General features: G+C 73.5%; 53 protein-coding genes and 2 pseudogenes (1 of these 55 only partly in view). 38 read left to right on the top strand and 17 right to left on the bottom strand.

What is annotated here, in order from left to right; genetic code table 11:
- Positions 1-1,663, top strand: the 3' portion of a protein-coding gene (locus ABD223_RS25510) for a M48 family metalloprotease (protein ID WP_344039018.1). The gene continues 1,079 nt to the left of window position 1, outside the view; the window shows 1,663 of its 2,742 coding nt (coding positions 1,080-2,742); the start codon falls outside the window, past its left edge; it ends in the stop codon at positions 1,661-1,663.
- Between the two features lie 21 nt (positions 1,664-1,684).
- Here the strand turns inward: ABD223_RS25510 and ABD223_RS25505 are convergent, their stop codons facing one another.
- The gene (locus ABD223_RS25505) at positions 1,685-3,781 is read right to left on the bottom strand and encodes a DUF8189 domain-containing protein (RefSeq protein ID WP_344039017.1); all 2,097 of its coding nucleotides are present in this window, start codon (positions 3,779-3,781) and stop codon (positions 1,685-1,687) included.
- Between the two features lie 154 nt (positions 3,782-3,935).
- Positions 3,936-4,346, bottom strand: a complete 411-nt coding sequence (locus ABD223_RS25500) for an STAS domain-containing protein (RefSeq protein ID WP_344039016.1) — start codon at positions 4,344-4,346, stop codon at positions 3,936-3,938.
- Between the two features lie 257 nt (positions 4,347-4,603).
- On the opposite strand from ABD223_RS25500, the gene ABD223_RS25495 reads away from it, so the two are divergent.
- Complete coding sequence (locus ABD223_RS25495) at positions 4,604-5,434, top strand: universal stress protein (protein WP_344039015.1); 831 nt, start codon at positions 4,604-4,606, stop codon at positions 5,432-5,434.
- Positions 5,435-5,437: 3 nt separating this feature from the next.
- On the opposite strand, the gene ABD223_RS25490 is transcribed toward ABD223_RS25495, so the two are convergent.
- The 3 genes from ABD223_RS25490 to ABD223_RS25480 form a co-directional block, all read right to left on the bottom strand.
- Positions 5,438-5,854, bottom strand: a complete 417-nt coding sequence (locus ABD223_RS25490) for an RbsD/FucU family protein (RefSeq protein WP_344039014.1) — start codon at positions 5,852-5,854, stop codon at positions 5,438-5,440.
- 177 nt (positions 5,855-6,031) lie between these two features.
- Positions 6,032-6,298 carry a GlsB/YeaQ/YmgE family stress response membrane protein gene (locus tag ABD223_RS25485; RefSeq protein WP_344039012.1) on the bottom strand — a complete coding sequence of 89 codons (267 nt, stop codon included), beginning with the start codon at positions 6,296-6,298 and terminating at the stop codon, positions 6,032-6,034.
- A gap of 76 nt (positions 6,299-6,374) precedes the next feature.
- Positions 6,375-6,569, bottom strand: coding sequence for a hypothetical protein (locus ABD223_RS25480; protein WP_344039010.1), 195 nt, complete (start codon positions 6,567-6,569; stop codon positions 6,375-6,377).
- A 207-nt stretch (positions 6,570-6,776) separates the two neighbouring features.
- On the opposite strand from ABD223_RS25480, the gene ABD223_RS25475 reads away from it, so the two are divergent.
- The gene (locus ABD223_RS25475) at positions 6,777-7,127 is read left to right on the top strand and encodes a YidH family protein (RefSeq protein WP_344039009.1); all 351 of its coding nucleotides are present in this window, start codon (positions 6,777-6,779) and stop codon (positions 7,125-7,127) included.
- Positions 7,124-7,318, top strand: a pseudogene (locus tag ABD223_RS25470) (DUF202 domain-containing protein); the annotation flags it as partial. The gene ABD223_RS25475 and the pseudogene ABD223_RS25470, both read left to right, overlap by 4 nt.
- A gap of 99 nt (positions 7,319-7,417) precedes the next feature.
- On the opposite strand, the pseudogene ABD223_RS25465 reads toward ABD223_RS25470, so the two are convergent.
- A pseudogene (locus tag ABD223_RS25465) lies at positions 7,418-7,498 on the bottom strand (30S ribosomal protein S18); the annotation flags it as partial.
- Positions 7,499-7,826: 328 nt separating this feature from the next.
- Here ABD223_RS25465 and rpmF point away from each other — a divergent pair.
- From rpmF to ABD223_RS25440, 5 genes are all read left to right on the top strand, one after another.
- A complete protein-coding gene (rpmF, locus tag ABD223_RS25460; RefSeq protein ID WP_344039008.1) occupies positions 7,827-7,976 on the top strand; it encodes a 50S ribosomal protein L32 in 150 nt (49 codons plus the stop codon).
- Positions 7,973-8,779 (top strand): class I SAM-dependent methyltransferase, encoded by an 807-nt coding sequence (locus ABD223_RS25455; protein ID WP_344039007.1) that lies wholly within the window; start codon positions 7,973-7,975, stop codon positions 8,777-8,779. The genes rpmF and ABD223_RS25455 overlap by 4 nt, the downstream gene beginning before the upstream one ends.
- Before the next feature lie 256 nt (positions 8,780-9,035).
- Positions 9,036-9,593 carry an HD domain-containing protein gene (locus ABD223_RS25450; RefSeq protein WP_344039006.1) on the top strand — a complete coding sequence of 186 codons (558 nt, stop codon included), beginning with the start codon at positions 9,036-9,038 and terminating at the stop codon, positions 9,591-9,593.
- 87 nt (positions 9,594-9,680) lie between these two features.
- Positions 9,681-10,157, top strand: a complete 477-nt coding sequence (locus ABD223_RS25445) for a hypothetical protein (protein ID WP_344039005.1) — start codon at positions 9,681-9,683, stop codon at positions 10,155-10,157.
- 149 nt (positions 10,158-10,306) lie between these two features.
- Positions 10,307-11,434 (top strand): endo-1,4-beta-xylanase, encoded by a 1,128-nt coding sequence (locus ABD223_RS25440; protein WP_344039004.1) that lies wholly within the window; start codon positions 10,307-10,309, stop codon positions 11,432-11,434.
- A gap of 141 nt (positions 11,435-11,575) precedes the next feature.
- Here the strand turns inward: ABD223_RS25440 and ABD223_RS25435 are convergent, their stop codons facing one another.
- Entirely contained in the window at positions 11,576-12,412 is an 837-nt protein-coding gene (locus ABD223_RS25435; protein ID WP_344039003.1) for a PaaX family transcriptional regulator, read from the bottom strand.
- Between the two features lie 104 nt (positions 12,413-12,516).
- Between ABD223_RS25435 and ABD223_RS25430 the strand changes: the two genes are divergently transcribed.
- Genes ABD223_RS25430 through ABD223_RS25410 form a run of 5 tightly spaced genes read left to right on the top strand, consistent with a single transcriptional unit; the run spans position 12,517 to position 17,576 of the window.
- On the top strand, positions 12,517-13,428 hold the full coding sequence (locus ABD223_RS25430) for an SDR family oxidoreductase (RefSeq protein ID WP_344039002.1): 912 nt from the start codon (positions 12,517-12,519) through the stop codon (positions 13,426-13,428).
- Positions 13,429-13,435: 7 nt separating this feature from the next.
- Positions 13,436-14,320: an amidohydrolase family protein gene (locus ABD223_RS25425; RefSeq protein WP_344039155.1), complete on the top strand. Its 885-nt coding sequence runs from the start codon at positions 13,436-13,438 to the stop codon at positions 14,318-14,320.
- Positions 14,317-14,775: a MaoC family dehydratase gene (locus ABD223_RS25420; RefSeq protein WP_344039001.1), complete on the top strand. Its 459-nt coding sequence runs from the start codon at positions 14,317-14,319 to the stop codon at positions 14,773-14,775. The genes ABD223_RS25425 and ABD223_RS25420 overlap by 4 nt, the downstream gene beginning before the upstream one ends.
- Before the next feature lie 15 nt (positions 14,776-14,790).
- The gene (locus tag ABD223_RS25415) at positions 14,791-16,092 is read left to right on the top strand and encodes an MFS transporter (RefSeq protein WP_344039000.1); all 1,302 of its coding nucleotides are present in this window, start codon (positions 14,791-14,793) and stop codon (positions 16,090-16,092) included.
- The gene (locus ABD223_RS25410) at positions 16,086-17,576 is read left to right on the top strand and encodes an acyl-CoA synthetase (protein ID WP_344038999.1); all 1,491 of its coding nucleotides are present in this window, start codon (positions 16,086-16,088) and stop codon (positions 17,574-17,576) included. Before ABD223_RS25415 ends, ABD223_RS25410 begins: the two co-directional genes overlap by 7 nt.
- A 64-nt stretch (positions 17,577-17,640) precedes the next feature.
- Here the strand turns inward: ABD223_RS25410 and ABD223_RS25405 are convergent, their stop codons facing one another.
- The 3 genes from ABD223_RS25405 to ABD223_RS25395 form a co-directional block, all read right to left on the bottom strand.
- The gene (locus tag ABD223_RS25405; protein WP_344038998.1) at positions 17,641-18,330 is read right to left on the bottom strand and encodes a glycoside hydrolase family 12 protein; all 690 of its coding nucleotides are present in this window, start codon (positions 18,328-18,330) and stop codon (positions 17,641-17,643) included.
- Between the two features lie 424 nt (positions 18,331-18,754).
- Positions 18,755-20,983 carry an alpha-N-acetylglucosaminidase gene (locus ABD223_RS25400; protein WP_344038997.1) on the bottom strand — a complete coding sequence of 743 codons (2,229 nt, stop codon included), beginning with the start codon at positions 20,981-20,983 and terminating at the stop codon, positions 18,755-18,757.
- A 375-nt stretch (positions 20,984-21,358) separates the two neighbouring features.
- Positions 21,359-22,546 (bottom strand): MFS transporter, encoded by a 1,188-nt coding sequence (locus ABD223_RS25395; RefSeq protein ID WP_344038995.1) that lies wholly within the window; start codon positions 22,544-22,546, stop codon positions 21,359-21,361.
- Positions 22,547-22,685: 139 nt separating this feature from the next.
- On the opposite strand from ABD223_RS25395, the gene ABD223_RS25390 reads away from it, so the two are divergent.
- The gene (locus ABD223_RS25390) at positions 22,686-23,147 is read left to right on the top strand and encodes a MarR family winged helix-turn-helix transcriptional regulator (protein WP_344038994.1); all 462 of its coding nucleotides are present in this window, start codon (positions 22,686-22,688) and stop codon (positions 23,145-23,147) included.
- A gap of 25 nt (positions 23,148-23,172) precedes the next feature.
- Here the strand turns inward: ABD223_RS25390 and ABD223_RS25385 are convergent, their stop codons facing one another.
- On the bottom strand, positions 23,173-25,245 hold the full coding sequence (locus ABD223_RS25385; protein ID WP_344038993.1) for a prolyl oligopeptidase family serine peptidase: 2,073 nt from the start codon (positions 25,243-25,245) through the stop codon (positions 23,173-23,175).
- Between the two features lie 709 nt (positions 25,246-25,954).
- Here ABD223_RS25385 and ABD223_RS25380 point away from each other — a divergent pair.
- Both ABD223_RS25380 and ABD223_RS25375 read left to right on the top strand, forming a co-directional pair.
- Complete coding sequence (locus tag ABD223_RS25380) at positions 25,955-27,331, top strand: glycoside hydrolase family 6 protein (RefSeq protein WP_344038992.1); 1,377 nt, start codon at positions 25,955-25,957, stop codon at positions 27,329-27,331.
- Between the two features lie 111 nt (positions 27,332-27,442).
- Positions 27,443-27,886, top strand: a complete 444-nt coding sequence (locus ABD223_RS25375) for a hypothetical protein (RefSeq protein ID WP_344038991.1) — start codon at positions 27,443-27,445, stop codon at positions 27,884-27,886.
- Here the strand turns inward: ABD223_RS25375 and ABD223_RS25370 are convergent, their stop codons facing one another.
- The gene (locus tag ABD223_RS25370) at positions 27,887-28,669 is read right to left on the bottom strand and encodes an IclR family transcriptional regulator (protein ID WP_344038990.1); all 783 of its coding nucleotides are present in this window, start codon (positions 28,667-28,669) and stop codon (positions 27,887-27,889) included. It abuts the gene before it with no gap.
- A 149-nt stretch (positions 28,670-28,818) separates the two neighbouring features.
- Here ABD223_RS25370 and ABD223_RS25365 point away from each other — a divergent pair, with 149 nt between their 5' ends.
- The 10 genes from ABD223_RS25365 to ABD223_RS25320 all read left to right on the top strand — a co-directional run bounded on the left by ABD223_RS25365 (position 28,819) and on the right by ABD223_RS25320 (position 37,480).
- A complete protein-coding gene (locus tag ABD223_RS25365) occupies positions 28,819-29,997 on the top strand; it encodes a 4-hydroxybenzoate 3-monooxygenase (protein WP_344038989.1) in 1,179 nt (392 codons plus the stop codon).
- A gap of 28 nt (positions 29,998-30,025) precedes the next feature.
- Positions 30,026-30,838: a CoA transferase subunit A gene (locus ABD223_RS25360; protein WP_344038988.1), complete on the top strand. Its 813-nt coding sequence runs from the start codon at positions 30,026-30,028 to the stop codon at positions 30,836-30,838.
- A gap of 20 nt (positions 30,839-30,858) precedes the next feature.
- Positions 30,859-31,590 (top strand): CoA-transferase subunit beta, encoded by a 732-nt coding sequence (locus ABD223_RS25355; protein WP_344039154.1) that lies wholly within the window; start codon positions 30,859-30,861, stop codon positions 31,588-31,590.
- 52 nt (positions 31,591-31,642) lie between these two features.
- Positions 31,643-32,377 (top strand): protocatechuate 3,4-dioxygenase subunit beta, encoded by a 735-nt coding sequence (gene pcaH, locus ABD223_RS25350; protein ID WP_344038986.1) that lies wholly within the window; start codon positions 31,643-31,645, stop codon positions 32,375-32,377.
- Complete coding sequence (gene pcaG, locus ABD223_RS25345; protein ID WP_344038985.1) at positions 32,364-32,939, top strand: protocatechuate 3,4-dioxygenase subunit alpha; 576 nt, start codon at positions 32,364-32,366, stop codon at positions 32,937-32,939. Before pcaH ends, pcaG begins: the two co-directional genes overlap by 14 nt.
- Positions 32,932-34,299, top strand: coding sequence for a 3-carboxy-cis,cis-muconate cycloisomerase (gene pcaB, locus ABD223_RS25340; protein WP_344038984.1), 1,368 nt, complete (start codon positions 32,932-32,934; stop codon positions 34,297-34,299). The genes pcaG and pcaB overlap by 8 nt, the downstream gene beginning before the upstream one ends.
- Entirely contained in the window at positions 34,296-35,066 is a 771-nt protein-coding gene (gene pcaD / locus ABD223_RS25335; protein ID WP_344038983.1) for a 3-oxoadipate enol-lactonase, read from the top strand. Before pcaB ends, pcaD begins: the two co-directional genes overlap by 4 nt.
- The gene (pcaC, locus tag ABD223_RS25330; protein WP_344038981.1) at positions 35,063-35,446 is read left to right on the top strand and encodes a 4-carboxymuconolactone decarboxylase; all 384 of its coding nucleotides are present in this window, start codon (positions 35,063-35,065) and stop codon (positions 35,444-35,446) included. Before pcaD ends, pcaC begins: the two co-directional genes overlap by 4 nt.
- A gap of 97 nt (positions 35,447-35,543) precedes the next feature.
- Positions 35,544-36,224 carry a polysaccharide deacetylase family protein gene (locus ABD223_RS25325; protein WP_344038980.1) on the top strand — a complete coding sequence of 227 codons (681 nt, stop codon included), beginning with the start codon at positions 35,544-35,546 and terminating at the stop codon, positions 36,222-36,224.
- Between the two features lie 5 nt (positions 36,225-36,229).
- Positions 36,230-37,480 (top strand): SGNH/GDSL hydrolase family protein, encoded by a 1,251-nt coding sequence (locus ABD223_RS25320; protein WP_344038979.1) that lies wholly within the window; start codon positions 36,230-36,232, stop codon positions 37,478-37,480.
- 118 nt (positions 37,481-37,598) lie between these two features.
- Here ABD223_RS25320 and ABD223_RS25315 read toward each other — a convergent pair whose 3' ends face one another.
- Genes ABD223_RS25315 through ABD223_RS25300 form a run of 4 tightly spaced genes read right to left on the bottom strand, consistent with a single transcriptional unit; the run spans position 37,599 to position 41,922 of the window.
- The gene (locus tag ABD223_RS25315; RefSeq protein WP_344038977.1) at positions 37,599-38,867 is read right to left on the bottom strand and encodes a cellulose binding domain-containing protein; all 1,269 of its coding nucleotides are present in this window, start codon (positions 38,865-38,867) and stop codon (positions 37,599-37,601) included.
- A gap of 37 nt (positions 38,868-38,904) precedes the next feature.
- A complete protein-coding gene (locus ABD223_RS25310) occupies positions 38,905-39,741 on the bottom strand; it encodes a carbohydrate ABC transporter permease (RefSeq protein WP_344038976.1) in 837 nt (278 codons plus the stop codon).
- Positions 39,729-40,571 (bottom strand): carbohydrate ABC transporter permease, encoded by an 843-nt coding sequence (locus ABD223_RS25305; protein WP_344038975.1) that lies wholly within the window; start codon positions 40,569-40,571, stop codon positions 39,729-39,731. The genes ABD223_RS25310 and ABD223_RS25305 overlap by 13 nt, the downstream gene beginning before the upstream one ends.
- Positions 40,572-40,578: 7 nt before the next feature.
- The gene (locus tag ABD223_RS25300) at positions 40,579-41,922 is read right to left on the bottom strand and encodes an ABC transporter substrate-binding protein (RefSeq protein WP_344038974.1); all 1,344 of its coding nucleotides are present in this window, start codon (positions 41,920-41,922) and stop codon (positions 40,579-40,581) included.
- A gap of 99 nt (positions 41,923-42,021) precedes the next feature.
- Between ABD223_RS25300 and ABD223_RS25295 the strand changes: the two genes are divergently transcribed.
- Complete coding sequence (locus ABD223_RS25295) at positions 42,022-43,092, top strand: LacI family DNA-binding transcriptional regulator (RefSeq protein ID WP_344038973.1); 1,071 nt, start codon at positions 42,022-42,024, stop codon at positions 43,090-43,092.
- 53 nt (positions 43,093-43,145) lie between these two features.
- On the opposite strand, the gene ABD223_RS25290 is transcribed toward ABD223_RS25295, so the two are convergent.
- Positions 43,146-44,534 (bottom strand): glycoside hydrolase family 10 protein, encoded by a 1,389-nt coding sequence (locus ABD223_RS25290; RefSeq protein WP_344038972.1) that lies wholly within the window; start codon positions 44,532-44,534, stop codon positions 43,146-43,148.
- A gap of 776 nt (positions 44,535-45,310) precedes the next feature.
- On the opposite strand from ABD223_RS25290, the gene ABD223_RS25285 reads away from it, so the two are divergent.
- From ABD223_RS25285 to ABD223_RS25240, 10 genes are all read left to right on the top strand, one after another.
- Positions 45,311-46,150: an SGNH/GDSL hydrolase family protein gene (locus ABD223_RS25285; RefSeq protein ID WP_344038971.1), complete on the top strand. Its 840-nt coding sequence runs from the start codon at positions 45,311-45,313 to the stop codon at positions 46,148-46,150.
- Positions 46,151-46,196: 46 nt separating this feature from the next.
- Complete coding sequence (locus ABD223_RS25280; protein WP_344038970.1) at positions 46,197-47,168, top strand: glycoside hydrolase family 62 protein; 972 nt, start codon at positions 46,197-46,199, stop codon at positions 47,166-47,168.
- A 248-nt stretch (positions 47,169-47,416) separates the two neighbouring features.
- Positions 47,417-48,775: a glycoside hydrolase family 43 protein gene (locus tag ABD223_RS25275; RefSeq protein WP_344038969.1), complete on the top strand. Its 1,359-nt coding sequence runs from the start codon at positions 47,417-47,419 to the stop codon at positions 48,773-48,775.
- Positions 48,776-48,812: 37 nt separating this feature from the next.
- Complete coding sequence (locus ABD223_RS25270) at positions 48,813-50,132, top strand: CE1 family esterase (protein WP_380647513.1); 1,320 nt, start codon at positions 48,813-48,815, stop codon at positions 50,130-50,132.
- Positions 50,133-50,173: 41 nt separating this feature from the next.
- Positions 50,174-51,508 carry a glycoside hydrolase family 6 protein gene (locus tag ABD223_RS25265; protein ID WP_344038967.1) on the top strand — a complete coding sequence of 445 codons (1,335 nt, stop codon included), beginning with the start codon at positions 50,174-50,176 and terminating at the stop codon, positions 51,506-51,508.
- Positions 51,509-51,917: 409 nt separating this feature from the next.
- A complete protein-coding gene (locus ABD223_RS25260) occupies positions 51,918-53,186 on the top strand; it encodes an ABC transporter substrate-binding protein (RefSeq protein ID WP_344038966.1) in 1,269 nt (422 codons plus the stop codon).
- A complete protein-coding gene (locus tag ABD223_RS25255; protein ID WP_344038965.1) occupies positions 53,183-54,139 on the top strand; it encodes a carbohydrate ABC transporter permease in 957 nt (318 codons plus the stop codon). Before ABD223_RS25260 ends, ABD223_RS25255 begins: the two co-directional genes overlap by 4 nt.
- Positions 54,139-55,017 (top strand): carbohydrate ABC transporter permease, encoded by an 879-nt coding sequence (locus ABD223_RS25250; RefSeq protein ID WP_344038964.1) that lies wholly within the window; start codon positions 54,139-54,141, stop codon positions 55,015-55,017. Before ABD223_RS25255 ends, ABD223_RS25250 begins: the two co-directional genes overlap by 1 nt.
- A 25-nt stretch (positions 55,018-55,042) precedes the next feature.
- Positions 55,043-56,563: a glycoside hydrolase family 43 protein gene (locus ABD223_RS25245; protein WP_344038963.1), complete on the top strand. Its 1,521-nt coding sequence runs from the start codon at positions 55,043-55,045 to the stop codon at positions 56,561-56,563.
- 112 nt (positions 56,564-56,675) lie between these two features.
- Positions 56,676-57,135 (top strand): endo-1,4-beta-xylanase (locus tag ABD223_RS25240; protein WP_344038962.1); only part of this gene is annotated, 460 nt, incomplete at its 3' end.

Raw genomic sequence — 57,135 nt, 5'->3', positions numbered from 1 at the left:
GCTGCTGACCGGCCTGCTGACCTCGCCGGGCCTGGTGGTGCCCCTGGCCGTCGCCGCGTGGCGGGTCGCGGCGGTCGCGCCCGCCCGGCTCCCGGTGTCGCTGCCGGTGTCCGCCCTCGCCTGGACCGGCGCGTTCCTGCTCGGGCAGCAGGTCGCCCTGCTGGGGCTCATCAGGGTGGGCGTGCGGGTCGGCGCGCCGGTGCCGGACCCGGCTTCGGCGCTGGTCCTGGCCGCGACGGCGCTCGTGGTGGCGGTGTGGGCGGCGGGCGCGTCCCGGGTGGTGGCCGGGGCGTTCGACCGGCCGCCGCGGTGGGCGCTGCCCGCGGTCGTCGCGGGTGGCGCGGTCGCGTTCGCGCCCTGGTTCGGCTCGTGGTCGGTGTGGAGCTCCATCGAGCGGGTCGGCTGGTGGGCGTTCGCCGACGAGTTGGCCCGCTACGAGTTGGACGTGCCCGGCACGTCGTCGTGGATCGCCGCGGCGGCGCACTGGCTGGGCCTGCTCCACGTGCCGCTGCACTCGATGGTGTTCTTCCCCGCGGTGGTGCCGGTGCTGGCGCTGCTGTGGCTGGTGCCCGCCCTGGTCACCAGTGCGGGCCGGCCGGTCCTGGACGTGCGCCGGGCGCTGCGCGCGGGCGCGGCCGGCGCGGCGGCGTTCACCGTCGCGGCGGTCGTCCTGGTCGTGGCGGCCAGGTTCGCGCTGCCCGCCGAGGCCCGGGGCAGCGACGGGTTCCGCGTCGGCTTCCACTACGCGCTGGTCGACCTCGCCGTCCTCGTGCAGGGCGCCGTGGCGTTCTCGGTCAGGGGGCGGCACCGGCCGGTGCTCGTGCCGCTCGCCGCGCTGGTGAGCGGCCTGGTGTCGGCGGTGGTGCTGCTGCTCGGCGTGGAGACCCTGGGTCGCGCCCTGGACCTGTGGCAGCGGGCGCCGCAATCGCCGTTCCGGTGGCCGGACCTCGCCTTCGCCGTGGAGACCACCCAGCAGGTCGTGGTCACCGGCGCGGTGGTCGCGGTCGTGGGCGCGCTGCTCGGCGCGTTGGCGCGCCGGCGGGCCGTGCCGCCTTCACCGGCCGCGCTGCCCGCACCGGACTCACCGGCCGCACCGGACTCACCGGCCGCACCGGACTCACCGCGCCGGTACACCGCCGCCCTGGCCGTCGTGACCGCGGCCACCGTCGTCCTCGCGGCGGCGGCGATGCCCGCCGCGCGCCACTTCTGGCTCACCAGCGCGACCACGGGCGTCGAACCGGTGACCGGCGCGCGGTGCCTCCTGGGCACGTGGGTGGAGCGGAGCCGCACCACCACCCTGACGCTGAGCGCCGAGGTGGGGCCGATGGAGTTCAGCGGCGCCGGGTCGGTGCAGGCGTTCGACGACGACGGCACCGTGGTGGTGCAGTTCCAGCCGATCCGGGCGACGGGGAACGGCCACCTGGTGGTGCTGGAGCACTCCGGCGCGGTCACCGCCCGCTACCGCGTCGACGGCGACCGCATCACCTACAGCGACGTCAGCCCCGGCATCACCTGGTCGGTGTCGGTCGACGAGCACCGCGACGTGATGACCGGCGAGGTCCGCGAGTTCAGCCCGGACGAGTTCACCTGCGAGGGCAACGCCATGACCCAGACCGGCCGGGACTACTCGATCGCCCTCACCCGCGCGGCGCACCACCGCTGACGCGGCGCGGTCGGGAACCGGTCAGGGCGCGCGGAGCGTGGTCCAGCCGTCGAGCGGCGAGGCGCGCTCCGCGTCCGCCTGCTCCCGGACCACCACGCCCCCGTCGTCGGTCAGCCCGAACACGAGGACCTCGCCACCGTGGTCCACCACGGCGGCGGGCTGGCCGATGACGAAGCCGCCCAGGTCGGCCCACTCCGGCGGGAAGTCCTCGTCCACCGCGAGCCTGGCCGTGCTGACGCCCCCGCCGCGGTTGGTGGCGAACACGACGATCGGCCCGTGCTCCGACGGCGCGTCCGAGGCGGCCGGCGGACCCACCCCGCCGTGACCGGAGATCACCTCGCCCGTCGAGGCCCAGCCGCCGTCCGGCAGCTGCCGCGTGTGGCCGACCGACCCGGCTCGGTCGCCCGAGTCGTTGGACGCCAGGCGGTAGAGGACGTCCTGCCGGCCGTCGCAGGTGGTGGCGGCCGACGGCGGCCCGGCCGGCTCGAACGAGACCAGATCGGGCCGCGGTGCGAACGGACCGAGGCGCCCGTCCTCGTCCGGCGGCGGCGCGGACCAGTGCCGGACCCGGCCGACACCGCCCTGCACGGCGTAGCCGAACACGTCGGCGCCGCCGGAGCCGTCCAGCCCCACCGCCAGGCCGTCCTGCAACCCCGAGCCGGACGCGTCCTGCCACGCGTCGTCGAAACCGCCGTCGGGCTCGGACTGGGCCAGCACGCTCAGGCCGCCGCCGCCGTTCTTGACGAACACCCGGATCAGGCCGTCCGGGGTCAGCCTCGCCACCGGCGCGCCCACCTGCGCGGCGAGGTCGGTGCCCTCGTTCGGGTTGCCCAGCCCGACCCAGCCGGTGAAGGCCCCGTTCGGCTTCACCTGCCACAGCGTGACGATCTCGTGGTCGTCGAGCCTGCGGGCGAACACCTGGAGCCTGCCGTCGGCGTTCGCCGCCACCGACACGCCCGGCGCGAGCGGACCCGGCACCTCGTACGCCAACGGTCCCGACCACTGGCCCGAGGCCTTGCGCCACCACGTCACCAGCCGGTTGCCCTGCGCGGCGAACACCTGCGGCCGGCCGTCCTCGTTCAGGCCCACCCACGTGGTCCCGGTGGTGTGGCGGTGGACCATGCGCCGCGTCCAGGCCTCGTAGATGCCGCCCAGCGCGGAGTCGGTGTCCCAGCCCTCGTAGACGGAGAAGGTCGTCGCCTTCTCGGCCCGCCGGCCCGCGTCCAGGTTCACCTGCGAGTGCTGGATGTTGTAGCCGCGGTAGGGCACGACCCGCGCCACCGGGCGCCCGTCCGGCCCGTCGTAGCCGAACGCGGCCTCGATCGCGAAGCGCGCTCCGATCACGTGGTCGCTGTGGTCGTGCAGCCACGCCGGGTCCTCGTGCCGGGGGTCGGGGTCGGTGTCCTGGGTGCGGATGACGGTCGGCCGCAGCCAGGCGAACAGGTGCCGCAGCAACGCGACCAGGTGGTCCCGGTCGGGGAACCAGTTGCGGGTGTCGGACTCGTGCAGCCCGCCGCCGCTGGGCACGATCGTGCGCGCGCCGCGCTCGTCGAACCAGAGGTGGTACAGGCTGGCGCCGTGCAGGCCCGGGGTGTGCCCCTCGTCCTCGGCGGGGACCGTGACGTCGTCGGAGAGGTTCCCCCACTCCGGCAGGTTGAGGAACACCAGCATGATGTCCGGGCGCTCGTCCAGGGAGTGGACCTCGACGGTGAACGACGTGTCGCCGACGTCGGCCTCCACCAGCTCCTCGGTCCACTCGTCGGCCACGTCCGCCATGTGCGCGTACGCGGCCCGGATGCCGAGCTGCCGACAGCGGGCGTAGTCCTCGCGGTCGAGGTCGCCGCGGCTGGAGCACTCGTCGAACGGCGGGTCGTCGGGCCTGCCGGACCCGACCGGGCGGGTCGCCTCGCCCGAGGTGAGGTAGACGGTGGTGTTCGGCCGGTCCGCGGTGATCGAGTTCGCGAGGTCCGGGTTCATGAACAGGATGTCGTCGTCCGGGTGCGCGACGACGTTGACGTACGAGGCGGGCGGCGCGGTCGCGCGGGCCGCGGGTCTGCGGGCCGGGGGCCTGAGGGCCGCGGGTGTGCGGGCTGGGTTCGATAAGTTCGGTGGGACCACCGAGACCTCCTCACCACCAGGACGAGCGGAGGTGTCCGGGAGCGGAGCGGACGACCAGGCTAGCCCCCGCCGGTGCTCCGGGGTGGTGGTTTCGGCGTTCCCCGTCCGGCGGCCCCGCCGCGCCGGCCGGTGTCACCCGCGCCAGCCGGCCCGCTCAGCGGTGCGACGCGGTGCGCCGGGGTGGCGGCACGCCGGCGCACCGCAGCGCCGCGAGGGCGTCGGGCACCGTCGGTCGGATGTCGACGAGCTGGTCGACCCGCGTCATCTCCAGGGTGCGCAGGACGGAACGCCGGGTGGTGGCCACGGCGATGGTCGTCCCCTGCTGCTCGGCCCGCCCGCACGCCTCGACGAGCAGCCGGACGCCGGTGGAGCCGAAGAAGTCGACCTCGGTCAGGTCCAGGACCAGGCCCGCGGTGCGGCGGTCGAGCTGGCCCGCCAGGGCGGTCCGGACCGGGTCCTCGCACGCCATGTCGACCTCGCCGACGAGGCCGACCACGGGCACGCCCCACTGGTCGCCCGCGCTGATGCCCGTGGCCGGGGTGATGGTGGTACGGATGTCACCCAAGCGATACTCCTCGGTCGGTACGAGAACCGGCAACCGAGCTCGTGTTCAACCCGATCCGTCGCTCCGCGTAACGGTTTTCGCGTGGACAACGCGACCGTACGACGTGGGGCGCGACACCCGCAACCACCCGGTCGTGGGAAATCACCCGGATGCGCGGGGCCTGTTGCGCCGGAGGGCGCAACAGTGCGGGTTCGGCGCCGAGGTGTCGCAGAGTAACCGGGTGCGGGACCCGTCGGGCCCTGCGGAAGGAGGCGACGATGTCCGGTGAGCAGGTCGTCGTGGGTGTCGACGGCACCGACGGCGCGGCGCGGGCGGCCGAGTGGGCGGCCCGGCGAGCGGTGTCGTGGGGTCTGCCCCTCCTGCTGGTCCACGGGCTGAGGTGGCCGCTGTACGAGCAGGTCCACCTGCACCAGCCGGTCGACGTGGCGGGCGAGGAGGCGATGCGGCAGTGGGCGCGGGACGTGCTCGACGAGGTGGCGCGGCGGTGCCGGGCCCTCGGCGCGGTGGACGTCCGGGCCGAGGTCGTGCCGGGAGACCCCGCGGACGTGCTGTTACGGCTCGCGGAACGCGCGGCGTTCCTGGTGGTGGGGCACTCGGGCGGCGCCGGTGTCACCAGCGCGCTGCTCGGCTCGACCGCGGCGCAGGTCGTCGAGGCCGCCACCCGGCCGGTGGTGGTGGTGCGCGAGGGCGAGGGGCGCGGCGGGGGCGGCCCGGTGGTGGTCGGGGTGGACGGTTCGCCGAGCAGCGGCCGGGCGCTCCGGTTCGCGCACGAGTTCGCCGCGCGCACGGGGACTGATGTGGTCGTCGTGCACGCGGTGGTCGACGGCGGGGACCCGTACGCGGCCGGGTCGGACCCCGCCCTGGCGGAGTGCGCGCGCCGCCACCCCGGGGTCCGCTCCCGGGTCGAGGTCGTCCCGGGCCCGGCGGTGGACGTGCTGCTCCGGTTCGCGGGTGAGGCCGGGTTGCTGGTCGTCGGCAGCTACGGGACGGGCTTGGTGCGGCGCGCGTTGTTCGGTTCGGTCAGCCACTCGGTGGTGGACCGGGCGCCGTGCCCGGTGGCGGTGCTGCCGCCGCACGCCGCGGCCTGAGCCTCAGGCCACGAAACCGATGGTCAGCAGGACGTTCGCGTAGAGCCTGCCGTCGCCGGTCGCCACGCACACCGCCAGCTCGGGGCCGCGGCACGCGTCGTAGAAGTCCTGGCGCGCCAGCGGTCGCAGGGGCAGGTCGGGGCCGAGCAGGCGCTCGTAGTCCGCCCACGCCGGGGGAGTGCCGCCCTCGTCGGGGCGCATGGTGTGCACGGCCTCCACCGGGACGGCGGTGAGCACCGGCTCCAGCACCTGGTCCACGGTGAGCAGACCGGGGCGCAGGTTGAGGTGCACCAGCTCGGCGCGGTGGTGGACGTTGGTGCGGTGCGCGTAGTTCGCGTCCGCGAGCAGCACCCGGCTGCCGTGGCCGGCGGTGGCCAGGGCGGAGAGCAGCGGCGGGTGCAGCAGGGGGTAGCGGAGCATCGGGCGGCCCTTCGGTGCGGCGAGGTGCGTGCGCTCCGCATGTTATCGCTAACACGAGTACGGGCAAGGCTTTGCCGAAGACTGCTGTTAGCGCTCACGCGCATCATGGGTCGGCATGCGAAAACGCGGTGCGCGGGGAGTTCCCGCGCACCGCGTCACGTCGTTGTGGTCAGGGCCTTACCGCAGGCTCGTGCGGCGACCGCCGCCGGCGATGCCCTCCGCGACACCGATGAGCAGCACGGACGCGATCACCGCGACGATGAAGCCCAGGACGTTGAGCTCGAAGATGCCGCCGGTGCCGAGCAGGTTCGCGATCGTCCCGCCGATGACCGATCCGACCAGTCCGAGCAGCAGCGTCGCCACGACGCCCAGGTGCTGCTTGCCGGGCTTGATCAGTCGGGCGAGCGCGCCGATGATCAAACCGGCGGCGATGAACCCGATCATGTCATCCTCCCGCTGTCGACAACTGTCGACAGCGGGGTACCCGATCTTCCGGTGCGCAATCCCCCCTGACGCGGGGTCAGTGCCCGTTGGTGGTCATGACCAGCAGCATCAGCGACAGCAGCAGCTGGAGCAGGCCGATGGACAAGCCGACGACCGCGGTCCAGTCCACCCGGTACTGGGTCTGGGTGGACATCGACAGCACGCCGAACCCCACGGCGACCACCGCCACCGCCGCGCCGCCCGCCGGGATCGGCCAGCTGAGCAGGCTCAACCCCAGTGAGAGAGGTCCCAGCCAGGCCCCGCGCCCGGGACGGTCCCCGGCGGGCAGCCACCTCCCCGAGCCGTTCACTCGCGCCTCCGCTTCCCGTGGTCGGACCGGCGCCGACCGGGCGGTCCGACCCCTCGCGACGATAGCGTTCCGCCGGCGACCGGTGGAGCACGTCCCTGGCGCGGCAGGCACGACACCCGAGGAGCGCCGATGGCGACCGAACGGCCACCGGTCGACCACGAGCCCGACTACCGGTTCACGCTCGCCAACGAGCGGACCTTCCTGGCCTGGATCCGCACCGCGCTGGGCCTGCTGGCGGCCGGCGTCGCGGTGCGGCAGCTGGTGCCGCCGTTCGAGGTGCCGTGGGCGACCACCGCGCTCGCGGTGGCGTGCATCGCGCTGGCCGTGCTGGTCGCGGGCATGAGCTTCCCGCGGTGGCGGCGGGTGCAGGCGGCCATGCGCGCGGGCGCCGCGCTGCCGCCCAACCCGCTGCTGGTCGTGCTCACGGTCGCCGTGCTCGCGCTGGCCGGTTTCGCGGCGGCCCTGGCCGTGTTCGCGTGAGCCGGGACCGCGACCCGGGCCTCCAGCCCGAGCGCACGGTCCTGGCCTGGCGGCGCACCGCCATGGCGGCCGCGGCGTGCGCGGCCCTGTTGGTCCACGTGGCGGTCCGGGAGCGGTGGGGGTGGGCGACCCTCCCGGCGGTCCTGGTCGCCGCCGCGTCGGTGGTCCTGGCCGTGGTCGGGCGGTTCCGGCACCGCACGACCGCGCCCGTCCGCCCGGCCGTGCTGCTCCTGGTGGCGGTCCTGGTGGTCGCCGCGTGCCTGGCGACGCTGTCGCTCAAGGCCGTGGTGCTGTGGGGTCAGGCCGGTGGCGCGGCGGGAGCGGATCTTGCCGCGGTCGGAGATGAACTTGCGCAGCAGGGTGGTGTCCTTCGACGGTGTCGCGGGGCAGTCGTTGGAGCGCCCGCTGGGCCTGGTCCCGCCGCTCGGGGTCGGTGCGACGGTCCTGGCTTGCGCCCGGTCGGGCGGCAGTGGCGCGACGGCACGTGCCCTCAAATTGGATAACGACAATCGTTTTCATTGGAGTGGCGCACGGCCCGGAGGGGTCCGGCACCCGGCGCGACGCGCACGACGAGGCGGAGGATTCGTGAAGCAGGGCGTCCACACCCGGTCGACGGCACGTCCACCAGGACTGTCGAGTGGGAGGATGGCAACACCTACCCCCTGATCACCGTGGACGTCACCGCAGGAGGAACCGCTGATGGCCGTCCCCAAGCGCAAGTCCTCGCGCAGCAACACGCGCCACCGCCGCTCGCAGTGGAAGGCCGAGGTGCCCGACCTGGTCCCGGTCACCACCCTCGACGGCCGCAAGCTCGTCGTGCCCCGCCGGCTCGGGCGCGGCCTGCTGTGACCGTCGAGCGGGCCGCCCTCGACGCCTTCGAGGTGGGCAGCGCCGAGTTCGCCGAGTGGGCTCCCCTGCTGTGGGACCCGATCGGCGCGGAGGCCGTCGGGATCACCCGGCCGCGACCCGGCGAACGCGTGCTCGACGTGTGCTGCGGCACGGGCTCGTCGGCCGTGCCCGCCGCGCGCGCGGTAGGTCCGGATGGGCGCGTGGACGCCGTGGACCTCGCCCCGACCCTGCTCCGGGCCGGGGCCCGGCACGCGGCCGACCTGCCGCAGCTGCGCTTCCACCACGCCGACGCGACCCGGTGGTCACCCGGCGACGGCCTGCCCTACGACCGCGTGCAGTGCGTGTTCGGGATCTTCTTCCTCCCCGACATGGACGCCGCCGCGGCGCGCCTGGCCGGCCTGCTGCGCCCCGGCGGCACGCTGACCGCGGTCACCTGGCGGCAGGGCAGCCTGGACGACGTGCTGGGGCCGTTGGGGCGGGCCGTCACCGAGCACACCGGGACGCCGCCCACCCGGCCGCAGGCGGCGCTCCAGGCCGCCCGGCTGGACACCGGGGAACGGCTCGCCGAGTGGCTGCGGGACCTCGGGCTGGCGGAGGTCACCGTGCACGAGGTGGCGCGCGAGGTGCCCATCACGCCGGAGCTGGCCTGGAAGCTGGTCGTGGGATCGGGCGCACGTGCCGCGCTCGCCGGCCTCGACGCGGGGGCGGTGGCCGCCGTCCGCGACCGCTACCACGAGCTGGTGGCGCCCATCGCGGTGCTGCGCGCCCGAGCCCTGGTCGGGGTCGGCGAACGCCGGTCCTGAGCTGGCTGCCCCCGCCGCGTCCCACTCCCGGCGGGGGCAGCTGCCCCCGGTGTCGCCCCGAGGTCTTGTTCGCGGCGCCCGGCCTACCCCGCACGGCCTACCGCGCCCGGCTGCCCCACCTCGGACACCCCACCCCGAACCACCCGCAGGCGCTCGGCCGCGCGTGACCGCGAGTTGAGGCGGGGTTCAACGGGTCGTCGCCGGGATTTCACCGGCGGTTCGCTCAGGGGGCTCGCGCACCGGCAAGCCCAGCCATGTGACCACGAACGTGATGTCGGCCCGGGGGCCCGGCGCGGCGCGCGAGCTCGCCGGGCGACTGCTGGTCGACCTGGGCGACCGGTGGCGGCACACGCGGGCGGTGGCCGCGCGCGCCCGGGAGCTGTCGGTCACGGTGCCGCCCGGCGACCGGGACCTGCTGGTCGCCGCGGCGTGGCTGCACGACACCGGCTACGCCGCGACCGTCGCGGCCACCGGCTTCCACCCGCTCGACGGCGCACGCCACCTGGGCCGGCTGGGTTGGCCCGACCGGCTGTGCGCGCTGGTGGCCCACCACTCCGGGGCCCGTCTGCTCGCCGACGTCGTCGGCCTGGTCGAGGAGCTGGACGCCTACCCGCGCGAGGAGGGTCCGGTCGCCGACGCCCTCACCTACGCCGACCAGACGGTGGACAGCCGGGGCAACCGCGTCACGATCGGGCAGCGGCTGGTCGACGTGCTGGCGCGGCACGGCCCGGACTCCCCCCACGCGCGCGTCCACCACCTGCGCGAGCCCTTCCTGCTGGCCGTCGCCGAACGCGTGGAGGACCGGCTGTCCTGATCCTCGCCCCGGGTCGAGCCCCGTCGCGCCTCACCCGATGGGGGAACCGGCAGGCCGGTCCACGCGCCCGACCCCAGGATCCACGGTGTGCGAGCCGCGAACCGGGTGCTGCTGATCGACGTCGACGGCGTCGTGGGCCCGGACGCGCCGCGGCCGGAGCTGGTGCGGGAACGGGTCGCGGCGGTGCTGCGCGCGGCCGGGCCGGTGCACCACGCGCTGGCCTGCTACACCGGTGAGCCGGTGGGGCTGGACGAGCTGGGCAGCGCGCTCGCCGAGCTGGGTGTGCCGAGCCGAGCGGTGCCGCCCGGTCGCGGCGCGGTGGCCGGCGCCCTCCTGGCCCACGCCCGCTACGCGCACGGCCAGGGGTGCCGGGCCTTCGCGCTGGCCGCCGACCACCACGGCGTCATGCCCGTCGACGTCGTCGACGGGCATGACCGGGACCGGGTGGCCGTCGTCCGGGCGGTGCGCACGGCGTTGGCCGCCGCGGTCGCCGCCGCGTTGGGACGGACGTTGGGTGAACAGGTCTCGCGTTCCGCGCGAAAGCACCTGCGCAAGTCCTCTTGACGGGGGCGTGCCGTCGCGCGGGTCGCCACCTGCGACTGATCGACCCTTGACGGTAAAGCGCTCGTCATCTTAGGGTCCGGCAACTCGAAATATTTCAACCAGCACAACGAAAGTTTCGAAGTGACATCGCGAGGAAGCGAGAGACCCTGATGAAGTCGACCCACCTGGTCACCGCCGCAGTCGCCGCGGTGGCGTTGTCGGTGCCGTTGACGCTCGTGGCCTCGGCCGCGCCGGCAGCCGACCACCGGCCGGGCCACGCCAAGAAGGAGACCCTGCGCAAGGCGGCGCCGAAGGGCTTCTACATCGGCACCGCCGCGGCCGGCGGCGGTCACCACGAGGAGCAGCCCTACCCCGACCCGTTCACCTCGGACCAGCAGTACCGCAAGCTGCTGGCCGCGGAGTTCAACTCGGTGTCGCCCGAGAACCAGATGAAGTGGGAGTACCTGCGCCCCGAGCGGGGGACCTACAACTTCGGCATGGCGGACAAGATCGTCAAGTTCGCCCGGCAGAACGGGCAGGTGGTCCGCGGGCACACCCTGCTGTGGCACAGCCAGAACCCGGCCTGGCTGGAGCAGGGCGGCTTCTCCAAGGAGGAGCTGCGCAAGATCCTCCGGGAGCACATCTTCACCGTGGTCGGCCGCTACCGGGGCCAGATCCAGCAGTGGGACGTGGCCAACGAGATCTTCACCGAGGCCGGTCAGCTGCGCAGCGAGAACATCTGGATCCGGGAGCTGGGTCCGGGCATCGTCGCGGACGCGTTCCGCTGGGCCCACCTGGCCGACCCCGGGGCGAAGCTGTTCTTCAACGACTACGGCGTGGAGGGCGTCAACGCCAAGAGCGACGCCTACCTCGCGCTCATCAAGGAGCTGCGCGCCCAGCGGGTGCCCGTGCACGGGTTCTCCGCGCAGGCGCACCTGAGCACGCGGTACGGCTTCCCGGGTGACCTCCAGGTCAACCTCCAGCGCTTCGACGACCTGGGGCTGGAGACGGCGATCACCGAGCTGGACGTGCGGATGGACCTGCCGGAGAGCGGCGTGCCCACCGAGGCCCAGCTGGCGCAGCAGGCCGACTACTACCAGCGCACGCTCGACGCGTGCCTCAAGGTGGACGACTGCAACTCCTTCACCATCTGGGGCTTCACCGACCGGTACTCGTGGGTCCCGGTGTTCTTCGAGGGCGAGGGTTCGGCCACGGTGATGACGGAGGACTTCACCCGGAAGCCCTCCTACCACGCCCTGCGCACCACCCTGGTGGAAGCGGGCAAGAAGCGTCGCTGACGCGGCGGACCACTCCCGGGGGGTGGCTGTGGGGGAGGGTGGCCGTGGGCCGCCCTCCCCCTCTCGCGTGGGGCCGGGGCCTGCGATCCGGCCCGGTGCGGCGGCGAGGCCGCCCTTCCCTGTCGCGTGGAGCCGGAGCGGTCAGGGTTCCACGGCGGGGACCTCGTCCACCAGGTCCGCCGCGATGGCCGCCGCGGGCTCGCGGTAGCGGGCGTGGAGGTCGTGGAACAGCTGCTCGGCGTGGATGGCCGGCCAGTCCTCGTCCAGGTGCTCGGCGGGCAGGTGGGGGTCCTGCCGCACGAGCTGCAACCAGTCGGTGTGCAGGACCAGCAGCCGCGCCAGGTCGTCGGGCAGCGCGGGCAGGGGGTCCGGTTCGCCCCAGCGCGCGGTGAACGCCCGGTAGCGCGCCGCGATGGCGGCGGTGTCGAACGCCCGGCGCACGAGGTCGGCGGACCCGGTCGGCGCGTCGGGCCGCGCGGTGAACACGGTGACGTGGTCGGTCAGGCCCAGGCGGTCGACGATCCCGGCGGCGTCGCGGGCGCCGGGCGCGATCCACAAGCCGTTCTGCACCACGCCGAAGCCCGCCCACACCAGTTGCGAGCGCAGGTCGTGCCGGTCGCCGCGGCGGCTGTCGGGCAGCGAGAAGCCGACCAGCGTCCAGGTGCCGTCCCAGGCGCGGTTGACCGCGCCGGTCTCCCAGATCCGCCGCCTGCCGTCGCGCAGAACCTCGGTGGCGTGGTCGGTCAGTCCGAAGTAGACGCGCCTGCCGCGCCGCCGCCTGGTCAGCAGGCCCCGGCCCGCCATCCGCGTCAGCGTCGAGCGCACCGCCTCCTCGGACACCCCGACGCGGTCGAACACCTCGATCACGCTGCCCGAGTACACCGCCGTGCCCCGGTCCAGCACGTACAGGCCCAGGAAGGCCAGCATCAGCGACTGGGGGCGGGGGTGTTGCGGCGCGTCGCGGGGTGGATCGATCACCGGCCCAGGGTAGCCGGCGCACGCCAAGTTGGGCAGAGTCTGGACGAGCGTCACAAATCTGCCTTATGTTGGTCGCACGGCAGCGAGCGCGAGGAGGCGTCGTCATGGACTTGCGGGGCAAGGTCGCCGTGGTCACCGGCAGCGGCCGGGGGCTGGGGCGCGCGTACGCCGAGGCGCTGGCCGCCGCCGGCGCGGCCGTCGTGGTCAACGACGTGGACGCCGAGTCGGCCACCGCGGTCGCCAAGGGCATCGCCGAACGGGGCGGGCGCGCGGTCGCCGTGGCCGCGCCGGTCGGCCCCACCGCGACGGCCGACGCCCTGGTCGCCACCGCGGTCGAGGAGTTCGGCCGGCTCGACGCCCTGGTCGCCAACGCGGGCGTGCTGCGCGACAGGGTGCTGTGGAAGATGACCGACGAGGACTTCGACGCCGTGGTCGACGTCCACCTGCGCGGCGCCTTCACCTGCGCCCGCGCCGCCGCGGCCCGGATGCGGGAGCAGGGCGGTGGCGGCAGCCTCGTGCTGGTCTCCTCGCCCGCGGGCCAGCGCGGCAACTTCGGGCAGGCCAACTACGCCGCGGCCAAGGCGGGTGTCGTGGCCATGGCCCGCACCTGGGCGCTGGAGCTGGCCCGCGCCGGCATCACCGTCAACGCCGTGGTCCCGGTCGCCGCCACCGACATGACCAGGACCGTCCCCGCCTTCGCGGACGCCGTCGAGGAGGCCGGGCGCACCGGCGCGCCGCTGCCCGGGTGGCTGCGCCGCGCCCACGGCCTGGGCTCCGTCGAGGACGCCGCCCCGCTGGTGGTGTTCCTCCTGTCCGACGCGGCGCGCGGCATCACCGGTCAGGCCATCGGCATCGGCGGCGACCGCCTCGCCCTCTGGGCCCACCCGAGGGAGAAGGCCGTCGCGTTCGCCGAGGGCGGCTGGACCGCGGCCGCGATCGCCGAGTCGTGGGACACCGGCGTCGGCGCGGAACCCGAGCCGTTCGGCATCCCCGCACCCACCCCGCCGGGGGCCTGACGTGCCGATCGACCTCGACGCGATCGTGGCCATCGACGTCCACACGCACGCCGAGGTGTCCCTCGACGGGCGCACCTCGCTGAGCCCGGAACTCCTCGAAGCCTCCGAGCGCCACTTCAAGGCCCACGGCCGGCGGCAGCCGACCATCGCCGAGATCGCCGCCCACTACCGCGAGCGCGACATGGCCGCCGTCGTGTTCACCGTGGACGCCGAGCACGCCACCGGCCACCCGCGCATCGCCAACGAGGAGGTGGCCCGGAGCTGCGCCGAACACCCCGACGTGCTCATCCCGTTCGCGAGCGTCGACCCGTGGAAGGGCCGTGCGGGCGTGCGCGAGGCGCGTGCGCTCGTCGAGGAGCACGGGGTGCGCGGCTTCAAGTTCCACCCCAGCCTCCAGGGCTTCCCGCCCGACGACCGGATGGCCTACCCGCTGTACGCGGCCATCGAGGAGCTGGGCGTGCCCGCCCTGTTCCACAGCGGGCAGACCGGCATCGGCGCGGGCGTGCGCGGCGGGGGCGGCATCCGGCTCGGGCACTCCAACCCCATGCTGGTCGACGGCGTGGCCGCCGACTTCCCCGACCTGCGGATCGTCCTGGCCCACCCCTCGTTCCCGTGGCAGGACGAGGCGCTGGCCGTGGCCACGCACAAGCCCAACGTCCACATCGACCTGTCCGGGTGGTCGCCCAAGTACTTCCCGCCGCAGCTGGTCCGCTACGCCAACTCCCTGTTGCAGGACAAGGTGCTGTTCGGCTCGGACTACCCGGTGATCACCCCCGACCGCTGGCTCGCCGACTTCGCCGACCTCGACCTCAAGCCCTCGGTCCGCCCCAAGATCCTCAAGCACAACGCGGCCAGGCTGCTGGGCCTCACCGACCACCGGGAGCGCGCATGACCACCACCGCGGACGGACTCGCCGAACTCCTCGCCCTCGCGGGCCGCGACCTCGGGCGCACCGAGTGGCGCGAGATCACCCAGGACCGCGTCGACACCTTCGCCGACGCCGCCGACGACCACCAGTGGATCCACGTCGACCCCGAGCGGGCCGCCGGCGGGCCGTTCGGCGGGACCATCGCCCACGGCTACCTCACCCTCGCCCTGCTCATCCCGCTGTTCGGCGAGCTGCTGGAGATCCGCGGCACCCGGATGAGCGTCAACTACGGCCTGGACCGGGTGCGCTTCCCCGGCCCTGCGCCCGTCGGCGGCAAGGTCCGGCTCGCCGGCCGCGTGGCCTCGGTCGACGAGGTGCCCGGCAACGGCGTGCAGATGGCACTGGACTTCACCGTCGAGGTCGACGGTTCCGACAAGCCCGCGTGCGTGGCCCGCGCCGTCTACCGGCACTACGCCTGAGGACCGGGGTGCGCCGTGCCGAACCGACAACTGCGCCGCGCCGTCGCGTCGAGCTTCCTCGGCAGCGTGATCGAGTACTACGACTTCCTGCTCTACGCCACCGCGTCCGCCCTGGTGTTCAACAAGGTCTTCTTCTCCTCGCTCGACCCGCTCACGGGCACCATCGCCAGCTTCGGCACCTTCGCCACCGGCTACCTGGCCCGCCCGCTCGGCGGTGTGGTGTTCGGGCACTTCGGCGACCTGTTCGGCCGCAAGCGGGTGCTCGTCGCGACCATGGTCCTGATGGGCGTGTCCAGCGCCCTCATCGGGTTGCTGCCGACCTACGGGCAGGTGGGCGCGCTCGCGCCGGTCGGCCTGGTGCTGCTGCGCGTGCTCCAGGGCGTCGCGGTCGGCGGCGAGTGGGGCGGCGCCGTGCTGATGTCCGTCGAGCACGCCACCTCCAGGCGCGGCCTGTGGGCCGGGTTCACCAACGCGGGCGCGCCGTGCGGGCTGCTGCTGTCCACCGCGGCGCTGGCCGGCACCGGCGCGCTGCTCGACGAGGACGCCTTCCTCGACTGGGGGTGGCGCATCCCCTTCCTGGCGAGCGTGGCGCTGCTCGGCGTCGGGCTGTTCGTCCGGAACCGGGTGGAGGAGACGCCGGTCTTCCGCGGGATCCAGCGGACCGGACCCCGTCGGATGCCGGTGTGGGAGGTGCTGCGCCACCACCCGCGCGTGCTGCTGCTGGGCGTCGGGGTGGGCCTGTCGGCGTTCGTCGTGCAGTCCACGCTGACCACCTTCGTCGTGGCGCACGGCGTGCAGGTCGGCCACGCGCGGCAGACGGTGCTCAACGCGCTCACGCTGTCCTCGGCGTGCGCGGTCGTCGGCATCCTCGCCTGGTCGGCCGCCTCCGACCGGTTCGGCAGGCGACCCGTCGTGCTGGCCGGCTCGGTCGCGATGGCCGCCTACGGCTTCGTGCTGTTCCCGATGGTGGACAGCGGCAGCACCGGGCTGCTCGTCCTCGCGCTGGTGCTCGGCCAGGGCGTGGTGCACCCGATGGTCTACGGGCCGCTGGCAGCCCTCTACAGCGAGCTGTTCAGCGCCGAGCACCGCTACACCGGCGCCTCGCTGGGCTACCAGCTCGCCGGCCTCGGCGCGGGACTGGCGCCCCTGCTGTTCGCCGAGGTGCAACGGGCCACCGGCGGGCGCGGGCTCACCACCATCTCGACCGTCATCGCGGGCTGCTGCCTGCTCACCGCGCTGTGCGTGCTCGCCCTGCGCGAGACCGCCGCCCGGGACGCGCCGCCGACCGCCGCACCCCGGGGAGGACCGCCGTGCTGAACGCGGGACTGGGCGCGTGGCCGGCCCGCCGGGCGCTCCTGTCGCCCGACCGCACCGCCCTCGCCCACGCCGGGCGCGGGATCACCTACGCCGAGCTGTCCGAGCGGGTGAACCGCGCGGCCGACCTGCTGCGCGCGGCGGGCGTGCGGGCCGGCGACCGGGTCGCCTACCTGGGGCCCAACCACCCGTCGTTCGTCGAGGCGATGTTCGCCGCGCACGCGCTCGGCGCGGTCTTCGTGCCGGTCAACACCCGCCTCGCCGCGCCCGAGGTGGACCACGTGCTGACCGACTCCGGCGCGTCGGTCCTGATCCACGCGCCGTCCGCCGCGGTCCGCGACCTGACCCGCCCGCCGGCCGCGGTCATCGGGCTGGACGACTACGAGAGCCGGCTCGCCGAGGCCTCCGCCGAACCCGTCGACGTGCCGGTGCTGCGGGACGACCCCGCTTTCATCCTCTACACCTCCGGCACCACCGGCCGACCCAAGGGCGCGGTGCTCACGCACGCCAACCTGATCTGGAACACGCTCAACCTGCTGGTGGGCGTGGACGTCACCAGCACCGAGCGCACCCTGGTGTCCGCGCCCCTGTTCCACGTCGGCGCCCTCGCCCAGACCCTGCTGCCCACCCTCGTCAAGGGCGGCACGGCGGTGCTCACCCCCTCCTGGGACGTCGACCGGACCTACGACCTCGTCGAGCGCGAGCGCGTCACCTGGATGTTCGGCGTCGCCACCATGTACGCCGACCTGGCCGCGTCACCGCGCTGGCGCACCGCCGACCTGTCCTCGCTGCGCCACCTGCTGTGCGGCGGCGCGGCCGTGCCCGAACCGCTCATCCGCGCCTACCGGGAACGCGGCCTGGTGTTCTGCCAGGGCTACGGCCTCACCGAGACCGCTCCCGGCGCGACCCTGCTGGAGGCGGGGGAGAGCACCCGCAAGATCGGCTCGGCGGGTCCGCCCGTGTTCTTCGCCGACGTCCGGGTGGCGCGCCCCGACGGCGGCGACGCCGACCCCGGCGAGGCGGGCGAGGTGCTGGTCCGCGGTCCCAACGTCACCCCCGGCTACTGGCGCGACCCGGCCGCGACCGCCGCCGCGTTCGCGCCGGGCGGGTGGTTCCGCACCGGCGACCTGGCCCGCTTCGACGACGACGGCCACCTGCACGTGCTGGACCGGCTCAAGGACATGTTCATCTCCGGCGGGGAGAACGTCTACCCGGCCGAGGTGGAGAACGCCCTGGCCGAGCACCCGGCCGTGGTCGAGTCCGCCGTGGTCGGGGTGCCCCACCCCCGGTGGGGCGAGGTCGGGCGCGCGTTCGTCCGCTACGGCGCGGGCGGCGGGCCGACCCCGGACGAGCTGCGCGGGTTCCTGGCCGCCCGGCTCGCCGGCTACAAGGTCCCGGCGCACGTCGACGTGGTGGACGAGCTGCCGCGCACCGGGTCCGGCAAGGTGCGCAAGGCCGAGTTGAGGCGGCTGCCGCCGCCGTCGTGACCCGCGCGGGCCCCCGGTCGAGGACCTCCTGTCGCAAGAGGACGCCCGACCGGGGACCGCGGGCTCAGGTCGTGATGGAGAAGCTGTTGGAGCGGAAGTCCATCCCGCCCGGGGACGAGGTGACCTCGAACCCGAACTGCACGTCCCCGATCGTCACGTCGCCGTACCACCCGCGAGCGCCGATCCAGCGCAGCACGGCCAGCACGTCGACCGTGCCGGAGTTGGTGTTGCCGGTGCGCACGAACGAGAACACCTGGTTGGACCCGTTGGACCCGCGGTGCACGTCCCAGGTGTGGCCGCCCACCGAGGCGGTGGTCTCGCGCGCGCCGATGGGGCCCACCGCGCCCTGCTTGTTGACCCAGATCATGACCTCGTAGGCGTGGTTGTCGGCCCAGATGTCGTACGCGGTCGCGTACGCCCCGCTGCCCGGCCGGGTGACGTTGAACGAGCTGGACAGCCTGCTCAACCCGCTGAGCTTGCGACCGATGTTCCTGGCCGAGTGGGGGTAGGACTTCACGCCACCGGTGTTCGGGTGGTCCGCCCACACGCCCCAGTTGCCGTAGGAGTTGGCCCAGATGGTCTGCGGGCCCACCCCGCTGCCCCAGACGTTGTTGCGGACCGTGTACCCGCCGTTCGACCAGGTGCCCCACTTGTCGGTCGAGGACCAGGTCGCGGCGTGCGCCGAACCCGCGTTCCCGACCAGGATCCCGACGACCGCGACCAACACCGCGGCCCACCGCGTCCTGTTCACCATCGGCACTCTTCCCCGGGCTTCGTCGCCCGTTTCCGGCGCGCTGCGGCGAAAGCGCGTGAGTACGGTTCTCCGGCGACGGTGGGGTGAACTCTGGCAGCCGGTGGGGTGGCGGTCAACGGCGTTCCCGCGTTCGACGCCGTTCGAAGGCGCTGTTCGAAGGAATTCACTCGGACGTGCGTGTCGAAGCGTTCGACGGGTTGTCGAACACGCGCCCACCGGCCAAGCCCGTCACCGGTCGCCCGGGACGTCGATCAACCCGGAAGCGTTGTCGGCCAACGGTTCTCGGGTTCACCGCCTCGTCGCGCGGCGCCGGCGCGGTCCCGACCGCCTCCTGCGTCGCGAGCCGACCGACCGGCGCGCCCTGTCGCCGGGTCACCGGTCCGGAACGCCCCGGCGGCGTTCCGGACCGGTGACCCGCCGGACCTCAGAGGGGGTCCTCGGCCAGTGCGACGGCGATCCGGGCGGCGGTCTCGTAGGTGTCGCCTTCCGGCTGCGCCCGGTGCCGCTCGTGGCCCCGCGCCCAGGCTTCACCGCGCTCGGCCCAGTCCTGGAACACGGGCGGCTCGCCCGTGGTCGTCAGCACCCCGAAGAACCGCTCCCACCGCGGTCGGTAGTAGCCGCTCAGCAACCCGTGCCAGTCGCGGTTGGCGTACTCGCGCAGCGCCGGCGCGGCGGGCGCGCTCCACGTGGTGATCAGCGTGCGGGCCTCCCTCTCCAGCGCGTTCGCCTCGACCGCGGTCGACCCCCAGGACCGCGCCCGCGCCAGCCAACGCCCGAGCAGCCAGTCCTCGTGCGTGCCCAGGATTTCCTCGCTCAGGTCCAGCGCCCGGAGGAACCGGCCGCTGTGCCGGGCCACGCTCGCGCGGTCACCGGCCTCGTGCGCGGCCCGCACCTGGTCGAGCAGCAGCCGGCCCCGGTTGGCCAGCACCTGGCGGGTGACGTCGACGAGGTCGTAGCGGTACGGGGCGGAGGCGCGCAGCGGCGGCGCGACGGCCAGCAGGTGGTCCAGGCACGGCGCGAACTGCGCCGCGTCGTACCGCCACTGGGAAGGCCCCCACCGCGACGCCGAGCCCACGACGAGGGCCGGCTCGGCCGCGAACGGAGTCTCGTGCGGCCCCTCGCCGCTGGTGTGGCCGGTGGCGGAGTAGGCGTACGCGGTGCGCAGCAGGATGTCCCAGGCGGCCGCCGCGCGCGGGTCGTCGGCGCCGTACCGGCGGCGCGCGTAGTCCTGGACCCACGCGGCGAGGTCGACCGGCTCCCGGTGCCACGGCACCTCGGCCAGCAGGTCGGCCACCACCGGGTTGTGGTGCGTGCCCTCCGGCACCACGGCCAGGCCGACGAGGCGGCGGCGGGCCGGGTCGACGCGGACCGCCGGCAGCGTGCGGCCGGGTTCGATCAGGTTGCCGAACATGCCGAGCCGGCCGCCGAAGTTGCCGATGGTGCCCCAGCACCACGGCGCGCCCCAGTACGCCTCCGTCTGCTGCCACTTGCGGGAGTCGTCGGAGTCCAGGTCGAGCACCACGACCCGCTCCCGGTCCACGGCGTCCAGCACGGCCCGGCGCGGGTTGGCGTGCCAGCCCTGGAGCAGCCACCGCGCGCCCGGCGCGGCCCGCTCCAGCGCGGTCTGCACGGCGACCGCCGCGCGGGCCAGGTCCGCGCCGTCGAGCAGCGCGGGCAGCTCGTCGTCGCCGACCTCGTGGAACAGGTCGCCGGAGTAGTGCGTGGTGGTGCCGAAGTGCTCGGCCTGCGCGCGGTAGAACCGCTCCGCGACCGCCGGGTAGAGGGGATCGGTGCAGTCCAGCCAGTGCGGCCGGAGGTGCCCCGCGTAGTTGCCCTGCGGCACCACGTGCGCGCCGGGGTTGCGCTCGGCGAAGACCCGGTCGGGCACGTGCCCGGCGAAGGCGGGGAACACCGGCGTGATGCCCAGCTCCCGCATCCGGCCCACGATCCGCTCGCCCAGCTGCCTGCGGCGCCGCAGCAGGTTCCGGCTCACCGGGCCGCGGTGCGCGGTGTCGGCCTCGTCGTAGCCCGTGATCTCGCCGTACCACTGCCACGGTTGGTGCGCGGGCTGCGCGATCCACCGCCTGACCTCCAGCTCGGACAGGCCGAACTCCTGGAAGGTCTCGTACCAGACGACCTCCTGGCCGACCAGGGTGAGCGCCCGGTTGATGCCGCTCATGGCGACCCGGTCCAGCTCCCGCTCCCACTCCGACCACTTCCAGAACGGGCTGGTGTAGCCGAACACGGTGAAGTTGTTGCAGTACCGCTCGACCAGCTCGGTCGACCGCCGGACCGGCTGCTCCGGCGCGGGCAGTTCGTCGGGCAGCGCCACGCGGTCGCCGTTGGTGGACAGGTGGCCGCCCGCCACGTGCTCCAGCCACCAGCGCAGCCCGGACATCAGGGCCACGCCGCCGCTGCCCGCCAGCCGCACCGAGCCCGTCGAACCGCCGATCTCGAACGCGTCGGCCTCGCCGGCGGCGGGCGCCAGCTCGTCGAGCACGAACTGCTCGGCGGCGGCGGAGCCGAGCAGCCGCTCGACCGCCTCCCGCACCGCGGAGAGGTCGCCCCCGGGACCCGGCGCGCGGCCGGCCGCGGTGAGCGAGCCGGCCGCGAGCGAGGCGAGCAGGAACGTCCTCCTGGTCACAGCGGTCATGGTGTGCTCCTCCTGTGGGGCTGCGATACCGGGGACGCCACCCGGCTGTCGGCGGTGGCGCGAGCAGACCGTTCGGACCAAGCACATGGTACGGACGGCCGACACGCCACGTTGTCGACTGGTTGCGCAGGGTGAACACCGGCTCGTCGCTCACCGGAACGGTGCACGGCACGTGGAGGCGGGGACGCGCGATGTGGGGACGGGGGACCGCCGTGGCGCCGATCGTGCCGGTGGCCGGAGGTGGGTGGCGGTGCTCCGGGGCGGCCGTTGCCGGGCCCGGGGCACCTCGACGGGGTGACGACTACGACCTGTTCGATGACCGATTTCCCGCTGTCGGGTGAGAAAATCACCCCTCCCCGGCGGCGCGGCCGGAGGTCAGCGGACCGGCGTGGGCGCCGCGTCCGCCGGTGCGGCCTTGGCGCGGCGGTCGAGCGCGGCCGCCAGGAACGACAGCAGCAGGGCGCTGCCCGACAGCACGGCGCCGACCCAGTTCGGCGCCGTGTAGCCGAGACCGGCGGAGATCACCAGGCCGCCGAGCCACGCGGCGAGCGCGTTGCCGAGGTTGAAGGCGCCGATGTTCGCGGCGGAGGCCAGCGTGGGCGCGGCGGCGGCCTGGTCGAGCACCCACTTCTGCAACGGCGGCACGGTCGCGAAGCCCAGGGCGCCGATCAGGGTCAGCGTGATCGCGGCGAGGACCTTGTCGTGCGCGGTGAAGGTGAACAGCAGCAGGACGAGCGAGAGGGCGCCGAGCGAGCCGAACAGCATCGGCATGAGCGCGCGGTCGGCGTACCGGCCGCCCAGCAGGTTGCCGGCGAACATGCCGACGCCGAGCAGCACGAGGAGCCACGTGACCGCGCCGGGGGAGTACCCGGCGACCTCGGTCATCATCGGCGCGATGTAGGTGACGGCGGCGAACACACCGCCGAAGCCGAGGACCGTCATCCCCATCGCCAGCCACACCTGCGGGTTGCGGAAGGCCGCGAACTCGGTCCGCGCGGTCGTCGCCCCACCGGGGTGGTCCAGGTCCGGCACCAGCCGGGCCACGCCCAGCAGGCCGACCACGCCGAGCGCGGCGACGATCGCGAAGGTGACCCGCCAGCCGGCGGCCTGGCCGATCATCGTGCCGACGGGGACCCCGACGACGTTGGCCGCGGTCAGGCCCGTGAACATCAGGGAGATGGCGGACGCCTTCTTCTCCGGGGCGACCAGGGAGGCCGCGACCACGGACCCGACGCCGAAGAACGCGCCGTGGGCCAGCGAGGAGACGACCCGGCCGGCGAGCATCACGGAGAACGCGGGCGCGACGGCGGAGAGCGCGTTGCCGACGACGAACAGCCCCATGAGCGCCATCAGCATCTTCTTGCGGGGCACCCGGGTTCCCAGGACGGTCAGCAGCGGCGCGCCGACGACCACGCCGAGGGCGTACCCGGTCACCAGCCAGCCCGCGGTGGGGATGGACACCCCGAAGTCGCCGGCGACCTCGGGCAGCACGCCCATGATCACGAACTCGGTGGTGCCGATCCCGAATGCACCGATGGCCAGGGCCACGAGCGCGAGAGGCATGAGAGGAGCCTTCCAGGAACTTGCGTCAGACGTTTACAGGCGTCGACAATAGTTGCATACGCGGGCTATCTGCAAACGCGGGTAGTGTCGCCGTGACGTAGGCTTCCGGTGTGCAACCCCGCTCGACGAGGAGGTCGGGATGACCGCCACCGCTCCCTCCATGACGGCGCCGGCCAACGGCTGGTGCGCGCTGTCGGTCCTGCACGGGCGCATCGAGGCGCGCGTGGAGCGCGCGCTCCAGGCCGGCCACGACCTGAGCGTGCGCGAGTACTCCCTGCTGGAGGTGCTCAGCCGCCAGCACAGCGGTGAGGGCGGCCACCTCCAGATGCGCCAGGTCGCCGACGCGGTCGTGCTGAGCCAGAGCGCCACCACGCGCCTGGTGACCAGGCTGGAGGAGCGGGGCCTGCTGTCGCGCTACCTGTGCCCCACCGACCGGCGCGGCATCTACACCGACGTCACCGAGGCCGGCGCGGCCCTGCTGGGAGCCGCCCGCCCCACCCACGGCGAGGCGCTGCGCGAAGCCCTCGACGACGCCCGCCGCGACGATGCCCTGCGCCCGCTGGTGGAAGCCGTCGAAGCGCTCGGGACCCGGGGCGCGTGAGCGCGGTCGCGGTCCGCCGGGTGCGTCAGGCGCCGGGGTCGAGTCCCGTGTGGGTGGCGCAGAAGGCGAGGGCGTCGGCTTCCACGTCGATCCAGCGCGAAGCGGCGCGGGGACCGTGGCCGACGCCGTCCTCGCAGCGCAGGACGACGGGTTTGCCGCTGGTCGTCGCGTGTTGCAGGGCGGCGGTGAACTTGCGGGTGTGCGCGGCGCCGACCCGGGGGTCGGTGCGGGCGGTGATCATCAGCACCGCCGGGTAGCGCGTGCCGGGCCGGACCCGGTGGTACGGCGAATAGCCGAGCAGGACGTCCAGGTGGGCGGGGTCCCGCGGGTCGCCGAACTCGGTGAGCCACCACTGGCCGATGCCCAGGCGGGGGTAGCGCACCATGTCGGTCGGCGCGCCGGAGCAGACGGCCGCGGCGTAGAGGCCGTGGTCGCGGGTGATGCCGGTGGCCACCATGAGGCCGCTGTGCGACGCGCCCTTGACCGCCAACCGGTCGGGGGTGGTGACACCGCCGGCGACCAGCCACCGGGCGGCCGCGGCGTAGTCGGCGAACGCGTTGGGCTTGTTCACCCCTCTGCCCGCCGCGTGCCAGGCCGGGCCCAGCTCCCCGCCGCCGCGCACGCCGGCGATCGCGTAGACGCCGCCGGAGGCGACCCAGGCCAGGATGGTGGGGGAGTAGGCGGGTGCGGCGGTGGCGCCGAAGCCCCCGTAGGCGGTCAGCAGGGTCGGGTGCGGTCCCGGACCGCGGTCGGCGGGGCAGATGAGGAACAGCGGCACCTCGGTGCCGTCCTGGGACGCGTAGCTCACCTGCCGCACCACCGCCCGGGGGCGGTCGTGCCGCGGCGGGTCCGCGGCCGGGGCGTCGAGGTGGCACCGCCGGTCGCGCAGGCTGAAGCGGTGGACCGTCGGCGGGGTGACGAAGTCCGTGTAGGTGAACCACGCCTCGTCCGCCTCGCCGGGCGGCGCGGTGAGCTTCATGATCGTGCCGTGGTCCGCGCCGGGCGCGTCGACCTCGGTCAGCAAGCGCCCCGCGCCGTCGTGCAGCGACAGGCGGGCCACGCCGCGTCGCACGGAGCTGACCAGGAAGCGCACCGACCCGACGTCCCCGGCGCCGGGCTCGACCAGGGCGGCGCAGCCGGAGAGCACCCCGCCCTCGCCGGGGGTGATCAGCGGCGTCCACGCCGCGGTGGCCGGGTGGTCGGGGTCGACGAGGCAGATCGCCCCGCCGGAGGCCTGGTCGGTGGTGATCCCGTACAGCAGGCCGTGCGGACCGAACTTGACCAGCGCCTGCACACCCGTGGCCGTGCCGTCGTGCACCAGCCGGAAGCCGGGCGCGCGGGCGGTGGTGGTGGTCAGGTCCGCCAGGTGGACCCGGTTGCCGCACTGGGTCCCCGGCGCGCTGCTCACCACCAGCCGACGCCCGTCCGGGCTGGTGAACACCGACAGCTGCCGGGCGTCGGTGGTGAACACCACCACGTCCTCGCCCGAACCGAGCAGGCGCAGCCTCACCTGCCGGTCGCCGGCGGCGGGGCAGGTGACGTAGTAGAAGCCGGCGTCACCCGGCAGCCACGCCACCGCGGTGGCGCGTCCCGGGCGCACTGGCGGGCAGACCCGACGCCCGTCGGCCACGTCCACCACGTCCAGCACCGGGTCCTCGCTGCCGCGGGACGAGACCTGGTACGCCAGCAGCCGGCCCGACCACGACGGGCGCCACAGGTCCAACGTCGTGCGCCCGGACGCGTCCAGCGCCACCGGGTCGACGACCACCCGCTCGTCCCGCCCGGCGTCGGCGACCACCAGGACGGGGTGCTCCCGCCCCGCGCCGCCCCGCAGGGAGAACCGGCGCCCGCCCCGCACCACCGGCGGCGACGCCACGTGCCCCGCCGCGCCGCCCGCGTCCGCGAACGAGCGCAGCAGCGAGCGGAACACCGGCCGCCCCGTCCACCCGCCCGCCTCCTCGGCCAGCCGCCGCTCCTGGTCGGCCAGCCACTCGTCGCAGGCGTCGTCGGCTTCCAGCCACCGGTACGGGTCCTCGACCCGGTGGCCGTGCAACTCCTCCACCACGACGTCACGCCTGGTCGGCGTTCGCGGATCCACGGGCGGCGCCCCTTTCACGACGACGTGCGGCGACCCCGGAGGGCCGCCGCACGCGAGCGGAACAGGTCAGTCGCTGTCCCCTTCGGACAGGGAGACCTGCCAGTCCGGGAGCACCGCGACCTCGTCCGCGAGGAAACTGACGAGGGGCAGGCCGGGAAGTTCGCTCATGGTTTTCCTTTCATCGGCACCTGTGCGCAGAGTAGGGGACGCCTAACTCCGTCGCCACGAATTGAATCAATCAGGGTGAAATTTCGATTGTTCGCGAACGATTGCGTGGTGGGCGGAACCCCCAGTTCACCGCAGGCTTCCCGCCGTGGCGACGTGATGAGTGATCTCACCCCATCGGCGGATTTTTCGGCACGGAGGTTGACGTCGACGCCCGCTTGGCCACAGGGCAACGGCCGAGTGGTCCGCGATGGGCTGCCCCCGGCGGCTCGGTCGATCCCGTGCCGGTCGTGCCCGGCGCGTGGCCTGCCGCCGCGGCCGGCGCCGGGGGTCACCGCGGGCGATGCGTTCGAAGGAGAATTCGAGTCGAATTCTAGCTGGGTCGATATTTTCGCGCCGGTGAAACCGCGGGCCTATTGATCGACTGCAATGGGAAGCCCCGAACAGCTCTTCACGGGCCACGTGCCCCCTGCTACGGTCGGTCGACGGGAGAATTCCCGAAATCCGCCGCCCGCAATGATCTGAACAGGGATCGGAGATGCCGATGGAGTCATCTTCAAGGCGGTTCCGGGGACGAGTGCTGCGCCGCGGGATCGCGGCGGCCGCGGCCTTCGCGCTCACCTCGGCGGTGGTGGTGGGCGCGGGTCCCGCCGCCGCCGACGTCACCGCCGCGGCGCGCGTCGACAACCCGTACGCCGGGGCCTCGGTGTACGTCAACCCGGACTGGGCGGCCAAGGCCCGCGGCGACGGCGGTTCCGCCATCGCCAACCAGCCGACCTTCGTCTGGATGGACCGGATCGCGGCCATCGACGGCACGTCGGGCGCCCGCGGCCTGCGCGCGCACCTGGACAACGCGGTGAGCCAGGCCGCCGGGCGGCAGCTGGTGGTCCAGTTCGTCATCTACAACCTGCCCGGTCGCGATTGCGCGGCGCTGGCGTCCAACGGCGAACTGGGTCCGGACGACCTGCCCCGGTACAAGACCGAGTACATCGACCGGATCGCGGCGATCATGGGCGAGTCGAAGTACGCGAACCTGCGCATCGTGACGATCATCGAGATCGACTCGCTGCCCAACCTGGTCACCAACGTCGGCAGCCGGCCCACCGCCACCGCCATGTGCGACCGGATGCTGGCGAACGGCAATTACGTCAACGGCGTCGGCTACGCGCTGGCCAAGCTCGGCGCGATCGGCAACGTCTACAACTACATCGACGCCGCCCACCACGGCTGGATCGGGTGGGACGACAACTTCAGCGCCTCCGCGACGCTGTTCGCCCAGGCCGCCCGCGCCTCGGGCAGCACTGTCGACAACGTCACCGGGTTCATCTCGAACACGGCGAACTACGGCGTCCTCAAAGAGGACCACTTCACCATCAACGACACGGTGAACGGCACCTCGGTGCGCCAGTCGAAGTGGGTGGACTGGAACCGGTACGCGGACGAGCTGTCGTTCGTCCAGGCCTTCCGCACGCAGTTGATCAGCGCCGGTTTCCCGTCGAACATCGGCATGCTCGTCGACACCTCCCGCAACGGCTGGGGCGGCTCCCAGCGCCCGACCGCCAAGGGCCCGACCACCAGCGTCGACGCCTACGTGGACGGCGGGCGCTACGACCGGCGCATCCACCTGGGCAACTGGTGCAACCAGTCCGGCGCGGGCATCGGCGAACGCCCGAGGGCGAACCCGGCGGCGGGCGTCGACGCCTACGTGTGGGCCAAGCCGCCGGGCGAGTCCGACGGCGCCAGCCGGGAGATCCCGAACAACGAGGGCAAGGGCTTCGACCGCATGTGCGACCCGACCTACGGCGGCAACGCCCGCAACGGCAACAACCCGTCCGGCTCGCTGGCCAACGCCCCGCTCTCCGGCCACTGGTTCTCCGCGCAGTTCCGCCAACTGCTGGCCAACGCCCACCCGAGGCTCTGACGGCGGGTGGGTGCTGCGCCCCGGTGGGTTCCCCCAGCGCCGTGGGAACCCGCCGGGGCGGTTCGCCGCGCGGGTGGGGACGACCGGCCGCGCCGCACTAGGCTCCTCGTCATGACCACGGCAGGGCCCGAAGCCTGGGCGACCGACGACGACCTGCGCTCGGCCCGGGAGCGGTTCATCGCCGGCATACCCGGGTTCGCCATGCCCGAGGCCTGCGCCGTGGCGCGCGTGGACGCCGGGGTCCTGACCTACGGCCACGTGAACCGACCGGGCGAGGTGCGACCGCTGCCGACCGCCGTCCTGGCCTCGGTGTGCGGCTACGTCGCCACGACCGCGGTCTTCCGGCTGGACCGCGACCGGTTCGCCGAGGTGGTCGACCGCCTGGCGCCCGCGGAGGCGGCCACGCACGTGCGGCACCCGAACCTGTGGTCGTGGCGCGACCTGCTGACCGGCGCGGCGCCCGACAGCACCTTCCTGGTCTTCTTCGTCGCCTCGACCGACGACCCGCCGGTGGACGAGGACGACGCGCGGTTCCGGCGCCTGCTGGCCGCCTGATCAGGTCCGGCGCGACCGGGCGGACCCGGTGTCGGCCAGGCGGCGCGCGATGCCCTCGGCGGCGGCGCGCAGGTCCGGCACGAGGCGGTGGAGGTCGGTGCGCACCGAGCGCACCACGATGCCCAGCGCGCCGGCGGGCGCGGGGCCGTCGCCGGGGATGGCCACGGCGACCGAGCACGACCCGAGCGTCATCTCCTCGCTGGTCAGGGCGTAGCCGCGGGTCGCGGTGGCGTGGACCTCGCGCAGCAGCCGCCCGCGCTGGGTGATGGTGTAGGGGGTGAAGCGGGTCAGGGGGCGTTCGGCGTAGTCGCGCACGAACCCGGGGTCGGCGTGGGCGAGCAGGGCCTTGCCGACACCGGTCGGGTGCAGCGGCAGCCGGGAGCCGGTGCGCGAGACCAGCGGCACCGAGCGGTGGCCGCACAGCTTCTCCACGTAGAGGGCGTCGTAGCCGTCGCGGACGGCGAGGTGGACGTTCTCCCTGGTCGCCTCGTACAGGTCCTGCATGAACGGCAGGGCGGTCTCGCGCAGCCTGCCCGACACCGGGGCCAGCGCCGCGGTCTCCCACAGCCGCAGCCCGATGCTGTAGCGGCCGTCCGCGTCGCGGTCCAGGGCCTGCCAGGACGACAGCTCGGCGGCCAGCCGGTGGGCGGTGGCCAGCGGCAGGTGGGCGCGGCGGGCCAGCTCGGTGATGGTCAGCCTCGGGTGCGCCGCGTCGAACGCGGCCAGCAGGGCCAGCGCCCGCCCGGTCACCGAGCGCCCGGGAGCACCGCCGCGGACCACCATGCCGGGCCTCCTCTTGTCGCATGACCACGCCGTTGTGAACACCGTTCGGAAAGACCGTAGCTGCGGCATCCGGGCAGGATCTGCCCCGTCTTCCACTGGCCGGAAGGACTTCCTGGCGGCCGGCCGCGCGCCGTCCTTGGCTCAGGGTCATGCGTACCCGAGTCGGAATCGTCGGCGCCGGTCCGGCCGGACTGGTGCTGTCCCTCCTGCTGGCCGAGCGCGGCATCGACTCGGTCGTCGTGGAGGCTCGCGGTCGCGAGGAGATCGAGCGGACCATGCGGGCCGGGGTGCTGGAGCAGGGCACGGTGGAGCTGCTGACCGACCTGGGCGTCGGCGCGCGGGCGCTGGCCGAGGGCGCCCGGCACGAGGGCGTCGAGCTGCGGTTCGACCGGCGTGGCCACCGGATCGACTTCACCGGCCTGACCGGGCGGGCGGTGTGGCTCTACCCGCAGCACGAGGTGCTCAAGGACCTGATCGCGGCCCGGCTGGCGGCCGGCGCGGACATCCGGTTCGGCGCGCGGGACGTGGCGCTGCACGACGTGACCTCCGACGAGCCGGTCATCTCCTTCACCGGCGCCGACGGCGCCGCCGTGCGGCTGCGGTGCGACGTGGTCGCCGGCTGCGACGGCTCGGCGGGCGTCAGCAGGCGCACCGTGCCCGACGGGGAGCGCACCGACTACTTCCGCGCCTACCCGTTCGGCTGGTTCGGCATCCTGGCCGAGGCGCCGCGCTCGTCGCCGGAGCTGGTCTACGCCCACTCCGAGCGCGGGTTCGCGCTGATCAGCACCCGGACGCCGGACGTGCAGCGGATGTACTTCCAGTGCGCGCCCGACGAGCGCCCGCAGGACTGGAGCGACGACCGGATCTGGGCCGAGCTGAACGCCCGGGTCGCTGGCGAGGACGGTTTCACCCTCAACGAGGGCCGCATCGTCGACAAGAGCGTCATCGCCATGCGCAGCTACGTGTGCGAGCCGATGCGGCACGGCAGGCTGTTCCTGGCCGGGGACGCCGCGCACGTGGTGCCGCCGACCGGGGCCAAGGGGCTCAACCTGGCGGTGGCGGACGTGGTGGTGCTGGCCCGCGCGCTGGAGCGGTTCTTCGCCACCGGTGACACCGGTTCGTTGGAGGCCTACGGGCCCGCCGCCGCGCGCCGGGTGTGGCGGGCGCAGCACTTCTCGTGGTGGATGACCTCGATGCTGCACCGGGACCCGGACGGCTCGCCGTTCGACCTCAAGCGGCAGCTGGGCGAGCTGGAGCTGGTCGCCGGCAGCACGGCCTCGGCCACCCACCTGGCCGAGGCCTACACCGGTTGGCCCGTCGAGCGCTGAAGGAGCAACCGATGCGGAAGGGGGCGGGGTGGCGCTGATCGGAACACTGGCCGAGGCGGTCGCCGAGCTGGTGCACGACGGGGACGTGGTGGCGCTGGAGGGCTTCACGCACCTGATCCCCGTCGCCGCCGGGCACGAGGTCATCAGGCAGGGCAGGCGCGACCTGACCCTGGTGCGGATGACGCCCGACATCGTCTACGACCAGCTCATCGGCGCGGGCTGCGCGCGCAAGCTCGTCTTCTCGTGGGGCGGCAACCCCGGCGTGGGGTCGCTGCACCGGTTCCGGGACGCGGTGGAGAACGGCTGGCCCGCGCCGCTGGAGCTGGAGGAGCACAGCCACGCGGGCATGGCCAACCGCTACGTGGCGGGCGCGTCGGGCCTGCCGTTCGCGGTGCTGCGCGGGTACACCGGCACCGACCTGCCCGGGGTGACCGCCACCATCAAGCCGATCACCTGCCCGTTCACCGGGGAGCGGCTGACCGCGGTGCCGGCGGTCAACCCCGACGTCTCGGTGGTCCACGCGCAGCGCGCCGACCGCGCGGGCAACGTGCAGCTGTGGGGCCTGCTGGGGGTGCAGAAGGAAGCCGTGCTGGCCGCGAAGCGGAGCCTGGTCACCGTCGAGGAGGTGGTCGACGAGCTGGCGCCCGTGCCGGGCGCGATCGTGCTGCCGTCCTGGGCGGTGACGCGGGTGGCGGAGGTGCCCGGCGGCGCGCACCCGTCCTACGCGCAGGGCTACTCCGAGCGCGACAACGACTACTACGCCGCGTGGGACGCGATCAGCCGCGACCGGGACCGGTTCGGCGAGTGGCTCGCCGGGATCACCGAGGGGGTGACGTCGTGAGCGGCCACACCTCCGACGAGATGATGTCCGTGGCCGCGTCGCGGGCGCTGGTCGGCGGGCAGCGCGTGTTCGTCGGCATCGGCCTGCCCTCCACCGCGGCCAACCTGGCCCGCCGCACCCGCGCGCCGGACCTGGTGCTGATCTACGAGTCGGGCGCGCTGGGCTCGAAGCCGGACCGGCTGCCCGCCTCCATCGGCGACGGCGTCCTGGCCGAGACCGCCGACGCCGTGGTGAGCGTGCCCGAGGTGTTCAACTACTGGCTCCAGCCCGGTCGCGTCGACGTCGGCTTCCTCGGCGCGGCGCAGCTCGACCGGTTCGGCAACATCAACACCACCGCCATCGGCGGCGACTACGCGAACCCGGTGGTGCGGCTGCCGGGCGCGGGCGGCGCGCCGGAGATCGCCGCGTCGTGCCGCGAGGTGTTCGTGGTGGTGCGGCAGAGCAGGCGGTCGTTCGTCGACCGGGTCGACTTCGTCACCTCCTTCGGGCACGGTCGCGGCCCCGGCGAGCGGGAAGCCCTCGGACTGCCCGGCCGGGGACCGACCCTGGTGGTCACCGACCTGGGCGAGCTGCGCCCCGACCCGGTGACGCGCGAGCTGGTGCTGACCGCCGTGCACCCCGGCGTCGAGGTCGAGCAGGTCCGCGCGGCCACCGGCTGGGACCTGGCCGTCTCGCCCGACCTGGTGGTCAACCCCGCGCCGACCCACGAGGAGCTGGCCGCGCTGCGCGCCCTCAAGGAGGCCTCGCGGTGAACGAGGTCTTCGCGCCGGAAGTCCAGGAGGACCCGTGACCCGAGGAGAACAGGTGACCGCGCCGTCGCGGCTCGTGCTGCCGAGCTACCGCCGCGACCACGACAGCCACCCGCCGCTGGACTCGCCGGGGTACCGGTCGACGTCGCTGCGCCACCCGCGGCAGCCGCTGGTGCTGCTGCCGCACCTGCTCACCGAGGTCACCGGGCCGCTGCTGGGGCCGGGCCGGGTCGGGGAGCTGGACCACGACCTGACGCGGCAGCACGCGGGCGAGCCCGTCGGGCAGCGGATCGTCGTGTTCGGCCGCGTCCTGGACGGCGACGGCCGCCCGGTGCCCGACTCGCTGGTGGAGATCTGGCAGGCCAACGCGAGCGGGCGCTACCGGCACACCGGCGACCGGTGGCCCGCACCGCTCGACCCCCACTTCGACGGCGTCGGCCGCACCGTCACCGACGCGCTGGGCCGCTACGAGTTCGTCACCGTCAAGCCCGGCGCCTACCCGTGGCGCAACCACGACAACGCCTGGCGGCCCGCCCACATCCACTTCTCGCTGTTCGGCCGCTCGTTCACGCAGCGGCTGGTCACGCAGATGTACTTCCCGGACGACCCCCTGTTCGGCCAGGACCCCATCTACAACTCCGCGCCCGAGGACGCCCGGCGCCGCATGGTGTCCCGCTTCGACCTGTCCCGCACCCGCCCCGAGTGGGCGCTCGCCTTCGAGTTCGACATCGTGCTGCGCGGGTCGGCCGCCACCCCGTTCGAGGAGGAGGACGAGGATGACGAGCACTGACCCCGGGAACGCGGCCCTGCCCACCACGCCGTCGCAGACCGTCGGCCCGTTCCTCCACATCGGACTGGTCTGGGACGACGGCCCGCACGTGGTGCCCGAGGGCACGCCCGGCGCGGTGTGGCTGCGCGGCCGGGTGCTCGACGGCGGGGGCGTTCCGGTCACCGACGCCCTCGTCGAGACCTGGCAGGCCGATCCCGAAGGCCGGTTCGACCACCCCGACGACCCCCGCGGCCCGGTCGCGGGCTGGCGCGGCTTCGGCCGGTCCGACACCCGCGCCGGCGGCTACGCCGTCCACACCGTCGTGCCCGGTCCGGTGCCGGGCCCGGACGGCGCGCCGCAGGCGCCGCACGTCGACGTGTCGGTCTTCGCCCGCGGCATGCTGCACCGCGCGGTCACCCGCGTCTACTTCCCCGAGCACGCCGACGCGCACGCCACCGACCCGGTGCTGCTGGCCGTGCCCGCCGACCGCAGGCACACGCTGATCGCCACCCGCGCGGACGACGGCTACCGGTTCGACGTGCGGTTGCAGGGCGACGGGGAGACCGTGTTCTTCGATGTCTGAGCTGTTCGACGGCGTCCTCGCGGCGGGCCCGGTGCGCGACCTCGTCGGCGACACCGCGTGGCTCCAGGCCATGCTGGACTTCGAGGCGGCGCTCGCCCTCGCCCAGGCCGAGGTCGGCGTGATCCCGGTCGAGCACGCCCGCGCCATCGCCGCGCGGTGCCGCGCCGAGCACTACTCGGCCGCGGAGATCGGCGCGCGGGCCGCGGGCATCGGCAACCCGGCCGGTCCGCTGGTGCGCGCCCTCACCGCGCGCGTCGGCGGACCGGCCGCCGGGCACGTCCACCTGGGCGCCACCAGCCAGGACGTGGTGGACACCGCCGCGGTCCTGGTCACGAGGCGGGCGGTGGGCGCCCTGCTGGTCGACCTGGCGGCGTGCGGCGACCTGCTGGCGCGGCTGGCGGCCGAGCACGCCGCGACCCCGCAGGCGGGTCGCACCCTGCTCCAGCAGGCGCCGCCGGTGACGTTCGGGTTCACCGCCGCCGGGTGGCTGTCCGGCATCGACGCGGCCGCCGCGCGGCTGCGCGCGCTCGGGCCCCGGCTCGCCGTGCAGTACGGCGGCGCGGTGGGCACCCTGGCCGCGCTGGGCGACCGCGGCCCGGCGGTGCTCGCCGCCCTGGCCCGGCGGCTCGACCTGGCCGAACCGGTGCTGCCCTGGCACACCGAGCGGGGCCGCGTCGGCGAGGTGGCGGGCGCGCTCGCCGCGGTGTGCGGCGCCGTCGCCAAGACCGCCGGCGACGTGGTGCTGCTGGCCCAGGCGGAGGTCGCCGAGGTGGTCGAGCGGGGCCCCGACGGGTCGGGCGGGTCGTCCACCCTGCCGCACAAGCGCAACCCGGTGGCCGCGGTCGCCGCGTCCGCCGCCGCGGCCCAGGCGCCCGGCCTGGTCGCCACGCTGCTGGCCAACGCCGCGCACGAGCACCAGCGCGCCGCGGGCTCCTGGCACGCCGAGTGGCGGCCGCTGGCGGACCTGCTGCGGTGCGCGGGCTCGGCGGCGCGGTGGCTGCGCACGAGCCTGGAGCGGCTGCGCGTGGACCCGGACCGGATGCGCGCCAACCTGGACCTGACCGGGGGACTGCTGTCGGCGGAGCGGGTCACCGCGGCGCTGGTGGACTCCGGTGTCGGCAGGCTCGACGCCCACGACGCGGTGACGGCGTGCTGCCACCGGTTCGCCGGGCCGGGCGCTCCGGGCGAGGGCTCTTCGGACGGGGGCGCGTCGCTGGTCGACGTCCTGGCCGGGGACCCGCTCGTCGGCGCGCACCTCGACCGCGCCCACCTCGCCCGCCTGCTCGACCCGGCCACCGGCACGGGCAACGCGGAGCTGTTCGTCGCACGCGCGCTCACCTCCAGGGAGGCGGACCGGTGACCGAAGTCCACCACGTCGAGCACGGGCCGCCCGACGGGCCCGTCGTCGTGCTGTCCGGCTCCCTGGGCAGCGACCTGGGCATGTGGGACCCCCAGGTGCGGCCCCTGGCGGAGGCCGGGTTCCGGGTGGTGCGCTACGACCACCGCGGCCACGGCGCGTCACCGGTGCCGCCGGGCCCCTACCGCCTGGCCGACCTCGCCGACGACGCGACCGCCCTGCTCGACCGGCTCGGCGCGCGGCGCGCGCACTGGGTCGGCCTGTCGCTGGGCGGCATGGTCGGCATGTGGCTGGCCGCGCACCACCCAGAGCGCGTCGCCGGCCTCGTGCTGTGCTGCACCTCCACCGCGCCGGGGCCGCCCGAGGGCTGGGCGGAACGGGCCGCCGCCGTGCGCGCGGGCGGCGCCGTGGCCGTCGCCGACGCCGTGGTGGCGCGCTGGTTCACCCCCGGCTGGCTGGCCGCCGACCCCGGGCGCGCGGCGCGCTACCGGGACATGGTCGCCGCCACGCCCGCCGAGGGGTACGCCTCCTGCTGCACGGCCATCGCCACCATGCGCCTGACCGACGTGCTGCCGCGCATCACCGCGCCCACGCTGGTCCTGTCCGGGGCCGAAGACCCCGCCACCCCGCCGGAGCACGGCGAACGCATCGCCCGCGCCATCCGGGGCGCGCGGCTGGAGGTGGTGGCCGGCGCGGCCCACCTCGGCAACGTCGAACAACCCGGGCGCTTCACCGACGAGGTGCTGCGCCACCTGGAGGTGAACCCTTGAACGCACGGCACGAACAGGGCACGGAGGTGCGCCGCGAGGTGCTCGGCGACGCCCACGTCGACCGCGCCACCGCGGCCGCGACCGACTTCACCCGACCGTTCCAGGACTACATCACCGAAGCGGCCTGGGGTTCGGTGTGGGCGCGCGAGGGCCTGGACCGCCGCACGCGCAGCTGCCTCACCCTGGCCCTGCTCACCGCCCTGGGCTGCCACGAGGAGCTGGCCCTGCACGTGCGCGCGGCGGTCCGCAACGGCCTGACCCCGGACGAGATCGGCGAGGTGCTGCTGCACACCGCGGTGTACGCGGGGGTGCCGCGCGCCAACGCCGCTTTCGCCGTCGCCCAGCGGACGCTGGCCGAGCAGGACGCGGCCCCCAGTTGAGACTCGAAACATCCGCGAAACGTATGGCTGGGGGGGAGCACCTGAACGGATAGTGGTGCCGCCCGCTGCGGTGTCCGAACGAGAAGAGGTTGCCCCCATGCGGTGGAGAGCGGTCGTCCTGACCACCGGACTGGTCCTCGGCCTGGTCACCGGTACCGCCCAGGCGGGTCCGGGGGACGAGATCAAGATCATCGACTCGACGCGCCACGGCGGTCGCGCCGTCGCGCTCACCTTCGACGACGGGCCCAACCCGGAGGACACGCCGCGCCTGCTGCGGGTGCTGCGCGAGCACCGCGTCAAGGCGACGTTCTGCCTGTGGGGCGACTACGTCGAGCAGCACCCGCGGATCGTTCGCTCGATCGTGGCGAACGGGCACGTGCTGTGCAACCACACCATGCACCACGACGACCTGGGCACGTGGACGCCGGAGCGGATCGAGGCCGACCTGAGGCAGACCAGCGCGGCCATCCGCCGCGCCGTGCCGTGGGCGCCGCCGATCCGCTACTTCCGCGCGCCCTACGGCTCCTGGGGCCAGTCGCCCGCCGTCGCCGCGAAGCTGGGCATGAAGTCGCTCGGCTGGAAGCTGACCATCGCCGACTGGGAGCCGCCGGGCACGGACGAGCTGGTCGAGCGGCTGCGCGAGGGCATCACGCCGGGCGCGGTGGTCCTGCTGCACGACGGGCCCGCCGACCGGGGCCAGACGGTGGACGCCGTCGACCGGATCATCCCCGAGCTGCGCGCCGGGGGCTGGCGCTTCGACCTGCCCGCGAAGCGGTGACGCCGGTGAAGCGCCCCTGGAAGGCCCTGCTGGTCGCGCTGCTGCTCCTGGTGCCCTTCCCGGCGACCGCGTCCTCGCACGGGTCGCTGTCCTGGGTCGCGGCGTGGGGCACCTCGCCGACCACCGTCCCGGCCTCGGACACCACGTCCTTCGAGGACCAGACGCTGCGGCAGGTCGTGCACCTGTCGGTCGGCGGCGGCAGCGTGCGCGTGCGGCTGTCCAACGAGTTCGGCGCCGAGCCCCTGGTCATCGGGGAGGCCCGGGTGGCGCGGCGGGCCGGCGGGACCGCGATCGAGCCGCGCACCGACCGGCGGCTGACGTTCGGCGGGCGCGCCTCGGTCACCGTCCCGGCCGGCGCGCCGCTGCTCAGCGACCCGGTCGCGCTGCCCGTGCGGGCGGACTCCGACCTGGTGGTGAGCATCCACCTGCCGAAGCGGACGCGCGGCAACACCGTGCACGCGTTCCCGTACCAGGACGGTTGGGTCGCGGCGGGCAACGCCACCGGCGCCGCCGACATCACCCCGACCGCCGTGCTGGGCAAGTGGCACTTCCTCACCGGGGTCAGCGTGTCCGGCCGCGGCGAGGCCGTGGTGGCGCTCGGCGACTCCATCACCGACGGCGCGGAGACCACGCGCGGCGCCAACCGGCGGTGGCCGGACCTCCTGGCCCGCCGGTTCCAGCAGGACCGGCGGCTGCGGGACCTGGGCGTGGTCAACCAGGGCATCTCGGGCAACCGCCTGCTGCACGACCCGAACCCGCCCGCCGGGCACCCGGCCGAGGGCTACGCGAACTACTTCGGGCAGTCCGCGCTGCGCCGCTTCGACCGCGACGTGCTCGCCCAGCCGGGCGTCGGCCACGTCGTGGTGCTGCTCGGCGTCAACGACCTGGGCCACCCCGGCACCAGCGCGCCGCTGTCGGAGAAGGTGGGCGCGGAGGACATCATCGGCGCGCACCGCCAGCTGATCGCCCGCGCCCACGCGGCCGGCGTGCGGATCTACGGCGGCACCATCCTGCCGTTCGAGGGCGACACGCTCGGCTTCCACAGCCCCGAGAACGAGGCGGCCCGCCAGCAGGTCAACCGGTGGATCCGCACCGGCGGCGAGTACGACGGCGTGATCGACTTCGACGCGGCGACCCGCGACCCCGCCGACCCGGAGCGCCTGCGGACCGCCTACGACAGCGGCGACCACCTGCACCCGAACGACGCGGGCATGGCCGCGATGGCCGAGGCGGTGCCGCTGCGCCTGTTCCGGTGACCCGGCCCGGTGCGGGGACGCCACGACGAGGTGGCCGTCCCCGCACCGACCTCCCCCCGGCGCGGTGAACGACCCGGGGCCCCGGACCCGGGGCCCCGGGCCGTTCGACCGCCAGGGTTCAGAAGTTCTTCCTGGACACCGTCCACGGCGCCCTGGAGGCCAGGCCCGACGGGTCGAGGACGTAGGCCCGCGCCGCCTGGTTGCCGTTGAGGACCATGTCGAGGAACTGGACGACGGTGGTCATGCCGTCGGCCATCTGGCTGCCGCCGATGAACCCGCCGTGCCCGGCCTGCGGTTGCCTGGCCAGCACGGCGGGCACGGTGACCAGGTCGTAGTTGGCCTGGTTGTTGGCGTAGGCGACGTCGGAGGGGCCGCCGTCCATGAACAGCGCGGGGGTGTGGAGCTTGCCGAGTTCGGAGCGGGGGTAGCCGAAGGCGCCGTCGGCGAAGAAGCCGCTGTTGAGCGAGGCCACGGCGTCGACGCGCCGGTCCTGGGCGGCGACGAGGGCTTCGAGGCCGCCGCACGAGTGCCCGGCGGTGGCCACCCTGGTCAGGTCCAGCCGCTGCGCCAGCGGCGAGGCGGAGCGGTTGTGCTCCCGCTCGGCCCAGGTGATGGCGTCGGTCAGCAGGGACGGGATGGGCGAACCGCTGGGCACGCCGTTGGGCGACCCGTTGACCGAGCCGGTGTCCACCACGACGAAGCCCTTCGAGGCGATGAACGTCAGCGCCCGCGTGACCTCGCTGTTGTCGGTGTGCGCGCAGGCCCCGTTGCCGAAGGCCAGCACGGGCAGCGGGCGCCCGACGGCCTGCGGGTTCGACGGGCGGAACACGGTGTAGCGGTTGTCGCCGTACGCGCCCTCCCTGGTCACCGGGAAGTTGTTCTCCACCATGGGGCGGTCCGGCTGGGGCGACTGCGACGTCGTGGTGGTGGTGGTGGTCGTGGTGGTGGTAGTCGTGGTCGTCGTCGAGCCGGTGCACACCACACCGTTGAGCGTGAACGACGAAGGGGTCGCCGGTCGGGAGCCGGAGGTGGCGTTGAAGCCGAAGGAGACGGTCCCGCCGGTGGCGATGCCGCCGTTCCAGGCGGCGTTGGTCGCCGTGACCTGGGCGCCCGATTGGGCGTGCGTCCCGTTCCACGACTGCGTGATCCGCTCGTCGCCGGGGAACGCCCACGACAGGCGCCACCCGCTCACGGCGTCGCCCAGGTTCGTCACGACCAGGTTCGCGCCGAACCCGCCAGGCCACTGCGAGCCGATCGAGTAGTCGACCCGGCAGCCGGTGGCGGCGGACGCGGGCTGCGCCGCGACCAGTGCCGCGGTCGCCGCGGTGAGCGCCACGGCGGCGGTGACCGCGGCGGCTCGTCGGGAAGGGGAGTCGGTTCTGCGCACGGTGATCACTTCTCCTCGTTCGACTGCTTCGTGGGGTCTAGTCCTTCGTGAGCGCTGCTCGCACCACGTCCGCGGACACCCGGCGGTGCAGCAGCGCGAAGGCCGGCAGCACGGGCGCGAGGATCAACAGCGTCCCGGCGCACAGCAGGGGGACGTCGGTGCCCCAGCGCCCCTGGAACGCGCCGAGCACGCCCGCCGCGGTGCGCTGCTCCGGGTCGTCCACCAGCACGATCGCCAGCAGGAAGTGGTTCCAGGTCCACGCGCAGAGCAGGACCGCCAGCGACGACGCCGCGGGTCGCGCCAGGGGCAGGTGCACCCGTCGGAACAGCTGCCACGGCCCCGCGCCGTCCAGCCGCGCGCCGTCCGACAGCTCCCGGGACGCGCCGGCGAAGTGCGCCCGCATCCAGAACACCGCGAACGGCAGGTGCACCGCGACCAGCGCCGTCACGAGCCCACACCGGGTGTTGAGCAGCCCCAGGTCGCGCACCTGGTGGTACAGCGGCGTGACCACGGCCTCCAGCGGCAGCACCAGCCCGAGCGCGAACAGGCCGAACACCACCCGGTGGCCGGGGAACCGCAGGTGCCCGAGCGCGTAGCCGGCCGGCACGGCCAGGGCCAGCGTCGCCGGCACCGCGCACAGCACGACCAGCCCGCTCGACACCAGCAGACGGTCCACCCGCGCCGAGCGGAACGCGGTCGCGAAGTTCGACCAGTGCGGGTCCTCGGGCCACGTCAGGCCCCGCGGGTAGGTCCCCGGCGGGTGCAGCGCGGTGACGAACAGCTCGGCGAACGGCGCCAGCGTCACGACGACCAGCGCGAGCAGCAGCAGCGGGCCCGCCGCCCGCCCCCGCCGCCCGGCCGTCACCGCGACCACCGCAGCACCGGCGCCACCACCGCCAGGACCAGCACCACCAGCACCACCGCCAGCGCGGAGGCCAACCCCACCTCCCGCTGCGCGAACGCCAGGGAGAACACCTCCAGGCCGGGCACCGCCGTGGCGTTGCCCGGCCCGCCCTGCGTGGTGACGTACACGACGTCGAAGCTCGCCAGCGCGGCGGTGGTCGTCACGGTCGCGCACACGCCCAGCTCGCGGCGCACACCGGGCAGCGTGACCGCGCGGAACTCCTGCCACGGTCCCGCGCCGTCCAGTCGCGCCGCCTCGTGCAGCGCCGGGTCGATGCGGTCCACGCCCACCAGCAGCAGCGTCGTGCACAGGCCGAGCAGCGCCCACGCCCCGATCACCCCGACCGCGGCCAACGCCGTCGACGAGTCGCCCAGCCACGCCCGCGTGACCCCGTCGAGCCCCACCGCCGCCAGCAGCCGGTTGACCGCGCCCGTCGACGACAGCAGCAGGCTCCACGCGAACCCCGCCGCGACCAGGGGCACCGCCTGCGGCAGGAGCAGCACCGCCCGCACCGCCCGGCCCCCCGTGGCGCGCCGGAGCACCGCGGCGGCCGGCAGGCCCAGGCACAGCGGCACCCCGGTGAAGATCACGACCAGCACGAGCGCGTGGCCGATCGCGCCGACCAGGTCGGGTTCGGTGAGCACGGCCAGGTAGTTGTCCCAGCCCACCCAGGTGGACGGGCCGATCCCGTCCCACCGGTACAGCGAGTACTGGACCGTCAGCGCCAAGGGGCGCAGCACGAACACCGCGTACACGGAGAGCGCGGGCAGTACGAACAGCCAGCCGACCAGGCGCGACACCGCCGGCTCACCCGCCGATCTGCTCGACGTAGTCGTCCTGCACCAGTCGCAGCAGGTCCTCCGGGGCCCGTTCGCCCGCCGCCAGCTCCTGCAACCGCGGCGTCCAGCTCTCGGCCAGGGCGGCGCCGGTGGCGTTGGCGACGAAGTCCATGCCCGTGCCGCCCGCGACGACCTCGGCCGCCGCGGCGAGCGTGGCGGCCGTGACCGACCCCGGCTCGACCGGGGGCAGGTGGGCGTCGGCCGGCCCGAGGGGGAGCGACCCGCCCACCCGCACGGTGGTCTCGCGCGCCGCGCGGTCGGTGACCGCCCAGTTCAGGAAGGCCGCGGCGCAGTCGGGGTGCGCCGACCCCGCCGGGATGCCGAAGGTCGGGGGACCGGACATCGCGGCCCGCGGGTCGCCCGCCCGCAGCGGCGGCACCAGGAAGAAGCCGACCCGACCCGGCATCCGCCGGTCCAGCGTCGCGGACTCCCAGTCGCCGTCGAGCATGAACAGGGCCTGGCCGGAGGCGAACCGGTCGACCATCCGCGCGTAGTCGGTGGCGTTGAGGTCGGCGTCGAAGTACCCGGCGCGCAGCCACCGCTGGAGGTGCCGCGCGGCCTCGGCGTTCGCCGGCGTGTCGATGGTCGCGCCGGGCCGCTGGAACACCCAGTCGTTGATCGCCGCGGGGGAGCCGTGGGCGGCCATGAGGGCTTGCAGGGGGAACACCAGCCCGCCGGTCGCCCCCGCGTTGAACCCCGCGAGGGGCGTGATGCCCGCTTCCGCGGCCCGCGCCAGCGCCTCGTCGAACTCGGCCAGCGTCGCGGGCTCGCGGAACCCGATCCGCGCCGCCAGGTCCTTGTTGTAGAACACGCCGGTCACGCTCGTGGAGAACCCCATCGCGTACAGCGGGCCCTCGCCGCGCGGCCGCCCGCCCGGACCGGCGCGCATCGTCCGCAGCTGCGCCGGCGGCCAGTCGTCCCAGCCGAACCACGCGGCGTAGCCGTCGAGGTCGCGCAGCAGGCCGTCACCCACGAGGTCGGCCACCTGGGGCAGCCGCACCAGGTCGGGCGGGTCGTCGACCAGCAGGCGCGGCGCGTTCCGGGTCAGCACCGCGAACTGCTCCTCGCGCACGTCCCAGGTGACGTTCGGGTGGTGACGGGTGAACTCGTCGGCGAGCGCCCGCGCCAAGGGGAAACCGGCCTCGAAGCGCGCCCGCAGCACCACCGGTCCGGTGCCGCAGTCCGGTTCGGACCCGGGCGACCCGGGCGCGCCGGCGCGCTGCGGGCGGTCGACGCCGGGGGCCGAGCAGCCCGCCAGGAGCGACGCCAGCAGCAGGGCGACGGCCGCGCCGAACCGTCCTGAGTGGGCCAACGGTTCCTCCCTGGTTCCGGCTAAATCGTGTTAGCATCCGCGAGTTTTCAAGGTGGCGCGACCAGATGTCAAGCAGCGTATGTCCATTGAGGACGGAGGATGGCATTGGGGCGACGACGCGTCACGCTGGCCGACGTGGCCAAGGCGACCGGTGTCTCGACCACGACCGTGTCCCTGGTGCTGTCCGGCCGCGGTCGGGACCTGCGCATCTCCGAGGAGGTGGAGCACCGGGTGCGCTCGACCGCCCAGGAGCTGGGGTACCGGCGCAACACCCTCTCGGTGGGCCTGCGCACCGGGCGCACGCAGACGATCGGGTTCGTGTCCGACACCGTCGCCTCCTCCCTGCTGGCCGGGAACATGATCAGAGGTGCGCTGGAGGCGGCCCACCAGCGGGGCTTCATGCTGTTCTTCGGCGAGAGCGGCGGCGACCCGGGCGTGGAGAAGGCCCTGGTCGAGGCCATGCACGACCGCCGGGTCGACGGCATCGTCTTCGCGGCGATGTACACCAGGCCGATCGCCGTGCCCGAGGGACTGGACCACGGCCCGGCCGTCCTGCTCAACGCCCTCCCGGCGGCGTACTCGTCCCTGCCCGCCGTGCTGCCCGACGAGGTGGGCGCCGGTCGCGCCGCCGCCCGGGTCCTCGTCGACGCGGGCCACCGCGAGGGCGTCCACCTGGTCGGCGCCGGTCCCGGCGTCGAGGACGTCCCCCCGAACAGCATCGCCGCGGCGGAGCGCCTGGTCGGCATCCGCCAGGTGTTCGACGCCGCCGGCGTCCGACCGGTGACGGCGCACCGGTGCCCGAAGTGGATGCCGGAGGACGGTTACGACGCCACCCGGGAGGTCCTGCGCCACCACCGCCCGAAAGCGCTGCTGTGCCTGAACGACCGCCTGGCCTTCGGCGCCTACCAGGCCTTGGCCGAGGCCGGGCTGTCCGTGCCCGACGACGTCTCCGTCGTGTCGTTCGACGACCACCCCATCGCCTCCTGGGTGCGACCCAAGCTCACCACCGTCGCCCTGCCGCACCACGAGCTCGGCGCCAAGGCGGTGGAGGTGCTGTTCGCCGCGGCCGAGCGGCGGGGGCGGCTGAGAGGCGCTCCCGTGGTGCACCGCGTCCCCATGTCGGTCCGGCACGGCGGATCGGTCAAGCCGGTTCCCGTGTCGTCGCGGTAGGGACCCGGCGGTGGCCGCCGGTCGACGACGGGGCGCCGACCGGCGGCCGCGGGTCACCGCGCGGCGCAGGTGGGGGACAGGCCGGTGGCGGAGCCGGTGGCCTGGAAGCCGAACTCGACGGACCGTCCGGGCGCGACGGAGCCGTTGTAGTCGACGTTGGTGAAGGTCACGGGGCCGCTGTTGCCCGAGCGGTTGGCGCTCCACTGGTTGGTCACGGTGGTCCCGGACGGCAGGGTCAGCGACACCGACCAGCCGTTGAGCGCCGACGAGCCGGCCGTGACCCTGATGGAGGCGACGAAGCCGCCGTTCCAGGTGTTCAGCGACGCCGTCGCGGTGCAGCCGCCGGGGCCGGGGTCCTGCGACGTGGTGGTCGTGGTCGTGGTGGTGGTGGTAGTCGTCGTGGTCGTGTCAGTCGGACTTGCGGCGTTCAGGGCGTTGAGGGTGGAGTTGTAGGCGGCCTTCTTGTTGCCGGAGCCGTCGAACAGCAGCGGTGTGCCGTAGGCGCGCCAGGAGTCGGTGTCGCGGATGCCCCAGACGGTGATGCCGGTGCAGCGGGCCACGGCCAGGCAGGCTTCGGTGACGCGGCGGAAGTTGTCGGCCTGGGCGCTGCCCGAGCCCTCGATGTCCAGCTCGGTGATCTGGACGTCGACACCGAGGTTGGCGAAGTTCTGCAACGTGGTCTGGTAGTTCGACGGCACCGGGCTCTGCGAGTTGAAGTGCGACTGGAGACCGACGCAGTCGATCGGCACACCGCGGGACTTGAAGTCCTGCACCATCCGGTAGACGCCTTGCGTCTTGGCGTGGGTCCAGTCGTCGGTGTTGTAGTCGTTGTAACACAGCTTCGCACCCGGATCCGCCGCACGAGCGGCCCGGAACGCCGCCTCGATCCAGTCGTTGCCGGAGCGCTGGAGGTTCGAGTCACGCCGCGCGCCGGAGCTGCCGTCCGCGAAGGCCTCGTTCACCACGTCCCAGGCGTAGATCTTGCCGCGGTAGTAGGTGGCGACCTGGGTGACGTGGTTGAGCATCGCCTGGCGCAGTGAGGACCCCTCCATGCGCTGCATCCAGCCCGGTTGCTGCGCGTGCCAGGCCAGGGCGTGGCCGCGGACCCGCTTGCCCTGGTTGCGGGCCTGGTTGAGGATGCGGTCGCCGCTGCCGTAGCTGAACTGGTTCTGGTTCGGCTCGGTGGCGTCCATCTTCATCTCGTTCTCGGCGGTGACCATGTCGAACTCCCTGTTCAGGATGTTGACGTAGGTCGAGTCGCCGAGCCGGCCCGCCGCGACGGCGGTGCCGAAGTAGCGGCCGCTCTGCTGCGCCGCCGCGGCCAGCGTCGACGCGGCGCCACTGGCCGGCGCGGTCACGAGGAACGCGACGCCGCCCGTGGTGGCGGCCACCACTGTCGCCGCGAGCGCCACTCGGGACACTGACCTCGCTGTCAGCTTCATGTTCGACACCTTCACGGGAGCACCCGCCCTGATCGGCGGGTGGGGTGGTCAGGACCGTCCGGCGGGCCCGGGCACCGCCCTGGCGGCGGGTGCGGGCCCGGGGTCGCGCGCGGTTGGCGGTCCGCGGCGCGAGCACGGGCCGGTGAGGCCTCGCGCGGTCGCGCCACAGGGGTGAGCGCGGACCGCGAGCCGGGTGAACGGCAGTGTCGCATTGAATTGTTCACGCTCACAAGTCGAACTTTCCCATGAGGGTTGTTCACTGGGCTGAACGGAGCAATATTACGTTTAATCGCTTCTACCTGGCTTTATGTCACCTTGTCGAATGGTCTTCGACAAAAGTTGCGCAATATTCGCTAAAGTTAGCGCTCACAATTTTAGCTTTGACCGACCGTTGTGGGCCTGGCTACATTGACTGTCGATCGAGGCAGTTCCGCCCAGGGCCGCGACCCCGCCCTGCCGAACACCGCCGCCGCGACCGCCGTCAACGATGACGTTGGGAACTCCGATGCGACGAACTCCAGTGGCGCGAACCGCGCCGAGCGCCTCTCACCGGCCGCCCCCGGGGCGAGGCCCTCGAAGAGGGGCGCCAGGGCCCAGTCGGCCCCGCTGAGCGCGGCCCGGCCCCCACCCGGCAGCCCGGCCTCCGCCCGGCGACCTGGTCTTCCCGCCCGGCGGTCCGGCCTCCCCGTCTCGCGCCCCGCCCGGCGGCACACCCGGCCGCCGGGCGGTCACCGCACGTTCGTCGACCCGTCCACCGGAGGACTCGCATGCTCACCGTGACGAAGTTGCTGGCCACCGTCGTGGCAGCCGCCGTGCTGCCGGCGGTGTCGCCGGTGTCGGCCGTCGCCGGGCCGGCCACCCGTGACGCCCCGCTCGCGCAGGCCGACCCGGTGCGCGTCATGCCCCTGGGCGACTCGATCACCCAGGGCGGTTCGACCGGCGGCTACCGCCTGGACCTGGGCGCGAAGCTGCGCGCCGCCGGCAAGGCGGTCGACTTCGTCGGCTCCCTGGCCGACGGGCCGTCCTCGATGCCCGACCGCAACCACGAGGGCCACCCGGGGTGGACCATCGCCCAGGTCGACGCCAACGTGGTGAACTGGCTGCGCACCCACACCCCGCGCACGGTCCTGCTGCACATCGGCACCAACGACATGTACGGCAGCGACCCGGCCGGCGCGCCGCAGCGGCTCTCGCGGCTGGTGGACAAGATCACCACCCAGTCGCCGGGCGCCGAGCTGTTCGTGGCCACGATCATCCCGATCCGCTTCGCCGACGCCACCGTGCGCACCTTCAACACCGCGGTCAGGGCGATCGTGCGCGACAAGGCCGCCGCGGGCCGGCGCGTGCGCCTGGTGGAGATGTACCCGGCCGTGCCGATCTCGGACCTGCCCGACGGCATCCACCCCAACGCCGCCGGCTACGCCAAGATGGCCGCGGTCTGGCACAGCGCCCTGCTGTCGGTGCCCGGCGGCGTCGGCGACCAACCACAGCCCCGGCCCGGCGGCGCGTGCGCCGCGACGGCCCGCGTGACGGGCTCCCGGGGCGGCGGGTTCCAGGCCGAGGTCACCGTCACCGACACCGCCGCCGTGAGCACCGCCGGCTGCACCGGCCCGTGACCCGGCGCGGACCGGTGACCACCCGATCCACCGACGAAGGATGACCATGTCCCAGCAGCCCGGCGGCTCACCGACCGGCAGCTTCCGCTGGTCCTCCAGCGGAGCGCTGATCAGCCCCAAGCCGGACTCGACGCACGCGAACGTGGCGGTCAAGGACCCGAGCGTGGTCCACCACAACGGCGAGTACCACGTGTTCGCCTCGACCTACACCGACGGCTACAGCCTGGTGTACACCAGCTTCGCCGACTGGTCGCAGGCCTCGTCCGCGCCGCACCACCACCTGGACAGCTCGGGGATCGGCACGGGTTACCGGGCCGCGCCGCAGGTGTTCCACTTCGCACCGCACCGCCTGTGGTACCTGGTCTACCAGACCGATTCGAACGCCTCGTACTCCACGACCGAAGACATCTCCGACCCGAGGTCGTGGTCGGCGCCGAAGGACTTCTACGCCAACGGCATGCCGCGGATCATCCGCGACAACATCGGCGACGGCTACTGGGTCGACTTCTGGATCATCTGCGACAGCGCCAAGTGCTACCTGTTCTCCTCCGACGACAACGGCCACCTCTACCGGTCGGAGACCAGCCTCGCCGAATTCCCCGACGGGTTCGGCGACACCGTCATCGCCATGCAGGACGCCGACCGCAACCGGCTGTTCGAGGCGTCCAACATCTACAAGATCGCCGGCGAGCAGCGGTACCTCATGCTCCACGAAGCCATCGGCTCCGACGGCCGCCGCTGGTTCCGCTCCTGGACCGCGCCGGCCATCACCGGCCCGTGGACCGCGCTGGCCGACAGCGAGTCCAACCCCTTCGCCCGCGCCAACAACGTCACCTTCCCCGGTGGCGCCTGGACCCGCGACATCAGCCACGGCGAGGTGGTCCGCACCAACGTCGACCAGACGATGGAGATCAGCCTCCGCGACCTGACCTACCTCTACCAGGGCCTGGACCCCGACGCGAGCGGCGACTACAACCGCCTGCCCTGGCGGCTGGGCCTGCTCACCCGGACCAACTGAACCTGCTGACCCCCTGACAGGCCGCCGCCGGCACCAGTGCCGGCGACGCCCCGGAACCCCGGTCGAGCGGGGATCGGGCGCCGCGCGCCGCTTCGCCCTCCGGCGGCGCGCGGCACCCCCGGCCCCTCGCCACCCCTCGAAAGCCCGGCCCCGCCACTCCCCAGCGAACCACCCGCCGCCCGCGACACCCACCCCGCCGCCCGCCGCCCCCGCCCCGCTCCGACCCACAGCCGCTGATGGAGGTAACCGTGCGAAGCCGAAGGCGTCCGCTCGCCTGGGTGGTGAGCGTCCTGTGCACCCTCGCCCTCCTCCCGGGCACGGCTCGGGCCGACAACCCGATCGTGCAGCACATCTACACGGCCGACCCCGCGCCGCTGGTGCACGACGGCCGGGTGTACCTCTACACCGGGCACGACGAGGACGGCTCGACCTGGTTCACGATGAAGGAGTGGCGGGTCTGGTCGTCGGCCGACATGGTCAACTGGACCGACCACGGCTCGCCGATGAGCGTGGCCACGTTCTCCTGGGCGAGCAAGGACGCCTGGGCCGGTCAGGCGGTCCAGCGCAACGGCAAGTTCTACTGGTACGTGCCCGTGGTCAACCGGGCCACCGGCCGGATGGCGATCGGCGTGGGCGTCTCGGACAGCCCCACGGGGCCGTTCCGCGACGCCATCGGCCGGCCGCTGGTGGAGAACGGCGAGATCGACCCGACCGTCTTCATCGACGACAACGGCCAGGCGTACCTCTACTGGGGCAACCCGAACCTCTGGTACGTGCGGCTCAACGCCGACATGACCTCCTTCAGCGGCAGTCCCACGCAGGTGCCGCTCACCACGGCCGGGTTCGGCGCCCGCACCGGCGACGCCGCCCGGCCGACGCTGTACGAGGAAGGGCCGTGGGTGTTCAAGCGCAACGGCCTGTACTACAACGTCTTCGCCGCCAAGTGCTGCTCGGAGTTCATCGCCTACTCCACCGCGCCCTCGCCCACCGGGCCGTGGACCTACCGCGGCACGGTCATGCCCACGCAGGGCAACAGCTTCACCAACCACGCGGGCCTCGTGGACTTCAAGGGCGGCTCGTACTTCTTCTACCACAACGGCGCCCTGCCGGGCGGTGGCGGCTTCACCCGCTCCGTGGCGGTGGAGAGGTTCGCCTACAACCCCGACGGCAGCATCCCGACGATCACCATGAGCACGGGCGGCCCGCCGCCGGCGGACGTGCTCAACCCGTTCGCCCGCCAGGAGGCCGAGACCATCGCCTGGGGCTCGGGCATCGAGACCGAGCGCGCCTCCGAGGGCGGCATGAACATCGGGTTCATCGAGAACGGCGACCACGTCAAGGTCCGCAACGTCGCCTTCGGCAACGGCGCGTCGTCCTTCACCGCCCGCGTGGCCTCCGCCGCCGGCGGCACGATCGAGGTGCGCACCGGCAGCGCCACCGGCACGGTCGTGGGCCGCTGCACCGTGCCCAACACCGGCGGCTGGCAGTCGTGGACCTCGGTGTCGTGCCCGGTGAGCGGGCTCTCCGGGACCCGCGACCTGTTCCTGCGGTTCAGCGGCGGCGGCGGTTACCTGCTCAACGTGGACTGGTGGCGGTTCTCCGCCTGAGCACCTGCACGTCAACAGCGGAAGGAGGCACGTGGTGATGAGGCACAGGACCCTGTTGGGGACGGTCGCCGTGGCGGCGTTCCTGGCACTGGCCACGACCGGCACGGCGTTGAGCGGGATCCTCCCCGGCGCCGGAACCCCCGTCGGCGCCGCCGCGGCGACCGCCGGGTGCGGCAAGGCGCCCGGTTTGGCCGGCGGCACGCACACGATCCAGAGCGGTGGCAAGAACCGCACCTTCATCCTGAGGGTGCCCGGCAACTACGACAACTCCCGGCCGTACCGGCTGATCTTCGCCTTCCACTGGTGGCACGGCACGGCGAACGACGTCGCCACCGGCGGCAGCAGCGGCGCGTCGTGGGCGTACTACGGCCAGCAGGAGCAGTCCAACAACAGCGCGATCCTCGTCGCGCCGCAGGGCATCGACAACGCCTGGCCCAACAACGGCGGCGAGGACGTCGCGTTCGTCGACGCCATGATCGCCAGGATCGAGGCCGCCCTCTGCGTCGACACGACGCAGCGCTTCGCCACCGGTTTCAGCTACGGCGGCGGGATGAGCTACGCGCTGGCGTGCGGCAGGGCGAACGTCTTCCGCGCGGTGGCGGTCTTCGCGGGCGCTCAGCTGAGCGGCTGCGACGGGGGCACGCAGCCCATCGCCTACCTCGGCATCCACGGGATCAGCGACACGGTGCTCAACATCTCGCAAGGCCGGTCGTTGCGCGACAGGTTCGTCCGGAACAACGGCTGCACGGCCACGAACCCGCGTGAACCGGCCGCCGGCAGCCGGACCCACATCACCACCGCGTACCCGGGTTGCCGGGCCGGCTACCCGGTGGTGTGGGCCGCGTTCGACGGCGGGCACCTGCCCGGCGCCGTGGACGGGTGCGCCTGTGAGGACGGCGCCCGGTCGTGGACCAAGGGCGAGGTCTGGAGGTTCTTCTCGCAGTTCGCGGGCACCCCGACCGACACCACCACCACGACCACCACCACCACGACCGGCACGACCGGCACGACGACCACCACGACGACGCCCCCGGGAGGGGAGTCGTGCCGGGTGTCCACCACGATCAACGCCTGGAACGGCGGCCTGACCTCGTCGATCACCATCACCAACACCGGCGCCGCGCCGATCAGGGGCTGGTCCCTGGTCTTCACCCTGCCCGGCGGGCAGGCGATCACCTCGGGCTGGAACGCGTCCTACTCGCCGGCGTCCGGCCAGGTGACGGCGAGGAACGCCTCCTACAACGGCGAGATCGCCCCGAACGCGTCGGTCGACATCGGCTTCCAGGCCAACCACACCGGCAACACGGGCAAGCCGGCGGCGTTCACGCTCAACGGCGCCGCGTGCGCCGTCGCCTGACCGGTCCCGGAACCCTGCCCGAAACCCCGAGAGGAGATCCGATGAAGCGCAGGACGCAGGCCGCGGCCGCGAGCGCCCTGTCGAGCGCCCTGGTGGCCACGGTCCTGGCGGTGAGCGGCGGCACCACCGCCCAGGCCGCCGATTCGGCGTTCTACGTCGACCCGTCGAACTCCAGCGCGAGGTGGGTCGCCGCCAACCCCGGCGACTCGCGGGCGGCGGTCATCCGCGACCGCATCGCCTCGGTCCCGCAGGCGCGCTGGTTCACCACGACCAACACCTCGTCGGTCCGCTCGGAGATCAGCTCCTACGTGGGGGCGGCGGCCTCGGCGGGGAAGATCCCGATCCTGGTGGTCTACAACATCCCGAACCGGGACTGCGGCGGCGCCAGCAGCGGCGGCGCGCGGTCGCACCAGGAGTACCGGGCGTGGGTCGACGAGATCTCGGCGGGCCTGGCGGGCCGCCCGGCGGCGATCGTGCTGGAGCCCGACGTGCTGCCGATCATGAGCAACTGCCAGAACGCCGACCAGCAGAGCCAGACCAGGGCGTCGATGTCCTACGCGGGCAAGAAGCTCAAGGCGGGCTCGTCGCAGGCCAAGGTGTACTACGACATCGGCAACTCCGCGTGGTTGAGCCCGTCCGAGGCCGCCAACAGGCTGCGCGCGGCCGACATCTCCAACAGCGCCGACGGCATCTCCACGAACGTGTCGAACTACCGGACCACGTCCGACGAGGTGAACTACGCCAAGGCGATCCTCAACGCCATCGGTGACGGCAGGCTCATGGCCGTGGTGGACACCAGCCGCAACGGCAACGGGCCGCTGGGCGAGGAGTGGTGCGACCCGGCCGGTCGCGCGATCGGCACGCCCAGCACGACGAGCACCAACGACTCCAGGATCGCCGCGTTCCTGTGGGTGAAGGTGCCGGGCGAGGCGGACGGCTGCATCGCGCAGGCCGGCCAGTTCGTGCCGCAGCGCGCGTACGACCTGGCGATCGCGGCGGGCCCGACGTCCACGTCGACGAGCACGACCACCACGACCACCACGACCAGTTCGGGCGGCAACCCCGGCGGCGGCTGCGCGGTGGCCCACCGCGTCGTCAGCCAGTGGTCGGGCGGGTACACCGGCGAGGTCGTGATCACCAACCGGGGCGCGGCGATCTCCAACTGGACCCTCACGTTCTCGGCGCCGGGCGTGTCGGTCACGCAGGGCTGGAACGGGACGTGGACCGACGCGGGCGACACCGTGCGCGTCACCAACACGTCCTGGAACGGCTCGATCGGCTCCGGCGGCACCGCGACCATCGGGTACAACGCGAACTACAACGGGTCGACGCCGCCGTTCTCCTCCCCGGTGTTGAACGGGACGGCGTGCTCCTGACGCCGTGAGGCGGCGCCCGGCCCGGTCGGGACCGCCGTGATCCGGAGGTGGTGAGCGGAAAAAAAGTTTGTTCGCGATAACAAAGCTGTTGCGGCGGCATCGTGCGGACCACGTAGTCGAATTCGGTCCGCGCGGTGCCGCCCTCGGCCATGCCCGGGGATGGGTCACCCGGAACGGGGTGATCCCCAGGTGTCCCAACGACATCAGCCCTCGTCCGCTCGGGTGCTTACGAAAGTACTTGCGTAACGAGGAATCCATTGTTCTTCGATCGTTCGTGCTGGCTTTTCCTTGACGTCGGGTATGCGGCCGCTTACCGTCGTGAGCGCTAACAATCGCAATTTGGGGCGAAACTTTCGCTCGATCCCGCGAAGTGGTGTGCCGCTCGCCCCGTCCACCTTGGAGAAGCGCCGTGACCCTCCGTTCGCCCCTGCTGCTCGCCGCCGCAGCCTTTGCCCTGATCACCGCCTGCACGCCCGGAGCGGGTGGCGGCGGGGGCGGGGGTGACGGCAAGTCGTTCGAGTTCTGGTCGTTCGCCGCCATCAACCAGAAGTCGTCGGTGGACGCGTACCGGGAGAAGCACCCGGACGTGGACATCAAGCTGACCGAGGTGGGGACCTCGACGGAGACCGCCCAGGCGCTGACGACCGCGCTGGCGGGCGGCAAGGTGCCCGACCTGGTGCTGATCCAGGGCGACAACCTGCCGAAGTTCGTGCAGCAGCCGCAGAACTTCGTCGACCTGCGCACGCTGGGCGCCGACGACATCAAGGGCGACTACCTGGAGTGGGTGATCGAGCAGAGCGTCGCCGAGGGCGGCGAGGTGCTGGGCATCCCCACCGACGTGGGCGGCATGGCCGTGGCCTACCGGACCGACCTGTTCGCCGCCGCGGGCCTGCCCACCGACCGCGACGAGGTCGGCGCGCTGTGGCCGACCTGGGACGCGTTCATCGAGACCGGGAAGCGCTACAAGCAGGCCACCGGCAAGGCGTTCACCGACAACGCCGCCACCAGCGTGTTCTACCAGGCGGTCAACCAGGTCTCGCAGAAGTACTACGACGGCGACCACGAGCTGATCTACGACAGCAACCCCGAGGTGCGGACCGCGTTCGACCTCGGCATCAAGGCGGCCACCGCCGGGATCACCGCCGGGCAGTCGTCGTTCGAGAACGCCTGGAGCGCCGGCATGGGGCAGGGCCAGTACGCGGCCGTGGCCGCGCCGTCGTGGATGCTCAACAGCATCCGCAGCAACGCGCCGGACACCGCGGGCAAGTGGGACATCGCGAAGATCCCCGGCGCCGCGGGCAACTGGGGCGGCAGCTACCTGGCCATCCCGAAGCGCGCGCAGAACCCCCAGGCCGCGTGGGAGTACATCAAGGAGATGCAGTCGCCGCAGGGGCAGCTGGAGCACTTCACCCGGTCCGGCGCGCTGCCCTCCACGCCGTCGGTCTACCAGGACGACAAGCTCGCCACGGCGAAGGACACCTTCTTCTCCGACGCGCCCACCGGCAAGATCTACACCGACTCGCTGCTCGGGCTGAAGCCGTTCTACATCGGCCCCGACAGCGCGACCATCGGCCAGGAGTTCCTCAACTCCATCACCAACGTCGAGCAGAGCGGCGGCGACCCGGCCACGGCGTGGGACGACGCGGTGCGCAACATCAAGACCGCCATCGGCGGGTGAACCCCGTGGCCGTCACGCTCACCCCGGCGCGCCCGGCCGCGCCGCCGCCCCTCGCGCCCCGGTCGTCCCGGGGGCTGGGCGAGCGCCTGTCGCCGTACGCCTACATCGCGCCGTTCTTCGTCATCTTCGCGATCTTCGGGCTGTTCCCGTTCGCCTTCACCTTCTACGTGGCGCTGTTCGACTGGAACCCCATCGGCGACCAGGTGTTCATCGGCGCGGACAACTTCACCCGCATGTTCGCCGACCCCCGGTTCTGGAACGCCGCCGGCAACACGCTGAGCATCTGGGCGCTGTCCACGGTGCCGCAGCTGCTGCTGGCCCTGGTGCTGGCGCACGTGCTCAACCACGCCCGGCTGAGGTTCGCGCTGTTCTTCCGGATGTCGATGCTCGTCCCGTACGTCACCTCGGTGGCGGCCACGGCGATCGTGTTCGCGCAGCTGTTCGACCGCGACTACGGGCTGCTCAACTGGCTGCTGGGCCTGGTCGGGGTCGAGCCGGTCGACTTCGTCCAGTCCACGCTGGGCAGCCACGTGCTGATCGCGACGATGGTGACCTGGCGGTGGTTCGGCTACACCACGCTGCTCTACCTCGCCTCGCTGCAAGCGGTGCCCCGCGCGGTGTACGAGGCCGCGTCCATCGACGGCGCGGGCCCGTGGCAGCGGTTCCGCCACATCACCGTCCCCTCGCTGCGGCCGGTGATCATCTTCACCGTGGTCACCTCGACCATCGGCGGCCTCCAGATCTTCACCGAACCGCTGCTGATCGCCTCGGGCGCCCCGCTGACCTGCGGCGCGGTGCGGCAGTGCCAGACGTTGACGCTGTTCCTCTACGAGCAGGGCTTCGGCGAGTTCGAGTTCGGCTACGGCTCGGCGATCGGTGTCGCGCTGTTCGCCATGGTCGTGGTCATCGCCGCGATCAACTACCTGCTGTCCACGCGGATCAGGGCGGACTGATGACGAGCACCCAGACCCGGAGCGCCCCGACCCGGAGCACCGCGCCGCGCCTCCGGCCCCCCGGCCGGGTCCGCTGGTGGACCTACCTGCTGCTGTCCGCCGCGACCGTCGCGTGCCTGTTCCCGCTGTACTGGATGTTCGTGGTGGCCACGACCGACACCGCCACCGCGACGCAGATGCCGCCCGAGATCGTGCCCGGCGGCAACTTCTTCCACCTGGCGGGCCTGGTGCTGGAGACGGTGCCGTTCGTGCAGTCGCTGCTCAACAGCCTCGCCGTGGCCGCCGCCATCGGCGTGGGCCAGGCGGTGCTGTGCGCGCTGGCCGGGTTCGCCTTCGCCAAGCTGCGCTTCCGCGGCCGCAACGCCCTGTTCCTGATCGTCCTGCTGACCATGACCGTGCCCACGCAGCTCTCGGTCATCCCGCAGTACATGATCATGTCCGAGCTGGGCTGGGTCGACACCCTCCAGGCGTTGGTCGTACCCGGCCTGGCCAGCGCGTTCGGCATCTTCTGGATGCGCCAGCACATCCTCGCCACGATCAGCGACGAGCTGGTGCAGGCCGCCACGATCGACGGCGCGAGCACCTGGCAGGTGTTCTGGCGCATCGCGTTCCCGATCGTGCGGCCGGCGGCGTTCGTGCTCGGCCTGTTCGGGTTCGTCACCGCCTGGAACGACTTCCTCTGGCCGTTCATCGTGCTCAAGTCACCCGAGCGCTACACCGCCCAGATCGCCATCAAAGCCCTCCAGAACAGCTACGACGTCGACCTCGGCCTGGCCATGTCCGGCTCCTTCCTCGCCACCATCCCGCTCGTCGCGCTCTTCGTCCTCGTCGGCCGCCGCATGGTCGCCGGAATCCTCGACGGCGCCTTCAAGGGCTGACCGCTCCACCCGCACAGGAGAACACGTGCCGAACCCCTCCTACGACAACCCCGTCATCGCGGGGTTCCACCCGGACCCCAGCGTGTGCCGGGTCGGCGAGGACTACTACCTGGTGTGCTCCAGCTTCGAGTACTTCCCGGGTGTGCCGGTCTTCCACAGCCGCGACCTGGTGCACTGGCGGCAGGTCGGCAACGCCCTCGACCGCCCGTCCCAGCTCCCGCTGCCGCCCGACGCGTCGGCCTCGGACGGCATCTACGCGCCGACGATCCGGCACCACGACGGCCGGTTCTGGCTGATCACCACGAACGTGTCGAGCGGCGGCAACTTCATCGTCACCGCCGAGCGGCCCGAGGGTCCGTGGTCGGACCCGGTGTGGATCGACCTGCCGGGCATCGACCCGGACCTGGTGTGGGACGAGGACGGCAACTGCTGGTGCGCCTTCGCGGGCGCGCACGGCGCCAGCTTCTTCGGCGTGCAGGTCGCCCGCGTCGACCCCGAGGCCGGGAAGGTCCTGGAGGGACCGTTCCCCGCCTGGGCCGGCACCGGGTTGCAGTGGCCGGAGGCGCCGCACCTGTACCGCGTGGGGGAGTGGTGGTACCTGCTGATCGCCGAGGGCGGCACCGAACGCGGCCACACCGTCGCCATCGCCCGCGCCCCCTCCCTGAGCGGCCCCTGGGAAGGCGCGCCGCACAACCCGGTCCTGACCCACCGCGGCACCAACCACCCGATCCAGAGCACCGGCCACGCCGACCTCGTCACCACCCCGGACGGCGACTGGTGGATGGTCCTGCTCGCCACCCGCCCGCGCGGGTACAGCCCCAACTTCCACGTGCTGGGCCGGGAAACCTTCCTCACCCCGGTGCGCTGGGAGGACGGCTGGCCCCGCGTCGGGCCCGTCAACGAGCGGGAACAGGCCCCGAGCGCCTGGCACCCGGTCGAGGAGGACCCGGCGCGCGACGACTTCGACGCCCCGGTGCTCGCGCACCGGTGGATCTCGCCGCGGTCGCGCCCGGACGGCTCCTGGTCGCTGACCGAACGGCAGGGGTGGCTGGCCCTGCACGCCACCGGCCCCTCCCTGGACCAGCCGGGCTGCACCTTCATCGGTCGGCGCCAGCTGCACCCCGAGAGCCGGACCGCCGTCCTGCTGGACCCCGACGCGGGTCGCGCCGGCCTGTCGATCCGCATGGACGAGGCCCACCACTACGACCTGGAGGTCGCCGACGGGCAGGTCGCCGTCATCGCCCGCATCGGGCCCCTGCGCCAACGCGTGGCCGAGCGCCCGGTGCCGCGCGGCCCGGTGACCCTCTCGATCACCACGCGCCTGTCCCGCGAGCTGCCACCCGCCGCCGACGAGCCGTCGGGCCTCCACGTCGCCGCGCCCGACTACATCGCCTTCCACGTCGGCGACGAACCGGAGCCGCTCGCCGAACTCGACGGCAGGTACCTGTCCACGGAGGTGGCCACCGGCTTCACCGGCCGGGTGATCGGCATGTACGCCACCGAAGGCACCGCGTGGTTCGACTGGTTCGACCACGGGACCCCCTGAACCGCGGGTGGCGAGACCTCTCGACCACCCGCACCGAGCGGACCTCGGGCCGCTCCGATCCAACCCATCACCACCCGCACCACCCGCGGGTGCTCCTCAGGAAGCGCACAACATGACGCTGACAGCGAAGTCGGTTTCACGGGTCGCACTCGTGTCGACATTGGTGGCCGCCGCCGCGGGCGCCGCGGTGCTCGTGGCCACGCCGGCCAGTGGCGCCGCGTCGACGCTGGCCGCGGCGGCGCAGCAGAGCGGCCGCTACTTCGGCACCGCCGTGGCCGCCAACAAGCTCTCGGACTCGACCTACGTCAACATCCTGAACAGGGAGTTCGACATGGTCACGGCCGAGAACGAGATGAAGATGGACGCCACCGAGCCGAACCAGAACCAGTTCAGCTACGGCAACGCCGACCGGATCGTCAACCACGCCCGCAACCAGGGCAAGAAGATCCGCGGCCACGCGTTGGCGTGGCACTCGCAGCAGCCGGGCTGGATGCAGAACATGAGCGGCAGCGCCCTGCGCAACGCCATGCTCAACCACGTCACCCAGGTCGCCACCTACTACCGCGGCAAGA

It is taken from the genome of Saccharothrix xinjiangensis, from assembly GCF_039527585.1.
Taxonomy (GTDB): Bacteria; Actinomycetota; Actinomycetes; order Mycobacteriales; family Pseudonocardiaceae; genus Actinosynnema; species Actinosynnema xinjiangensis.
The sequence above is the reverse complement of the archived record's forward strand: the minus strand, read 5'-3'. Positions and strand labels throughout refer to the sequence as shown.

Bases quoted from the DNA above. Each gene is read 5' to 3' on its own strand.
- ABD223_RS25355 (WP_344039154.1), top strand. From the start codon at position 30,859: ATGATGTCCGTGGCCGCGTCGCGGGCGCTGGTCGGCGGGCAGCGCGTG.
- ABD223_RS25440 (WP_344039004.1), top strand. From the start codon at position 10,307: ATGAAGTCGACCCACCTGGTCACCGCCGCAGTCGCCGCGGTGGCGTTG.
- ABD223_RS25380 (WP_344038992.1), top strand. From the start codon at position 25,955: ATGGAGTCATCTTCAAGGCGGTTCCGGGGACGAGTGCTGCGCCGCGGG.
- ABD223_RS25290 (WP_344038972.1), bottom strand. From the start codon at position 44,534: ATGAAGCTGACAGCGAGGTCAGTGTCCCGAGTGGCGCTCGCGGCGACA.
- ABD223_RS25295 (WP_344038973.1), top strand. From the start codon at position 42,022: ATGGCATTGGGGCGACGACGCGTCACGCTGGCCGACGTGGCCAAGGCG.
- ABD223_RS25405 (WP_344038998.1), bottom strand. From the start codon at position 18,330: ATGGTGAACAGGACGCGGTGGGCCGCGGTGTTGGTCGCGGTCGTCGGG.
- ABD223_RS25280 (WP_344038970.1), top strand. From the start codon at position 46,197: ATGTCCCAGCAGCCCGGCGGCTCACCGACCGGCAGCTTCCGCTGGTCC.
- rpmF (WP_344039008.1), top strand. From the start codon at position 7,827: ATGGCCGTCCCCAAGCGCAAGTCCTCGCGCAGCAACACGCGCCACCGC.
- ABD223_RS25325 (WP_344038980.1), top strand. From the start codon at position 35,544: ATGCGGTGGAGAGCGGTCGTCCTGACCACCGGACTGGTCCTCGGCCTG.
- ABD223_RS25400 (WP_344038997.1), bottom strand. From the start codon at position 20,983: ATGACCGCTGTGACCAGGAGGACGTTCCTGCTCGCCTCGCTCGCGGCC.
- ABD223_RS25375 (WP_344038991.1), top strand. From the start codon at position 27,443: ATGACCACGGCAGGGCCCGAAGCCTGGGCGACCGACGACGACCTGCGC.
- ABD223_RS25365 (WP_344038989.1), top strand. From the start codon at position 28,819: ATGCGTACCCGAGTCGGAATCGTCGGCGCCGGTCCGGCCGGACTGGTG.
- ABD223_RS25430 (WP_344039002.1), top strand. From the start codon at position 12,517: ATGGACTTGCGGGGCAAGGTCGCCGTGGTCACCGGCAGCGGCCGGGGG.
- ABD223_RS25495 (WP_344039015.1), top strand. From the start codon at position 4,604: ATGTCCGGTGAGCAGGTCGTCGTGGGTGTCGACGGCACCGACGGCGCG.
- ABD223_RS25390 (WP_344038994.1), top strand. From the start codon at position 22,686: ATGACCGCCACCGCTCCCTCCATGACGGCGCCGGCCAACGGCTGGTGC.
- pcaB (WP_344038984.1), top strand. From the start codon at position 32,932: ATGTCTGAGCTGTTCGACGGCGTCCTCGCGGCGGGCCCGGTGCGCGAC.
- pcaG (WP_344038985.1), top strand. From the start codon at position 32,364: ATGACGAGCACTGACCCCGGGAACGCGGCCCTGCCCACCACGCCGTCG.
- ABD223_RS25485 (WP_344039012.1), bottom strand. From the start codon at position 6,298: ATGATCGGGTTCATCGCCGCCGGTTTGATCATCGGCGCGCTCGCCCGA.
- ABD223_RS25250 (WP_344038964.1), top strand. From the start codon at position 54,139: ATGACGAGCACCCAGACCCGGAGCGCCCCGACCCGGAGCACCGCGCCG.
- ABD223_RS25420 (WP_344039001.1), top strand. From the start codon at position 14,317: ATGACCACCACCGCGGACGGACTCGCCGAACTCCTCGCCCTCGCGGGC.
- ABD223_RS25475 (WP_344039009.1), top strand. From the start codon at position 6,777: ATGGCGACCGAACGGCCACCGGTCGACCACGAGCCCGACTACCGGTTC.
- ABD223_RS25270 (WP_380647513.1), top strand. From the start codon at position 48,813: ATGAGGCACAGGACCCTGTTGGGGACGGTCGCCGTGGCGGCGTTCCTG.
- ABD223_RS25265 (WP_344038967.1), top strand. From the start codon at position 50,174: ATGAAGCGCAGGACGCAGGCCGCGGCCGCGAGCGCCCTGTCGAGCGCC.
- ABD223_RS25490 (WP_344039014.1), bottom strand. From the start codon at position 5,854: ATGCTCCGCTACCCCCTGCTGCACCCGCCGCTGCTCTCCGCCCTGGCC.
- ABD223_RS25395 (WP_344038995.1), bottom strand. From the start codon at position 22,546: ATGCCTCTCGCGCTCGTGGCCCTGGCCATCGGTGCATTCGGGATCGGC.
- ABD223_RS25370 (WP_344038990.1), bottom strand. From the start codon at position 28,669: ATGGTGGTCCGCGGCGGTGCTCCCGGGCGCTCGGTGACCGGGCGGGCG.